General features: G+C 30.7%; 35 protein-coding genes. 18 read left to right on the plus strand and 17 right to left on the minus strand.

Annotated features, from left to right (window positions below; all coding sequences use genetic code 11):
* Positions 1-327 precede the first annotated feature (327 nt).
* The 4 genes from FP421_RS14895 to purL all read left to right on the plus strand — a co-directional run bounded on the left by FP421_RS14895 (position 328) and on the right by purL (position 8,608).
* Positions 328-1,539 carry an RsmB/NOP family class I SAM-dependent RNA methyltransferase gene (locus FP421_RS14895; RefSeq protein WP_159951994.1) on the plus strand — a complete coding sequence of 404 codons (1,212 nt, stop codon included), beginning with the start codon at positions 328-330 and terminating at the stop codon, positions 1,537-1,539.
* A gap of 73 nt (positions 1,540-1,612) precedes the next feature.
* Positions 1,613-3,757, plus strand: a complete 2,145-nt coding sequence (locus FP421_RS14900) for an endonuclease (RefSeq protein ID WP_159951996.1) — start codon at positions 1,613-1,615, stop codon at positions 3,755-3,757.
* The gene (locus FP421_RS14905) at positions 3,757-4,806 is read left to right on the plus strand and encodes an endonuclease (protein ID WP_159951998.1); all 1,050 of its coding nucleotides are present in this window, start codon (positions 3,757-3,759) and stop codon (positions 4,804-4,806) included. The genes FP421_RS14900 and FP421_RS14905 overlap by 1 nt, the downstream gene beginning before the upstream one ends.
* A 112-nt stretch (positions 4,807-4,918) precedes the next feature.
* Positions 4,919-8,608, plus strand: coding sequence for a phosphoribosylformylglycinamidine synthase (gene purL / locus FP421_RS14910; protein ID WP_159952000.1), 3,690 nt, complete (start codon positions 4,919-4,921; stop codon positions 8,606-8,608).
* An 89-nt stretch (positions 8,609-8,697) separates the two neighbouring features.
* Here the strand turns inward: purL and ppdK are convergent, their stop codons facing one another.
* Positions 8,698-11,427 (minus strand): pyruvate, phosphate dikinase, encoded by a 2,730-nt coding sequence (ppdK, locus tag FP421_RS14915; RefSeq protein ID WP_159952002.1) that lies wholly within the window; start codon positions 11,425-11,427, stop codon positions 8,698-8,700.
* A gap of 238 nt (positions 11,428-11,665) precedes the next feature.
* On the opposite strand from ppdK, the gene FP421_RS14920 reads away from it, so the two are divergent.
* The 3 genes from FP421_RS14920 to FP421_RS14930 all read left to right on the plus strand — a co-directional run bounded on the left by FP421_RS14920 (position 11,666) and on the right by FP421_RS14930 (position 15,436).
* Positions 11,666-12,451 (plus strand): pentapeptide repeat-containing protein, encoded by a 786-nt coding sequence (locus FP421_RS14920; protein ID WP_159952004.1) that lies wholly within the window; start codon positions 11,666-11,668, stop codon positions 12,449-12,451.
* Between the two features lie 384 nt (positions 12,452-12,835).
* Entirely contained in the window at positions 12,836-14,611 is a 1,776-nt protein-coding gene (locus tag FP421_RS14925) for an AMP-dependent synthetase/ligase (RefSeq protein ID WP_159952006.1), read from the plus strand.
* 75 nt (positions 14,612-14,686) lie between these two features.
* On the plus strand, positions 14,687-15,436 hold the full coding sequence (locus tag FP421_RS14930; protein WP_159952008.1) for an NYN domain-containing protein: 750 nt from the start codon (positions 14,687-14,689) through the stop codon (positions 15,434-15,436).
* 60 nt (positions 15,437-15,496) lie between these two features.
* Here FP421_RS14930 and leuB read toward each other — a convergent pair whose 3' ends face one another.
* The 5 genes from leuB to holA form a co-directional block, all read right to left on the minus strand.
* Positions 15,497-16,552, minus strand: a complete 1,056-nt coding sequence (gene leuB, locus FP421_RS14935; RefSeq protein WP_159952010.1) for a 3-isopropylmalate dehydrogenase — start codon at positions 16,550-16,552, stop codon at positions 15,497-15,499.
* Between the two features lie 102 nt (positions 16,553-16,654).
* Positions 16,655-18,175 (minus strand): alpha-isopropylmalate synthase regulatory domain-containing protein, encoded by a 1,521-nt coding sequence (locus FP421_RS14940; RefSeq protein ID WP_159952012.1) that lies wholly within the window; start codon positions 18,173-18,175, stop codon positions 16,655-16,657.
* A gap of 105 nt (positions 18,176-18,280) precedes the next feature.
* The gene (gene leuD / locus FP421_RS14945; RefSeq protein ID WP_159952014.1) at positions 18,281-18,880 is read right to left on the minus strand and encodes a 3-isopropylmalate dehydratase small subunit; all 600 of its coding nucleotides are present in this window, start codon (positions 18,878-18,880) and stop codon (positions 18,281-18,283) included.
* A gap of 97 nt (positions 18,881-18,977) precedes the next feature.
* Entirely contained in the window at positions 18,978-20,375 is a 1,398-nt protein-coding gene (gene leuC, locus FP421_RS14950; protein WP_159952016.1) for a 3-isopropylmalate dehydratase large subunit, read from the minus strand.
* 260 nt (positions 20,376-20,635) lie between these two features.
* Entirely contained in the window at positions 20,636-21,637 is a 1,002-nt protein-coding gene (gene holA, locus FP421_RS14955; protein WP_159952018.1) for a DNA polymerase III subunit delta, read from the minus strand.
* A gap of 17 nt (positions 21,638-21,654) precedes the next feature.
* Here holA and FP421_RS14960 point away from each other — a divergent pair, with 17 nt between their 5' ends.
* Complete coding sequence (locus tag FP421_RS14960; RefSeq protein WP_159952020.1) at positions 21,655-22,107, plus strand: type I restriction enzyme HsdR N-terminal domain-containing protein; 453 nt, start codon at positions 21,655-21,657, stop codon at positions 22,105-22,107.
* Between the two features lie 91 nt (positions 22,108-22,198).
* Positions 22,199-23,197, plus strand: a complete 999-nt coding sequence (locus tag FP421_RS14965; RefSeq protein WP_159952021.1) for a glycosyltransferase family 2 protein — start codon at positions 22,199-22,201, stop codon at positions 23,195-23,197.
* Here FP421_RS14965 and FP421_RS14970 read toward each other — a convergent pair whose 3' ends face one another.
* The 9 genes from FP421_RS14970 to nusB form a co-directional block, all read right to left on the minus strand.
* Complete coding sequence (locus FP421_RS14970) at positions 23,198-23,650, minus strand: SRPBCC family protein (protein ID WP_317163342.1); 453 nt, start codon at positions 23,648-23,650, stop codon at positions 23,198-23,200.
* Between the two features lie 26 nt (positions 23,651-23,676).
* Positions 23,677-24,297 (minus strand): L-threonylcarbamoyladenylate synthase, encoded by a 621-nt coding sequence (locus FP421_RS14975; RefSeq protein WP_159952023.1) that lies wholly within the window; start codon positions 24,295-24,297, stop codon positions 23,677-23,679.
* A 72-nt stretch (positions 24,298-24,369) separates the two neighbouring features.
* A complete protein-coding gene (locus FP421_RS14980) occupies positions 24,370-25,071 on the minus strand; it encodes a response regulator transcription factor (protein ID WP_159952024.1) in 702 nt (233 codons plus the stop codon).
* Positions 25,072-25,081: 10 nt separating this feature from the next.
* Complete coding sequence (locus FP421_RS14985; protein ID WP_159952025.1) at positions 25,082-26,650, minus strand: sensor histidine kinase; 1,569 nt, start codon at positions 26,648-26,650, stop codon at positions 25,082-25,084.
* Positions 26,651-26,759: 109 nt separating this feature from the next.
* Positions 26,760-27,350, minus strand: a complete 591-nt coding sequence (coaE, locus tag FP421_RS14990; protein WP_159952026.1) for a dephospho-CoA kinase — start codon at positions 27,348-27,350, stop codon at positions 26,760-26,762.
* 1 nt (position 27,351) lies between these two features.
* Positions 27,352-28,290 (minus strand): CdaR family protein, encoded by a 939-nt coding sequence (locus tag FP421_RS14995; protein WP_159952027.1) that lies wholly within the window; start codon positions 28,288-28,290, stop codon positions 27,352-27,354.
* Between the two features lie 100 nt (positions 28,291-28,390).
* Positions 28,391-28,711 (minus strand): preprotein translocase subunit YajC, encoded by a 321-nt coding sequence (gene yajC / locus FP421_RS15000; protein ID WP_201288868.1) that lies wholly within the window; start codon positions 28,709-28,711, stop codon positions 28,391-28,393.
* Positions 28,711-29,175, minus strand: a complete 465-nt coding sequence (locus FP421_RS15005) for a DUF1573 domain-containing protein (RefSeq protein WP_159952028.1) — start codon at positions 29,173-29,175, stop codon at positions 28,711-28,713. Before FP421_RS15005 ends, yajC begins: the two co-directional genes overlap by 1 nt.
* Before the next feature lie 51 nt (positions 29,176-29,226).
* On the minus strand, positions 29,227-30,165 hold the full coding sequence (gene nusB / locus FP421_RS15010; protein ID WP_159952029.1) for a transcription antitermination factor NusB: 939 nt from the start codon (positions 30,163-30,165) through the stop codon (positions 29,227-29,229).
* A gap of 146 nt (positions 30,166-30,311) precedes the next feature.
* Between nusB and FP421_RS15015 the strand changes: the two genes are divergently transcribed.
* Both FP421_RS15015 and FP421_RS15020 read left to right on the plus strand, forming a co-directional pair.
* Positions 30,312-32,066, plus strand: a complete 1,755-nt coding sequence (locus FP421_RS15015) for an ABC transporter ATP-binding protein (protein WP_159952031.1) — start codon at positions 30,312-30,314, stop codon at positions 32,064-32,066.
* 81 nt (positions 32,067-32,147) lie between these two features.
* Positions 32,148-32,507: a PUR family DNA/RNA-binding protein gene (locus FP421_RS15020; RefSeq protein WP_159952033.1), complete on the plus strand. Its 360-nt coding sequence runs from the start codon at positions 32,148-32,150 to the stop codon at positions 32,505-32,507.
* A gap of 115 nt (positions 32,508-32,622) precedes the next feature.
* On the opposite strand, the gene FP421_RS15025 is transcribed toward FP421_RS15020, so the two are convergent.
* Positions 32,623-33,672, minus strand: coding sequence for a chorismate-binding protein (locus tag FP421_RS15025; RefSeq protein ID WP_236548139.1), 1,050 nt, complete (start codon positions 33,670-33,672; stop codon positions 32,623-32,625).
* Positions 33,673-33,680: 8 nt separating this feature from the next.
* Positions 33,681-34,097 (minus strand): PaaI family thioesterase, encoded by a 417-nt coding sequence (locus FP421_RS15030; RefSeq protein WP_159952035.1) that lies wholly within the window; start codon positions 34,095-34,097, stop codon positions 33,681-33,683.
* Between the two features lie 70 nt (positions 34,098-34,167).
* Between FP421_RS15030 and FP421_RS15035 the strand changes: the two genes are divergently transcribed.
* From FP421_RS15035 to FP421_RS15060, 7 genes are all read left to right on the plus strand, one after another.
* Entirely contained in the window at positions 34,168-34,671 is a 504-nt protein-coding gene (locus tag FP421_RS15035) for an IS1096 element passenger TnpR family protein (RefSeq protein WP_159952037.1), read from the plus strand.
* A 3-nt stretch (positions 34,672-34,674) separates the two neighbouring features.
* The gene (locus FP421_RS15280) at positions 34,675-34,806 is read left to right on the plus strand and encodes a hypothetical protein (RefSeq protein WP_262885965.1); all 132 of its coding nucleotides are present in this window, start codon (positions 34,675-34,677) and stop codon (positions 34,804-34,806) included.
* A gap of 135 nt (positions 34,807-34,941) precedes the next feature.
* Positions 34,942-35,841, plus strand: coding sequence for an ABC transporter ATP-binding protein (locus FP421_RS15040; protein WP_159952039.1), 900 nt, complete (start codon positions 34,942-34,944; stop codon positions 35,839-35,841).
* An 18-nt stretch (positions 35,842-35,859) separates the two neighbouring features.
* The gene (locus FP421_RS15045) at positions 35,860-36,705 is read left to right on the plus strand and encodes an ABC transporter permease (RefSeq protein WP_159952041.1); all 846 of its coding nucleotides are present in this window, start codon (positions 35,860-35,862) and stop codon (positions 36,703-36,705) included.
* A gap of 44 nt (positions 36,706-36,749) precedes the next feature.
* Positions 36,750-39,629, plus strand: a complete 2,880-nt coding sequence (locus FP421_RS15050) for a T9SS type B sorting domain-containing protein (RefSeq protein ID WP_159952043.1) — start codon at positions 36,750-36,752, stop codon at positions 39,627-39,629.
* 62 nt (positions 39,630-39,691) lie between these two features.
* A complete protein-coding gene (gene uvrB / locus FP421_RS15055; protein ID WP_159952045.1) occupies positions 39,692-41,680 on the plus strand; it encodes an excinuclease ABC subunit UvrB in 1,989 nt (662 codons plus the stop codon).
* A 290-nt stretch (positions 41,681-41,970) separates the two neighbouring features.
* Complete coding sequence (locus tag FP421_RS15060) at positions 41,971-42,414, plus strand: GNAT family N-acetyltransferase (protein WP_159952047.1); 444 nt, start codon at positions 41,971-41,973, stop codon at positions 42,412-42,414.
* Positions 42,415-42,416 lie beyond the last annotated feature (2 nt).

Here is a 42,416-nt window from a genome sequence, read left to right on the forward strand (position 1 = left end):
AGAACATCTTTTTACCATGAAGTACTTTGGCATAATAATCTACTTTAGTAGTTACTGATAAGTTGGATAAAAGAGCTTCTGGTATAACTCTCAATAATTGATTTACTGAAATTTTATGATCTTTAAAAACTGACATAAATAGCTGATTATCAGATAAAAAGATACGTAAATATTATCAAATAAACAAGCTAAATAGTTGATTTTTAGTTTCTTAAATAGTAATTTATTGTGTTTTATAAAACAAAAAAGTCGGAAGAAAAATCTTCCGACCATGACTAACCTAAGGGTCGCTTTTTTATTGTAAATTTGCATCCATTTCCTAAGAATATGAGACTACACAGAAACTTAACCTTTGCTGTTATAGACAGCATTAGAGATATATTTAACGAAGGTGTTTACGCAGACAAAGCTGTAGAAAAAGCACTTAAACGCGATAAACGTTGGGGAGCTAGAGATCGAAAATTTGTAGCTGAAACTATCTATGAAATTGTTCGTTGGAACAGACTCTATGCAGAAATAGCTGAAGTAAAACCGCCTTTTAAAAGAGATGATATATGGCGTATCTTTTCTGTTTGGTGTATCTTAAGAGGAATACCTTTACCAGATTGGAATCAAATTGGTGATGTACCCGTAAGAAGAATTAAAGGACGTTTTGACGAATTATCAAAAATTAGAAAATATAGAGAATCTATTCCTGATTGGATGGATGAACTTTGTGTATCTGAATTAGGTGAAACACTTTGGTCTAAAGAAATTGCTGCTCAAAACCAACAAGCAGAAGTAATTCTAAGAACAAATACATTGAATATTTCTAAAGAAATACTTCAAAAAAAATTACGTTCAGAAAATGTAATCACCAAAACAATACCTAATCACCCAGATGCTTTGGTGTTAGAAGAAAGAGCTAATGTTTTTAAAACAGAAGCATTTCATAATGGTTTTTTCGAAGTGCAAGATGCATCCTCTCAATTAGTAGCTGCGTATTTAGATGTAAAACCGGGAATGAAAGTTGTAGACACTTGTGCTGGTGCTGGTGGTAAGACTTTACACTTAGCCTCTTTAATGGAAAACAAAGGGCAAATCATTGCCATGGACATCTACGAGAGTAAATTAAAAAAGTTAAAAATTAGAGCTCGAAGAAACAAAGCTCATAACATAGATTTAAGAGTTATTGACTCTACAAAACCTATCAAAAAATTATACGGTAAAGCAGACAGAGTATTAATTGACGCGCCTTGTTCTGGATTGGGAGTAATTAGAAGAAACCCAGATTCTAAATGGAAATTGCAACCTGAATTTATAGAAAACATCAAAAAAGTACAACAAGAAGTTTTACTAAGTTATTCTAAAATGGTAAAACCTGGTGGTAAGTTGGTATATGCAACTTGTTCAATTCTTCCCTCAGAAAATCAACAACAAGTTGATAAATTCTTAACATCTGATGCAGGAAAAGAATTTACCTTTGTAAAAGATAAAAAAATATTCGCCCATATTTCTGGTTACGATGGGTTTTATATGGCTTTATTAGAAAGAAAATAAACCTTACCATTAATTGCTGGGTATTGGTTTTTAATTGCTGAAAAAGAAATCATTTTTTAATTTAATGTTTATTATGATAAAAAAAACAGCTCTTTTTCTAATAGTTCTTTTTGTTTCTTATAATCTCTTATCTCAAGAGAGTTATTATAACGATGTTAACCTCAACCTAACAGGAATTACTCTAAAAGAGGAATTAGCAACAAAAATTATAAACACCCACACCCGTTTTTTATTTTATGACCAAATTTGGAGTGCTTCTAAAGTTACTGATGTAAACCAAGAAGATACCAGCCAAGTAGTATTAATTTATGGTTGGGAAAATGGTTCAGATACTGATATAACCAACAACAGAACTCGAGGTATAGATAATAATGGTGGTAGTGTTGGTCAATGGAACAGAGAGCACGTATTTTCTAGGTCTTTAGGAACTCCTAACTTAGGTGAATCTGGTCCTGGTTCTGATGCGCATCACTTAAGACCTTCAGATGTTCAGCGTAATTCATCTAGAGGTAACAAAAAATTTGCAATTGGTTCTGGAGCAAACTCTGGAGCTTCAAACGGTGGGTGGTATCCTGGTGATGAATGGAAAGGTGATGTTGCTAGAATGATGATGTATTTGTATCTTAGATATGGTAATAGATGCTTACCAACAAACGTTGGTATTGGCAACTCCTCTGCTACCCCTGATGATATGATCGATTTATTTTTACAATGGAATGCTGAAGACCCTGTTTCTAATTTTGAAAAACAAAGAAATACCTATCATGAAAATACTTTAAATCCATATGCTCAAGGAAATAGAAATCCGTTTATTGACAATCCAAGATTAGCCACAAGAATTTGGGGAGGACCAGAAGCTGAAGATAGCTGGGGAATTTATAGTAATAACGATACAGAGTCTCCAAGTATTCCAACAAATTTATCTACAGCAAATATCACTACTTTTTCTGTAGATTTATCTTGGACTGCTGCTACAGACAATGTTGCTGTAACTAGTTATGATGTTTTTGTAGAAGGAAACTTAAAAACAAATACATCTAATACATCAGTAACAATATCGGGTTTAAATTCAAACACAGCTTATGCTTTAACGGTTATAGCTAAAGATTTAGCCAATAATAAGTCTAATGAAAGCTCTCCTGTAAATGTAACAACACTGCAAGACACAAAGGCTCCAAGTACCCCTACAAACATAACAGTGAGTAATGAAACAGGTACTTCTTTTATTGTAAGTTGGTCTGAAGCTATAGATAATACTGGAGTTACAGCATATGATATTTATATAGACAATACTTTTTATGTCTCTACAAATCAAATAAATTACACAGTTACTGACTTAAACATCTCTACAACATATAGCATTCAAATCTTAGCTAAAGATGCAGCAGGTAATAGTTCTCCCCTATCAACTGCCATAAATGCAACAACAACAGATGGTTCTACAACAACTGCAAACGAGTTGTTTTTCTCTGAATATGTAGAAGGTTCAAGTAACAACAAAGCCTTAGAAATTGTCAATTTAACGTCTAATGATATCGATTTAAGTTCATATAGCATAAAAAGACAATCTAATGGAGGTGTTAATGGAAATGATTGGGAAGAAACAGTTGTACTAACTTTAACTGGTTATACTATAAAATCGAATACTACTTTTGTAATTGTTAATGGAAGTGCTGATGAACAGTTACTGGCAAAAGCAGACCATATTCAACCCAATGCTAGCGAAACCAATTGGGGAGCTCCTATAAGCTTTAATGGTAATGATCCTGTTGGGTTATTTAAAAACAATATTTTAATTGATGTTATTGGGACCTACAATGGAGGTTCATCTAACTTTGCCAAAAACAAAACTTTACGCAGAAAGAGTGATGTTTCGCAGGCAAATACTAATTTTGACCTTAATAATGAGTGGGATGTTTTTCCTGAAGATACTTTTGATGATATGGGTAACCATAGTGCAATTACACTTTCATCAGATAGTTTTTCATCAAATAACCTTCAATTTTTTCCAAATCCTGTAGATGATGTGTTAAGAATTCGAAATTCTTCTAATAAATCAATATCTAATTTTAAAATCATAGATTTCTTAGGAAAAGAAGTGTTCTATCAAAAGAATTCATCAGAAGAAATTAACATTCAAAAACTATCAAAAGGAATATATCTTCTTAAATTTGAAGTTGATAATAAAACATACTCAACAAAATTTATCAAAAAATAATGAACAAATTTTTACTCTCACTTTTTTTACTAATATCTGTTGCTTTTTACAGTCAGCAAAACTATTACAATGGAATTGATTTTTCGAAAAACGGTATTGCACTAAAAAACGATTTAGCAACAAGAATCATCAATACTCATACTAATTTTTTATCCTATACTCCTGGAGTTTGGGAAGCTTGTAAAAATACAGATGTAAATCCTGCAAATGCATCGCAAGTAATTTTAATTTATGGGTATAGTACTTCAGGAACTACAGGAAGAACAAGAGGAATAAATGATAATGGTGGAAATTCTGGAGATTGGAATAGAGAGCACACCTACCCAAGATCTTTAGGAAATCCAAACTTAGGTTCATCTGGTGCAGGTGCTGATGCACATCATTTAAGACCTTCTGATGTAAAATATAATAGCGAAAGGGGTAATAAAAGATTTGCAGATGGTTCCGGAAATTCTGGTGATGTTTCTGGAGGCTGGTATCCTGGTGATGAATGGAAAGGTGATGTTGCAAGAATGATGATGTACATGTATTTACGATACGGAAATCAATGTTTACCTTCTGTAGTTGGTGTTGGTAGTAATGCATCTACACCTGATGATATGATTGATTTATTTTTAAAATGGAATGCAGAAGATCCTGTTTCTACTTTAGAAGATAATAGAAATACTTACCATGAAAACAAGAATAATAGGTATGCACAAGGTAATAGAAACCCCTTTATAGACAATCCTTTTTTAGCTACAAAAATTTGGGGAAACCCACCTTCTGGTATCAATCAACCTGCAGATAGGTGGGGAACTTTAAGTAATCCTAAAAATGGTATTTCTACATTAAAAGTTTATCCAAACCCTGTAAAAGGAGACACCTTGTTTTTTAATAAAACTAATTCTTTTTCAGTTGAAATCTTTACGGTAATTGGAAAAAGAGTACTTTCTAAAAAAATAAACAACAACAATAAAGTTGATATTTCTACTTTAAAAAATGGCATTTATATTCTTAAAGTATTTAAGAATAATGCATCATTTATTCAAAAGATTTTAGTTGAATAATTTATTTTATTTGTTTAAAATGATTGAATAATTTCAATAAGATAAATTCCTACAATTCGGACAAAAAAAAGTAAATTTGCATTTTTACAACAATTTGCAAACACAACTTATAATGATTCATTTCTTTGGAAACAAAAACAGCAAAGTATTTGCGGTTCAAACAACAAAAGAATTATCTACAGAAACTATTTCTAAATTAACTTGGTTATTTGGGAACCAACCTAAAATAAATGCGGCGTCTTTAGACGCTTTTTTTATTGGTCCAAGAGCAGCAATGATTACTCCTTGGAGTACCAATGCAGTAGAAATCACCCAAAATATGGGAATTTCTGACATCATTAGAATTGAAGAATTTACGAATTGTTCAGAAGATTTTTCTGATTTCGACCCAATGATTTCTGAAAAATTCAACGGTCTACACCAAGACACTTTTACAATTAACATTCAACCAGAACCTATTTTAGAGATTGATGATATTGCTGCTTATAATGCACAAGAAGGATTGTCTTTGAGTGATGAAGAAGTAACTTATCTAGAAAATGTAGCAAAAAAAATAGGGAGAAAATTAACAGATTCTGAAGTTTTCGGGTTTAGTCAAGTAAACTCAGAACACTGTCGTCATAAAATATTTAACGGTACTTTTATTATTGATGGTGAAGAAATGCCAACTTCATTATTTAAGTTAATTAAAAAAACATCGAAACAACATCCTAATGATATTGTTTCTGCATATAAAGACAATGTTGCGTTTATTAAAGGTCCAAAAGTGGAGCAATTTGCTCCTAAAACTGCTGATAAACCCGACTTTTATCAAACTCAAGATTTTGACTCTGTGATTTCTCTAAAAGCAGAAACTCATAATTTTCCAACAACTGTAGAGCCTTTTAACGGTGCTGCAACTGGTTCTGGAGGAGAAATTAGAGATCGTTTGGCTGGTGGAAAAGGTTCTTTGCCTTTGGCAGGAACTGCGGTTTACATGACTTCATATTCTCGTTTGGAAGAAAACCGTCCTTGGGAACAAAAGTTTGAAGCTAGAAAATGGTTATATCAAACTCCTATGGATATTTTAATCAAAGCATCTAATGGAGCTTCAGATTTTGGAAATAAATTTGGGCAACCATTAATTGTGGGTTCTGTATTGACTTTTGAGCACGAAGAAAATGCAGCTTCAAGTGATGCTAACCCAAGAAAACTAGGCTTTGACAAAGTAATTATGCAAGCGGGTGGAATTGGCTATGGGAAAGCAGAACAAGCATTAAAAGACACACCAAAAGAAGGCGATAAAATTGTAATTCTTGGTGGTGAAAACTATAGAATTGGTATGGGTGGTGCTGCTGTTTCTTCTGCAGATACAGGAGAATTTGCTTCTGGAATTGAATTAAACGCAGTACAACGTTCAAACCCTGAAATGCAAAAACGTGCTGCAAACGCAGTTCGTGGAATGGTAGAAAGTGATGAGAATTTCATTGTTTCTATTCACGATCATGGTGCAGGTGGGCATTTAAATTGTTTATCAGAATTGGTAGAAGATACTGGTGGTAAAATCAATTTAGATAAATTGCCAGTAGGAGATCCTACACTATCATCAAAAGAAATCATTGGTAACGAATCTCAAGAAAGAATGGGATTGGTTATTGCTGAAAAACATACAGAAACCTTACAAAAAATTGCAGAACGTGAGCGTTCTCCAATGTATACTGTTGGTGATGTTACTGGTGATGACAGGTTTACATTTGAGTCGAAAACTAATGGTGCTAAACCAATGGATTTGGCTATGGAAGACATGTTTGGTTCGTCTCCTAAAACCTTTATGACAGACAAAACAGTTGAAAGAAATTATAAAAATCCACGATACAAAACAAAGAATTTACAGATTTACTTAGAGCAAGTTTTACAACTTGAAGCAGTAGCTTGTAAAGATTGGTTAACTAATAAAGTAGATAGATGTGTTGGTGGTAAAGTTGCCAAACAACAATGTGTGGGACCTTTACAAATACCATTAAATAATGTTGGTGTAATGGCTCTAGATTACAAAGGAAAAGAAGGAATTGCTACTTCAATTGGGCACTCTCCTATTTCTGGGTTAATTTACCCAGAAGCTGGAAGTAGAAATTCTATTACAGAAGCTTTAACTAATATTATTTGGGCGCCATTAAAAGATAATTTAGCTTCAATTTCATTATCTGCAAATTGGATGTGGCCTTGTAAAAATGAAGGTGAAGATGCAAGATTGTATAAAGCTGTAAAAGCGATTTCAGAATTTTCTATAGATTTAGGCATCAATGTACCAACTGGAAAAGATTCGCTTTCTATGAAGCAAAAATATCCTGATGGAGATGTGATTTCTCCTGGAACAGTAATTATTTCTGCTGCAGGAAATTGTAATAATATTACCAAAGTTGTAGAACCTGTTTTACAAGTTAATGGTGATAATATTTACTACATCAACATCTCTCAAGATGATTTTAAATTAGGAGGAAGTTCTTTCAACCAAGTGTTAAATACTATTGGTAATGAAGCTCCAGATGTAAAAAATGCATCTTATGTAAAAACAGTGTTTAACACCATTCAAGAATTAATAAAGAGCGATAAAATTACTGCTGGACATGATGTGGCTTCAGGTGGATTGATTACTACTTTACTAGAAATGTGTTTTGCTGATGTGAATCTTGGAGCAGATTTTAATCTATCTTCTTTACATGAAGAAGATTCAATTAAAGTTTTATTTGCAGAAAATTCTGGAATTGTTTTTCAAGCAAATGCTGAAGTAGAAACAACTTTATCAGAAAATGGAATTGAATTTTTCAATATTGGTACTGCCAATTCTTCAGGTATAGTAAACATCAAAAATAATGAAGATGATTTCTCTTTTGAGATTTCTGAACTAAGAGATGTCTGGTACAAAACATCGTATTTATTAGATCAAAAACAAACCGCTAATAATTTAGCAAAAGATAGATTTGATAATTATAAAAATCAACCTTTACAATATACTTTTCCTCAGAATTTTACAGGCAAATTTCCTGTCATTTCGAGCGGAGTCGAGAAATCACGCCCAAAAGCAGCAATTATTCGCGAAAAAGGTTCTAATTCAGAACGTGAAATGGCAAATGCCATGTATTTAGCAGGTTTTGATGTAAAAGATGTACACATGACCGATTTAATTTCTGGTCGTGAAAATTTAGAAGACATCCAATTTATTGGTGCTGTTGGTGGTTTTTCAAATTCTGATGTTTTAGGCTCCGCAAAAGGTTGGGCAGGAGCATTTTTATACAATGAAAAAGCAAATAAAGCCTTGAAAAATTTCTTTGATAGAGAAGATACTTTATCAGTAGGAATTTGTAATGGATGTCAGTTATTTATGGAATTAGAACTCATCAATCCAGAACATACTGTTCATGGTAAAATGCATCATAATGATTCTCAAAAGCACGAAAGTTCGTTTACTTCTGTAAAAGTTCAAGAAAACAATTCTGTGATGTTATCAACTTTAGCAGGAACAGAGTTAGGGGTATGGATTTCTCACGGAGAAGGAAAGTTCAATTTACCAGAAGCTGAAGAAAACTACAATATTGTAGCTAAATATGGTTATGAAGGTTATCCTAATAATCCTAATGGTTCAGATTTTAACACGGCAATGTTGTCAGACAAAACTGGTCGTCATTTAGTTACTATGCCACACATAGAACGTTCAATTTTTCAATGGAACTGGGCCAATTATCCAAAAGGTAGAAAAGATGAAGTTTCTCCTTGGTTAGAAGCTTTTGTAAATGCTAAAAATTGGATAATCAATAATAATTAAGCATTTATATAGTTTTATTTAAATTAAAAAAACAAAACCCAGAGGCAAATTACCTCTGGGTTTTTCAATCAATAAATTATGGAAACGAACTATTTAATTGATTTAATTGTAGCTTGTGCAGAAACTAATCTCGCAATTGGTACTCTATATGGAGAGCAGCTAACATAATTCATTCCTGTTTTATAACAGAATTCAACAGAACTTGGTTCTCCTCCGTGTTCACCACAAATACCAACCTTTAAATTTGGCTTTGTAATTCTACCTCTATCTGCACCCATTTTTACTAGCTGACCAACTCCTTCTTGATCTAGCACTTCAAAAGGATCATTTTTAAGAATTCCTTTTTGGATATAAATTGGCAAGAATTTACCAGCATCATCACGTGAATAGCCAAAGGTCATTTGTGTTAAATCATTGGTACCAAAGGAGAAGAAATCAGCTCTTTCAGCTATTTTATCTGCTAATAATGCTGCTCTTGGAACTTCTATCATAGTTCCAACTAAATATTTAACCTTATCATTTCTTTCTTTAAAAATTGCATTAGCTGTAGTTCTTATAATTTGTTCTTGCGCTTCAAACTCTTTAACAGTTCCTACTAAAGGTATCATAATTTCTGGGATACAGGTAATTCCTCTTTCTTTTAAATTTAATGCAGCTTCTATAATTGCTCTTGATTGCATTTCTGTAATTTCAGGATATGTATTTCCTAATCTGCATCCTCTATGACCCAACATTGGATTAAATTCTTCTAACTCAGCTACTTTATTTTTAATTGCTTGTAAGGAAATATGCATTTCTTCTGCTAAGTCTTTTTGTGTTGCCAATTGATGAGGAACAAATTCATGTAATGGTGGATCTAACAAACGAATAGTTACTGGTAAACCTTCCATAACTTCAAAGATACCTTCGAAATCATTACGCTGCATTGGTAACAAATCCTCTAATGCTTGTTTTCTACCTTTTACAGTATTTGCTAAAATCATTTCTCGCATTGCTTTGATTCTATCAATATCAAAAAACATATGTTCTGTTCTTGTTAAACCAATTCCTTGTGCCCCAAAAGTACGTGCAATTTTTGCATCTTTTGGACTATCTGCATTGGTTCTTACTTTCATTACAGCATATTTATTAGAAAGTTCCATTAACTCAGCAAATTCGCCACTTAATTCAGGCTCCATGGTTGCCACTTTTCCTTCAATAATATTACCTGTAGAACCATTTAAAGAAATCCAATCTCCATCATGATATTCATGACCATCTACAGTTAAGGTTCTGGTTTTGTAATTAATTTTTAAAGCACCAGCTCCAGAAATACAACATTTCCCCATACCTCGTGCTACAACTGCTGCATGAGAAGTCATACCTCCTCTTGCCGTTAATATACCTTTGGCAATATTCATTCCTTCTAAATCTTCTGGTGAGGTTTCTATTCTTACTAAAATACTATTTTTGTATTTAGCTGCTTCATCAGCAAAAAAGACAATTTTACCAGTTGCGGCTCCTGGTGATGCAGGTAAACCCTGAGCAATTATATTGGCTCTTTTTAAGGCTTTAGCATCGAATATTGGATGCAATAATTCATCCAATTTATTGGGTTCTACCATAAGTAACGCTTCTTTTTCATCAATCATTCCCTCTTTTAACAAGTCCATTGCAATTTTAACCATTGCTGCACCTGTTCTCTTTCCGTTTCTAGTTTGTAAAATCCAAAGTTTACCATTTTGCATGGTAAACTCCATATCTTGCATGTCTCTATAATGTTTTTCTAAAATATCTTGATATGAGTTTAATTCATTAAAAATTGATGGCATCAATTCTTCTAAAGAAGGATACTGCTCAATTCTATCCTTTTCCTCAACTTTTGCCAATTCTGCCCAACGTTGGGAGCCTAATTTTGTGATTTGTTGCGGAGTTCTAACACCAGCAACAACGTCCTCACCCTGAGCATTTATTAAATACTCTCCATTAAAAACATTTTCTCCTGTACCTGCATCACGAGTAAAACAAACTCCAGTTCCAGAATTTTCTCCCATATTTCCATATACCATTGCTTGTACATTTACAGCAGTTCCCCATTCTGCAGGATAACCGTTCATAGTTCTGTAATAAACTGCTCTATCTCCATTCCAACTATTAAACACAGCAATGACTGCACCCCAAAGTTGATCCCAAGGGTTTGTTGGAAAATCTTTACCTGTTCTTTTTTTAACAGCAGCTTTAAAATCAAAAACTAAATCTTTTAGATCTTGTATGGTAAACTCTGTATCTAGGTGAATTCCTCTTTTATCTTTAAGATTTTCCATAATTTCTTCAAAAGGATCTATATCTTCTTTTGAAGCTGGTTTCATCCCTAAGACAACACCTCCATACATTTGTATAAAACGACGATAAGAATCCCAAGCAAACTGGTCGTTGTTGGTTTTTTTAGCTAAGCCTAAAACCACCTCATCATTCATACCTAAATTTAAAACAGTATCCATCATACCTGGCATGGAAACTCTAGCTCCAGAACGTACAGAAACTAACAAAGGGTTTTCTTTGTCTCCAAATTTAGATCCCATTAAATTTTCAATATTTTCTATAGCGCCTTCAACTTCTCTTTTTATTAAGTTTACAACAGCATCTTTACCTAATAAATTATATTCTGCACAAACTTCTGTGGTAATTGTAAATCCTGGAGGGACAGGAATGCCAATAGCACTCATTTCTGCTAAATTTGCTCCTTTACCTCCTAATAAGTTTTTCATGTTACTGTTACCATCTGCCTCTTTATCCCCAAATTTATATACACGGGGTTTTACTTCTTGTAATACTTCCATAATAATTTTGATTTATAATTCTTAACTTAGTGATGAACGTGATTAAATTTAGATTATCTTTAGTTAATTAAAGATGATAAAAGTCATATTGTTAGTATTTTACATAAAAAATAATATTTTTATAACTGCAAAAACTTTGATTGAAGAGCATAATAAATATTTACATATAACTTTTAGAAGTGTCACAATTTAAAAGTTGATGAGTCATTAACATGTAAACGAATTAAAACTTTAAAAAATGAAAAATAAAATTACATTACTAACATGCTGCTTAATTTTAGTTTCAACAATTGCTTTTACTCAAAAAACTGTTGAAGCTTCAAATATTATGAAAGATATCAAAGCCGGTAAATCTATTTCTATAAAAAATGCAACGATTTCTGGTATTTTAGACTTCACTTATATGGATGAAGCAATGGAGAAATTACCCAAACGAAAAAAGAACAGCTGGTGGAATGGAAATAGCGACAATACCGTTAAAAAGTTAATTGATGTCAAAATCTCATTTACCAATTGTGTATTTAGAAATGATGTTTTAGCCTATATTCCAGATGAAGATTCTGGCTACACTTTTATTGCTAACTTTGAAGATATTGCCATTTTTAAAGACTGTAAGTTTGAAAGAAAAGCAATGTTTAAATATTCTCGTTTTGAGAGAGATTCTGATTTTTCAGGAAGTTCTTTTGATGAAGATAGCACCTTTAAATACGCAAAATTTGATCGAGATATTAGTTTTTCCAACACAACTTTTGATGAAGTTGCTACTTTTAAGTATGCCAAATTTAGAAAAAACGTAAGTTTTTCTAATGCTGTTTTTAAAGATTCCGCTACTTTTAAATATACGCAATTCAATGATGGTGTATCTTTTAAAAACACCAATTTTGAAGAAGATTTAAACATAAAGTATATGAAAGTTTCAGGAGATTTTAATATCTCTAACATGAAAGTTGCTTATGACATAGACTCTAAGTATACAAAAATTAATGGAAGAAGCTTCAGTAAATATTTATTAGAGAAAAAATAGGTATAAATACCTATTTTTTTTTTTGCTAAATCTTATAACTTGCACCACTAATGGAATTGGTTAGATTAGGGGCTAATCAAATACAGATTGGGCTAATTTCTTTTTAAGAAGTTAGCCTTTTTTTTGGTTTTTAATTTTTAGTACACCTAAAGTTAATAGTTTCAGACAAGTTGTTATTAGAGCATATAAAGTGAACTAAAACAATAAACAACTTACTCATACTATAAAAGTGTACAAGAAAAATCATTTATATTTTATCAAAAAATTTATTAAAAAACTTAAAATACATTATAAATTTTATATAATTCTCAATAAGAAAGTCTTATAATATGCATTTGTTAAATCAAGGGAAATTAACTATTTTGCCCTTCTAAATAAAGATTTATGGCAGTAGAGGTTACTAGATTATTTGATTTTCCTTATTATCAGTTTGAAAAATACAATTTAAAAAATGCATTTACTTCAAAAACTTCTGGTAAATGGGAGTCTATTTCAACACAAGATTATATAGATCAAGCCAATCAAATTAGTCGTGGATTGATTGCGTTAGGGGTAAAACCAAATGATAAAATTGCAGTAATTTCATCAACCAACAGAACAGAATGGAATATTTGTGATATTGGAGTTCTGCAAACTGGTGCTCAAAATGTACCGATTTATCCAACAATTTCTAAAGAAGATTATGAATATGTATTAAATCATTCAGAATCTATTTATTGCTTTGTTTCTGATAATGAAGTTTTAAAAAAAATTAATAAAATAAAAAAGAAAACAAAACTAAAAGAGGTATTTACTTTTGATGATATAAAAGGTGAGAAAAGTTGGAAAGAGGTTTTAGAATTAGGAAAAGATGAAAGCAGTCAAAACATTGTTGAAGATCGTAAGAATAATGTAAAAGCAGATGATTTAGCGACTTTAATTTACACGTCTGGAACTACAGGAAAACCCAAAGGAGTTATGCTTTCGCATAGAAACATAGTTACCAATGTATTGAGTTCTTTTAAGAGAGTACCTTTAGACAACGGAAATGACAAAGGGTTAAGTTTTTTACCTGTTTGTCATATTTTTGAACGTATGATATTATACCTATATCAATATTGTGGTGTAGCTATTTATTTTGCAGAGTCTATAGAGAAGCTCTCTGAAAATGCTCAAGAAATAAAACCACATGTAATGACAGCTGTTCCTAGATTGTATGAAAAAATCTATGATAAAATCATTTTAAAAGGAGAAGCCTTAACTGGTATAAAAAAAGGATTGTTCTTTTGGGCTGTTAACCTAGGGTTACAATACAAGCCTAATGGTGCAAATGGTTGGTGGTATGAGAAAAAGTTAGGTATTGCAAAAAAACTCATTTTTTCTAAATGGCAAGCTGCGTTAGGTGGTGAATTAAAATTAATGGTTTCTGGAAGCGCTGCTTTACAACAACGATTAACTAAAGTATTTACTGCTGCTGGCATGCCAATTATGGAGGGTTATGGTTTAACAGAAACCTCTCCTGTAGTTTCTGTAAACGACCAAAGAAATAAAGGTTTTAAAGTGGGGACTGTTGGTAAAGTTATTGATGGTGTTGAAGTTAAAATTGCAGAAAATGGCGAGATATTGGTTAAAGGACCAAATGTAATGCAAGGATATTACAAAGACGAAGAAAGAACCAATAACGTTATTAAAAATGGATATTTCCATACTGGAGATAAAGGGCAAATTGATGAAGATGGTTTCTTAAAAATTACAGGAAGAACCAAAGAAATGTTTAAAACATCTGGAGGTAAATATGTAGTTCCTCCGTTGTTAGAAGGAGAGCTAAAACAATCTTTATTTATAGAACAAGCAATGGTTGTTGGTGAAGGAGAAAAAATGCCTGCAGCAATTCTTCAACCCAACTTTGAATTTATAAAAGATTGGATCAAACATAAAGGATTAGATATTGGTGATTCTAATCAAGAAATTGCAACTTCAGAAAGGGTAATCAAAAGAATTCAAAAAGAAGTAAATAAATGTAATAAAAACTTTGGCAAATGGGAACAAATCAAACGTTTTGAATTAACACCAAATGTATGGTCTATAGATGATGGACATTTAACACCTACCATGAAAATGAAACGTGCTGTAATTAAAGGAATTTATCAAGATTTGTATGATAAAATTTACAAAGTGTAAAAATTAACACAAACCTCTCAAATTTGAGAGGTTTTTTTATGTGGAAAGTAATAACTTCGTCAGAAATTTAATAAAATGGAAAGTAAATTTAATATTGCAGTATTGATAGATGGAGATAATGCGCAACCTAAATTAATAAAAGAAATTCTTGAAGAAGTCTCTAAATATGGGAAAGCAACAATTAGAAGAATTTATGGAGATTGGACCTCACAACAGATGAATGGATGGAAAACAATTATGAATCAACACTCTATAAGTCCTATCCAAAAATTTTCATATACAACAGGAAAAAACTCCACAGATGGCTCACTGATTATTGATGCTATGGATATTTTGCATGGTAAGAACATAGAAGGTTTTTGCATTGTCTCTAGTGATAGTGATTATACAGGTTTGGCAAAACGCATAAGAGAAGAAGGTTTGTTTGTAATGGGAATTGGTGAAAAGAAAACACCATTAGCTTTTGTAAAATCTTGTGAAATTTTCACGTTTACAGAGAACTTAAAAAGTGATACTGAAGACGAAGAGGATGAAAAGGCTGAAACAAAAAAAGCTAAACCTAAACAAAAAGAAGTTCAAGAAAAAGTATGGATATCTAAAGAAGATTGGAAAACAATTCATAAAGCTTTTGATATTTCTACCAATGATGATGATATTGCTTTTATTTCTACATTGGGATTAAACATCAGAAAAATAGACCCAAGTTTTGACCCAAGAACTTATGGTTTTAAGACCCTAACTAAACTCTTTCAAAACATTGATAAGTTTGAAGTTATTAAAAAAGATATTGGTGGTTCTAGACAACCACTTTTAAAAGTTAAATAAACATAAAAAAAGCTCTCGAAAATCGAGAGCTTTTTAAATATATATAAACTAAGCTAAAAACTAGATGTTTTCAGCTAACCAATCTCCAACTTCAGAAGTTCCGTAAGCTTTTCCTCCATCAGCTAAATCTTCTGTAACTACACCTTCAGTTAAAGCCTTATTTACAGCATCTCTAATTGCTTTCCCTTCTTCTTGTAAACCAAAGTTTTCGAACATCATTGCTGCAGATAATACAGTAGCCATAGGATTTGCAATGTTTAACCCTGTTGCTTGTGGATAAGAACCGTGAATTGGCTCAAATAAACCAATTTCTGCTCCTAAAGAAGCACTTGGCATTAAGCCCATAGAACCAGAAATTACAGATGCTTCGTCTGTTAAAATATCTCCGAATAAATTCTCTGTAATTAATACATCGTAACTATTTGGCCATTGAACCAAACGCATTGCAACAGCATCTACAAACTCATAAGAAACCTCTACCTCTGGATACTCTTTTTCCATGGCCTGCACAGTTTCTCTCCATAATCTTGAAGTTTCTAAAACATTCGCTTTGTCTACACAACATAGTTTTTTACCACGAGTCATAGCCAACTCAAAACCTTTTTTAGCCAAACGTTGTACTTCTGCTCTTGTATAAACACAATTATCAAAAGCAGTTTCTCCTTCTTCTCTTCTACCCTTTTCACCAAAGTAAATACCTCCAGTTAACTCACGTAAAAAAACCAAATCTGTACCTTCAATTCGTTCTCTTTTTAAAGGTGATTTATCTAATAATGATGGAAACGTAAACGTAGGTCTCACATTTGCAAACAAACCTAATTTTTTACGCATTTTTAACAATCCTTGTTCTGGACGAACTTTTGCAGAAGGATCATTATCAAAACGTGGATGCCCAATAGCACCAAATAAAACTGCATCAGAAGACGCACAAATTTCGTGTGTTTCATCTGGATAAGGCTCCCCAACTGCATCAATAGCAGCTGCACCTGTTAACGCTGGTTTCCAATTAATTTCGTGATTGTACTTTTTTGCAATAGCATCCGATACTTTTACTGCTTGGTCTATAACTTCTGGACCAATTCCATCTCCTGCTAATAATGCGATATTTAATTTCATTTTTGTTGTTTGTTTATAAAGTTTTAAAGATCATAAAGTTTTAAAGTTGGTAATTTTAGTTCAATTGAGAACTTTTTAACATTCAACTTTCCAACTTTTAAACTATATTATATTGAGCATTTTTTCTGTGGCTTTAATGGCAGATACTGTTTGATCTGAATCTAAACCACGTGTTATAAATTCGTGTTTTTCTTTTTTCCAAGTAATTATGGTTTCACACAACGCATCAGAATGACTTCCTGGAGGAATTCTAACTGCATAATCTACCAAATCTGGTAAATCTTTTTTGCTATGTGTTTTATACAATTTTCTAAGTGCGTTCATAAAAGCATCAAACTGTCCATCACCTTGTGCATGAGCTTCATATTGAACACCTTCTACTATTAATTTTAAAGTGGTAGAAGGTTTCATGCCTTTTGCATGACCTAGCACATAGTTTTTTACAACTACACGTTTTTCTATAGTGTCGCTATCTAAAACATCAGAAATAATGTATGGTAAATCGTCTTGAGAAACCACTTCTTTTTTATCTCCAAGTTCTATAATTCTTTGGGTAACTTTCTTTAATTCATCATCATTTAAACTGATACCTAAATCTTGTAAATTCTTTTGAATATTAGCTTTACCTGATGTTTTACCTAATGCATATTTACGTTTTCTACCAAAACGTTCTGGCATTAAATCGTTAAAATAGAGGTTCTTTTTATTATCCCCATCTGCATGAATTCCAGCAGTTTGCGTAAAAACATTTGCACCAACCACAGGTTTATTTACAGGAATCCTAAAGCCAGAAAACGTTTCTACCAACTTACTAACTTTGTTTAAAGCAGTTTCATTTACAGAAATTTCAACACCTTTTATAAAATCATTTATTACAGCTACAACACTTGCTAAAGGTGCGTTTCCTGCACGTTCTCCCATTCCATTTATAGTTAAATGTAAACCATTGATACCTGCATAAACAGCTTCCATCACATTAGCAACACCTAAATCATAATCATTATGACCATGAAAATCAAAATGTGTGTTTGGATATTTTTGTTTTACTTCTTCTATAAAAGTAAATGTTTCTTTGGGTGTTAAAACGCCTAAAGTATCTGGCAATAAAACACGTTCTATATTTTGTGTAGATAAAAAATCTAAGTACTCAAAAACGTATGCTTTAGAATTGCGCATTCCATTAGACCAATCTTCTAAATAAACATTTGTTTTAATGTTATTTTCAGCAGCTAATTCAATGGTTTGCTTAATCTCTGTAAAGTGTTGTTCTGGAGTTTTTTTAAGTTGATGTTTTAAGTGATTTAATGAACCTTTGGTTAACAAGTTTTGCACTTTTGCACCAGCCTCTAACATCCAATTGATAGATTTTCCTCCGTCAACAAAAGTTAAAACCTCAATTTTGTTTAATTGATTGTTTTCTGAAGCCCAAGAAGTAATTTTTTGAACAGCTTCTAACTCGCCTTTAGAAACCCTAGCTGATGCAATTTCTATACGATCTACAAGCAACTCTTCTAAAAGTAGTTTTGCAATGGTTAATTTTTCAGAAACTGAAAACGACACTCCTGATGTTTGCTCGCCATCACGTAGTGTCGTATCCATTATTTCTATTTTTCTTTGGGTCATTTAAATCAACTTGAAACACTTCGACAAGCTCAGTGTGACATTTTTATGCTAAATACAATTCGTATTCTGGATGTCAGTCTGAGCTTGTCGAAGACTTTTTTTTAATTAAAACGGTCTTGTTTCTGCAAAAGCAGTAATTTCTTCTTCCATGTTTTTTAAGTAATCAATATCATCAAAACCATTTAACATATTATCTTTTTTGTAAGAATTTATGTCAAAGGATTCTGTTTCTCCTGTTGCTACTAAAGTTACTTTTTGATTTGGTAAATCTACTTTAATTTCTGTTTTTGGGTCTGCCATAATTGCATCAAACAATTTATCTGCAAATGCTGTAGAAACTTGTACAGGTAAAACCCCTACATTTAAACAGTTATTTTTAAAAATATCTGCAAATGCAGATGAAATTACGCAACGTAAACCAAAATCGTACACAGACCAAGCTGCGTGTTCTCTAGAAGAACCAGAACCAAAGTTTCTACCTCCTACTAAGATTTTAGAACCTGCATAAATTTCTTTGTTTAATGGGAAATCTGCTTTTGGTGTTCCGTCTGCATTGTATCTCCAATCACGAAAAAAATTGATATCAAAATCTTTACGCTCTGTTGCTTTTAAGAAACGAGCAGGTATAATTTGATCTGTATCTACATTTTCTATTGGTAATGGATATGCTGTACTTGTTAGTACATTAAATTTATCGTAAGCCATTTTGTTTTGCTTTATGCTTTATGCTTTAAGCTTTATGCTTTAAGCAATTTTTTAATTCTTAATAAGCTATAGGCTTAAAGCCTATAGCTTATAGCTTTTATACTAATAACGTTCTTGGATCAGTTACAACTCCTTCTACTGCAGACGCTGCTGCTACTAATGGAGATGCCAATAATGTTCTAGATCCTGGTCCTTGTCTTCCTTCAAAGTTTCTGTTTGATGTTGAAACTGATAATTTTCCTGCCGGAATTTTATCATCATTCATTGCCAAACAAGCTGAACATCCTGGTTCTCTTAATACAAAACCTGCATCATCAATAATTTTATCTAATCCTTCTGCCTTAATTTGATCTACTACTTTGTGAGAACCTGGAACTAACCAAGCAGTAACATTGTCTGCTTTTTTACGTCCCTCGACAATAGAGCAAAAAGCTCTAAAATCTTCAATTCTACCATTGGTACAAGAACCTAAGAATACAAAGTCGATTTCTTTACCAATCATAGCATCACCTTCGCTAAAAGACATATAACCTAACGATTTTTTGTAAGTTTCTACTCCACCTTCTACAGCTTCAGCATTTGGAATCGATTTTGTAACTCCAATTCCCATTCCTGGATTTGTACCATAAGTAATCATTGGTTCTATATCTGCTGCATCATAATTAAATTCTACATCAAATTCAGCGTCTTTATCTGTATATAAAGTTTCCCAATAGTTCATGGCTTTATCCCAATCTGCTCCTTTTGGAGTTTGAGAACGACCTTTTAAATATTCAAACGTTTTGGCATCAGGTGCAATCATACCACCTCTTGCTCCCATTTCTATAGACAAATTACAAACTGTCATTCGTCCTTCCATAGTCATATCTTCAAAAACATCACCTGCGTATTCTACAAAATATCCAGTTGCTCCAGAGGTAGTTTGTTGCGAGATAATATATAAAGCAACATCTTTAGGAGTAACACCTACACCCAATTTACCATTTACATTAATACGCATTGATTTTGGTTTAGGTTGCATAATACATTGTGTAGACAAAACCATTTCTACCTCAGATGTACCAATACCAAAGGCAATCGCACCAAAAGCTCCATGAGTTGATGTATGTGAATCTCCACAAACAATTGTTGCTCCAGGTAATGTAATACCGTTTTCAGGTCCTACAACGTGAACGATTCCGTTGTTTTCATCACCTAAACCCCAATGCGAAATCCCATATTTAGACGCATTATTTTCTAATGCATCTAACTGGTTTGCAGATAATGGGTCTTCTACTGGTAAATGTTGATTTATGGTTGGTGTATTATGATCTGCAGTTGCGAATGTACGCTCTGGATATACTACACTATTCCCTCTACTTTCTAATCCTAAAAAAGCTACAGGACTTGTAACTTCATGGATAAAATGACGGTCTATAAAAAACACATCTGGTCCGTCTTTAACTTGACGAACAACGTGCGAATCCCATACTTTGTCAAATAATGTTTTTGCCATTTTAGTTTTTTTTTGATTTTAATTGTAATCAGCTATCAAAAGTAGTGATTAGTCTGAATTTTACAGGCTGTTGTAACGATTAACTTACTATATTCAACTGTTAAAGAATGTTTTATTTACCTATTTTACAGCAACTTAACCTGTTTAAAAATACGATGTCTATTTGTTTTGTTGAAGTTTGATTTATACTATCCAGTTTTAATCTTCACAAAAAAATAACATATGTAACAAAGAAACTTAAAGAATGATTATAAGTGATTTTAATGAAAGATTTTAAACAATAATTCTTTTAAAACATCTTTATTGGATTGATTTGCTCCTACTCCTTTACTTTTTACATCTGCATCTCTTAAAAAAGCTATATTTTGTGCTACTTTTCGCATTGGATAATTTCTTGCCGCTGAAAAATATTCATCTACAAAATAAGGGTTTACTTTTAATGATTTTGCTACAGAATTTTTAGATTTATCTTGCAAACCATGAAATAAGAGAAGTTGTGTAAAAAAACTATTTAATAAAGAGATAGTCATCACTAAAGGATTATTCTTAGGATTTTCTGCAAAATAATTGATAATTCTATTTGCTTTTGTAATGTTCTTTTCTCCTACTGCTTTACGTAACTCAAAATTGTTGTAATCTTTAGAAATACCAATATTTTCTTCAATATGATGATCATTAATAATACTTTCTTTAGGAAGAATAAGCATTAACTTATCCAATTCATTAGCTATTTTGCTTAAATCAGTTCCTAAAAACTCGACTAACATTAGTGCAGCTTTAGGCTCTATTTGATATTTTTTTCCGCTTAAAACTCTACGAATCCAATCAGCAACCTGATTTTCATATAACTTTTTACTTTCATAAAGCAACCCTGTTTTGGAAATTGCTTTATGTAGTTTTTTTCGTTTATCGAGTTTCTTATATTTATAATTGATTACCAAAACTGTAGTTGGCTGCGGATTTTCCGCATAAGAAAGCAACTTTTCAATGGTTCTGCTTAAATCTTGTGCTTCTTTAACAATTAAAACCTGCCTTTCTGCCATCATTGGATATCGTTTTGCAGCACCAACAATATCCTCAATAGCTACATCTCTTCCATACATTACCTGTTGATTAAACCCTTTTTCGGCTTCTTCTAAAACATTTTCTTCAATAAAATCAGAAATCTTATCAATATAGTAAGGCTCATCACCCATTAAAAAATAGATGGGTTTTATATTTCCTTTTTTGATATCAGAAACTATAGTTCTTATTTCGTTCATTTTCTTACTTTTGATTGATGCAAAAACTCAATCTACCAACATATCATTTCAAACTCAAAAGTAGCGAAAATAAGACGCTTATTTTTGATAAATTCAGAAAAAAATATTTGGTATTAACTCCAGAAGAATGGGTTCGTCAGCATTTTGTTCAGTTTTTAGTTGATGAAAAAAAATATCCTTCTTCACTAATTGCCATAGAAAAACAATTAACCATAAATAACAGAAAAAAAAGAACAGATATTCTTGTTTTTAATACTGATGGAAATCACGATATTATTGTAGAGTGTAAAGCTCCATCAATTAAAATTACGCAAGATACTTTCGATCAAATTGCACGATACAATTTGAAATTAAAAGCCAATTATTTAATTGTTACTAATGGTTTAGAGCACTATTATTGTAGAATGGATTTTGAAAAAGAAACCTATGTATTTTTAAAAGAAATACCAAGTTATAAGTCTTTTCGATAATATTACTTATGTTTTAAAAATTGCTCAAAGAGACAATGAAATTAAGAAAACTTTAGATATAAACTCATTTTTAAAGTGTAAATTCGCAACCTTGAAAATAGCTGTTGTTATATTAAATTGGAATGGTCAAAAATTGTTAGAACAGTTTTTACCATCTGTTGTGAATTTTAGTTCACAAGACGCTGATATTTATGTAGCCGATAATGCATCAACAGACTCTTCAATTCAATACCTAAAAGAGTGCTTCCCGTCTGTAAAAATTATAGAAAACACTATAAATGGAGGTTATGCAAAAGGGTACAACGATGCTTTGCAAACCATTGATGCTGATATTTATTGTTTACTAAATTCTGATGTTGAAGTTACAGAAAACTGGCTTATTCCTGTTATTGATGTATTTAAAAAGGAGAAAACTACAGCCATTGTTCAGCCTAAACTGTTAGATTATAAAGACAAGAAAAAATTTGAATATGCTGGTGCTGGTGGTGGTTTTGTAGATTTATATGGTTATCCTTATTGCAGAGGACGTGTTTTTAACAACTTAGAAAGAGATAATAATCAATTTAATGATACTATTTCTATTTTTTGGGCTTCAGGCGCTTGTTTGTTCATTCGTTCTGAAGTGTATCATAAAATTGGTGGTTTAGATGAAGATTATTTTGCGCATCAAGAAGAGATAGATTTATGCTGGAGAACCCATAACATTGGTTATCAAACAAAATATGTTGGTAAATCTGTTGTATATCATGTTGGTGGTGCAACTTTACAAGAAACAAACCCGCATAAAACGTATTTAAATTTTAGGAATAGTTTACTAAATGTTGTGAAAAATGTACCCAAAAAATGGTTCTTATTTGTCATATTCTCAAGGTTACTTTTAGACGGAATTGCAGGTCTTAAATTTATTTTAGAACTAAGACCTGTGCATACTTTAGCGATATTGAAAGCACACATAAGTTTCTATAAAAACTTTTTTAAATTCTTAAAAAAGCGTAGAAAGTTACCTAAAAACGAAAATTACAATTTGCATACAAGTATTGTTTGGCAATATTTTGTATTAGGAAGAAAAAAGTTTGAAGAATTGAAATAGTTATTTTTTTAAAACCTCTTTCCATTTATCAGATTCTGCATATTCTTTAATTACCTTATTTCTTTCAATTAGAAAATTGGTCATATATTTTTTGAGGAATAAAAAATCTGCAAATTTCCCTAAAAATCCAAATGGAGATTGATATACAAAAATATCTTTAACAATTACATCTTCTCCTTTTACAGTTAGGTAATGTTCGTGCCTAAAACTTTTAAAAGCACCTTTCTGCATTTCATCAACAAAAAAAGTTGGATAATTATAACCTGTTACTTTGGAAGTAAGTTTTTGAGTAACTCCTAAATGTTTAGCTCTCCAAGTTACAGTTTCTCCTAAAGATATTAACCCTGAAGTTTTACCTGCAATAGCTTGTTCTTTAGAGCTTTTAGTTGAGATTTTATGCAAATCTATATTCCTAATGAGGTTAAAGACTATCTCAATTTTACTTGATTTCACAACAGTTATAAGCTCAATTCTTGGCATTATAGAATATCTAAATCTCCTTTTCCTTCTCTTATCACTTCTGGATAATCATCTGTTAAATCTATGATTGTAGAGCCAATATTGTCTCCATAACCTCCATCAATTACCACATCAACAAGATTTCCCCATTTTTCGAAAATTAATTCAGGATCTGTAGTATATTCTAAGATTTCATCATCATCTCTAATGGAAGTAGAAACAATAGGATTTCCTAAATTCTCAACTAAAGTTGTAATGATGTTATTATCTGGAATACGAATTCCGACTGTTTTTTTCTTCTTAAAAACTTTAGGTAGGTTATTACTTCCTGGTAAAATAAATGTATAAGGCCCAGGAAGAGCTCTTTTTAGAATTTTAAAAGTAGCAGAATCTATTTGCTTGACATAGTCTGATAAGTGACTTAAATTATCACAAATAAAAGAGAATTTAGCCTTCTCTATCTTGACACCTTTTATTAAAGCAATTCTTTCTAATGCTTTATTATGAGTGATATCGCAACCTAACCCATACACTGTGTCTGTAGGGTAAATAACCAAACCACCTCTTTTTAAAACCTGAACAACTTTATCTATTGCTTTTTGGTTTGGGTTCTCATTATATAGTTTAATGAATTCTGCCATAATATAAATATACAAAAACCCAACCTAATATACATTAAGCTGAGTTTATTTCTTAGGGAAGCGATTTCTGTTTTAAGATTTATCTACCAACCGAAATCCTTCTCCGTGGATATTTAAAATCTCTACATTTTCGTCTTTTTTAAGATATTTACGAAGTTTTGCAATATATACATCCATACTTCTAGAGGTAAAATAATTGTCATCTCTCCATATTTTAGTTAACGCCAATTCACGAGGCATTAAATCATTTTTATGAATGGCTAACATGCGTAACAACTTACTCTCTTTTGGAGATAATTTTGTTGGTTCACCTTCTTCACCTATAGATAAATGACGTAATTTAGAATTAAAGAAGAACCCTCCAATAGTAAACTCAAACTGTTCTGATTCTGCAGATTTGTCTGTATCTTTTCTTTGCAAGATTGCTTTAATTTTATGCAACAATACTTCAGAATCAAAAGGTTTATTCAAATAATCATCTGCACCAACAGAATATCCTTTTAACACATCTTCTTTTAACGTTTTTGCTGTTAAGAAAATAATTGGCACTTCTTTGTTAGTACTTCTAATATCTTGTGCTAAAGAAAAACCATCTTTTCTTGGCATCATTACATCTAAAATACACAAGTCATAATCGCTGTTTTTAAACATGATTAAACCTTCTATACCATCTTTAGCATGTGTTACATTGTAATCATTTAAAGACAAATAATCTTTTAAGACTGTTCCAAAATTTGGATCATCTTCTACTAATAAAATTTTTTTACTTCCCATCTTATACTTTTTAAATTAACGGTAATTTTACTGTGAATGTACTTCCTTTACCTTTTTCACTTTCTACAAAAACTGAGCCATGATGCTTATCTACAATCTCTTTCACATAAGCTAGTCCCAGTCCATGACCTTTTACATCATGTATATTTCCTTTTTGTTCTCTATAGAATTTATCAAAAACTTGTTTTTGTACAACTTTGCTCATACCAATACCTTCATCTTTAATTTTTACGAGAAAAAACTTATTGGTACTTTCTGTGTAAACATCAATTTTAGGTGCTCCTTCTGAGTATTTTAATGCATTTTCTAGTATGTTTACAATTACATTTGTTAGGTGAAATGAATTACCCGATATTTCTGATGTAATTGCCTCAAAATGAGAATCTAGTTTACCTTTTCTATCATCAACTAACAAACTTACATGCATCATTGCATCTTCTATAATGTCGTGCATATCAATAGTTTCCTTACTAATTTCTATCTGGTTTTTTTCTAATCTAGAAATTCTAAGTACATTTTCTACTTGAGAATGCATTCGTTTATTTTCATCTCTTATCATTTTTACATAGCGCAAAACCTTATCATCATCACCTAAAATCTTTGGATTTTTTATTGAATCTAAAGCCAAATTAATGGTAGCTATTGGTGTTTTGAACTCATGCGTCATATTATTGATAAAATCTGTTTTTATTTCTGATATCTTTTTTTGTCTTATTAATTGATACAATGAACTAGAAAAAGCAATAATAATGATGAATATAAAAAACAATGACAATAATAAAATTCCAGAAATACCTGATAAAATATGTTCATTTTTTGATGGAAATGAAACATATAATTTATATTCTAAATTTCCGTTTGTATCATACATAAAAGGATAATCATAACTTTCTTTTGTATTGATTGTATAATACCCAGATTTTAGTTTTGTTGCTAAACCATCTTTACTATACACACCATATTTAAAATCTAAATTGATATTTCTTTTAACTAATTCTTCTTTTATAGTTAATGATAATTCTCTATTGCTAATTCTTTGATGAATTGGTTTTCTACTCAAAAAATCTCTAAAGACTTCCTTATACTCTGCATTTGCTAACTGAGGCAGTCTTTTTGAATATGAAAACCTCGTTTCATCAACAGATGTAAAAGAATTGTCTAAACCTTTTATTAATCTTGATTGAAAAAAATCTTTCTTACCAGAAACTCTTTTTAAAATAATAGAATCATTATCTAAAAAATCTACAGGAAGTTTAAAATTTTCTTCTAAAATAGTGGCTCCAAAAGTAAATTTTTGTTTAGTTGCTGTATCAATTTGTTGAAAAAAGTAATTTCTAATTTGTGCTCTATCAGCTCTACCTTTATCTTTGATTAAACTTGCAACTAACTTTTCGAATTCTGCTTCTTCTCTTAGTTTGACTCTTTCTGAAACACTACCTAAAGATTTCTGAACTTCATTCTTAAATTGCTCTTGTTTACTAGCTAATGCATTGTTGATCCAAAACACCTGAACTGCGATGATTCCTATCAACGAGATACTCATTAAAACAACGATAAGAATAAACATCTTTTTCCTCATAAATCAAAGTTAATACTTTCAAAAATTGATTTTAAGGTTTTTAACCTAAATTAACGATTTAGATTAAAATTTAAGTATTTTTTAACAAAAATGTTGAATTTTACGAAATCTAAAACATCTTTTCTGTTAAAATATTATGGATTTTATTAACCTGTATTTTAGTAGTTTCAAGGTCAAAATTATAAATAACGTAATGAGATTGTAGCAATTTTTTATCTTCTAAATACTGATTTTTCATCCTATCGATAACAGCTTCTTTTGTAGAGTTATCTCGCTGTATAGTTCTTTGAATTCTTGTTTCTAAATCAACAAAAACTGTGATGATAAAATCGCAATGCAAACTACTTTTACTTTCAAAAAGAATTGCATTTTCGTACAAAACATAATCCTTATTTAAGTTTAAGGCTACAAATTCTTTAAAATGTTTTTTTACTTCAGGATGCACAATTGAATTCAACTGTTTGAGTTTATTTTTATCCTTAAAAACAATATTAGAGATAAACGCTCTGTTAAGTCCTTCTGTATCATAAGCTTGAACACCAAAAAGTTTTGTAATTTTAGTTCTAATTGTTTTTGAAGTTACCATTAATTTTTTGGCTTCATCATCTGCATGGTAAATCGCTATATTTCCAAAAGTTTTAAAAAGTTTTGCTACTGTTGTTTTCCCACTACCAATTCCTCCTGTTAAACCTACAATCATGCTATTTTTGAATTAAATAATCAATCTTACTAGGTATTAATTTAACACTTTTTAAAAAAGGTGGTTTTTTTATAATTTTTGGAATCAAATAATTCAAATTGTTATTCTCAGCCGTTTTATAATCACATTTTATCTGAAAAGAATCTTCATCTATTTTATTAAAATTAGACAAAGCTACCACATAAACAACCTCCACTTTTTTCACTAAAGTATTTATGGTAATATTTTCTGGTAAATTTAGGATTTCAACATCCACTAATAAACTTCCTTCTGTAAATTTTTCTACTTTACCTGCAACAGTAACTTTAGCTATGTTAAAACGAACATTTTTTAAATTATTCGATTTAACAATAGCAACTTCTCGAGAAAAATCTTCTTTAACATCAGACAATTTTATAGGTTCTAACTGAATGCTCTTAAGGTTCTTAATTTGATTCTCTGGCCCAGAAACTAAAACACTATCAGGTTGCATTTGTATTGAGGACGATAAATCATACCCTACATGATAATCAATTTTAACATCAGCAACAATTGGCAACTTTTTAGTTTGTAAACTTCCCAAATTTAAAAACAAAGAATCTTTAGCAATTTGCTGTAAGTTTACACCAATAGACAACTGTTTTTGGATAGCTGTTTTATAACTTCTTGTTAAAAGATAATAGGTAGATTTTTTCTTTCTATTTAGAGAACTCGCGTCTAAAACAATCTGTTTTTGTTTAAATTTAGTAAGCGCAATTTTAAATCCTGAAGCTTTTATAGTTACTTCTAACTGTTTAAGTGGTTCTTTTTGTAGTAGTAAGTTTTGAGGTATGTTCTCATATGCTATCGGCAGAATAATTGAAGTTGTATATTCTTTAGACATTGTGATTAAAATCCATATTAAAATTGACACACACAAAAAACCAATAAAACTTTTAGAAACTCCTTTACTTTTTTTCAAACCTTGGTTTATATTTTATTGCAAGCTACATAAAACCTCTTAAAAAAAAAAGTGAGTTTTTGATTTACAAAAACTCACTTTTTAATTTGTAGAAATCTACTTATTTTTTTGCTGGTGTGTTGAGTTTTTTACTCAATTCCATAGAAATAGCAGAACGTTCAAATCTAATTTTTCCAGCTCCAGTTTCAATGGTAACTGTATTATCAGAACTATTCACTTCTACTATTTTACCATGAATACCACTAGAAGTAATCACTTTTGTTCCTTTTTTTATTTCAGCTTGAAATGCTTTTTCCTTCTTTTGACGATTCATTTGAGGTCTTATCATAAAGAAATAAAACACAACTATGATTGCTAAAAAAGGTAACATACTCATTAAGCTACCTGCAGCTTCTTGTAAAGCTATTACTGTAAATATCATTATTTTTTTGACTTTGGTGTTACAGAACCTTTTAATGTTAATACCTCTCTACCAGATTCTGTGTTGGTAGTTAAAGTAACTGTTTTTTGCTGTCTATTAGGTTTTCCTGAAGTATTAAATTTTACTTTAACGTCTCCTGTTTCTCCTGGCTTAATAGGCGCCTTTGGCCAAACAGGAACAGTACAACCACATGAACCTTGTGCGTTGGTAATTACTAAATCTGTTTTACCTGTATTAGTAACTTTAAATACAGTTTCAACAATATCGCCTTCATTTACTGTTCCAAAATCATAGATTTTTTGATTTAAAGAAATTGATGCTGTTCCTTTTTTAATATTTGCATCTCTTACGGCTGCATTATTTAAATTTTCTTTATTAATTTTTTTTGTAGCATCTATGTTTTTACATCCTGTAAAAAATAATACTGAAGCAAATGACAATGCTATAAATGTAATTTTTTTCATAATATTTAAATTTCTGTAAAAGTAAATAAATTAATATCTAGAAACAATATTTTATAATAAACCTCTACCTATTTTAACGATTCTTTTATTTTTGATAAACTCCTTAGATATTCTATCTAAAACACCATTTATAAAGTAACTACTTTTCTCAGTTGAATAGTCTTTTGAGATTTCTATGTACTCATTGATAGTAACTTTTGTTGGGATAGATGGAAAATGTAAAAATTCTGATATTGCCATTTTAATTAAAATCAAATCAATATCTGCAATTCTTTCTTTTTCCCAATTCGGAGTTTTCTCTTCAATATCTTTTTCGTATCCTGTATGTTTTAATATTGTTTTCTTATATAACTTAGAAACAAATTCTTCATCATCTGAATCTTTATATAAATTACCCAAAACAAAAATATTGTTTGGTTTACACTTACTTAAAGATTTCACCACCCAAGTATTTACAAAAGGAATATCATCTACCCAAGAAATCATTTTATCTTCATAATATTCTGCTAATTTTTCATTAGGAGCAATAATTTCCTTAAAAAAATCAATGGCGAAAGCTTTGTCTATTTTATATGAATCTTCAATTGTATTCAAGTATTTTTTATACAAATCACTTTTTTGTAATTCGTCAAAAATAATTTTTACATATTCATCATCTAACTCCCAATTTCTCAAATTATTGATTTCTATATAACCTTCTATACTGATGCTTTCTGCAATAGAATTAATTACTTTGTTTTCAATAAATTTTGTATTAGGTTTTAAATCTTCTTGAGTTGCAAGAATTTTCTTCTTAGAAAGAGCAATTTTTTTTGCTGCTAGTTTTTGTACTTCTACCATTAAAAGTAGGTTTAAAACGTACAAATCCAACATTTTTAAAATACTATGTTTTAAAAATTTTTCTTCTTTGACAATATCGTCGTTGTGAGATTGGAGTGTTGCGTAAAGAGATTGCATTACTTTAACTCGAATATGTCTTCTGTTTATCATTATAAAGAACTTATCATAAAATTGCGCTGCAAAAATAGTATTATTTTATTTTTATTCTCTAACCTTTTTTAATTCTTTTTTAAGAAAAAGTATTGTGGTTAATCTTGTATCTTCGTGCTTTATTTCCTTTTTACAAATTATTTCTTTTGAAAGAACTAAAATATATAAATAAGTATTTTTCCAAGTACAAATGGAGAATACTAATTGGGCTTTTAATTACGATATTATCAAAGCTTTTAGCCTTAAAAGTTCCTCAAATTGTTGGGGATTCTCTAAATGTTGTTGAAGATTATCAAGATGGCATTATTAAAGATATTGCTGTTGTTAAAGATGAACTTCTTTTTAATGTATTAATTATAGTTGGTGTAGCATTACTTTCTGGTTTTTTTACTTTTTTAATGAGGCAAACAATTATTGTTACTTCTAGATTGATAGAATTCGATTTGAAAAACGAGATTTATCAACAATACCAAAGATTATCACTTAATTTTTACAAAAAAAATAGAACTGGAGATTTAATGAATAGAATCTCTGAAGATGTTTCTAAAGTAAGAATGTATGTTGGACCTGCAATTATGTACAGTATGAACATGATTGTGCTTTTTGCAGTTGGTTTTACACAAATGATTAGTATTGATGTAAAACTAACACTATACACGCTAATTCCTTTTCCTTTATTGTCAATTTCAATCTTTGTATTGAGTAAGGTAATTCATAAAAGAAGTACTATTGTTCAACAATATTTATCTAAACTCACCACTTTTAATCAGGAGTTTTTCTCCGGAATTAATGTTGTAAAATCGTACGGAATAGAAAAATCAATCATTAAAGATTTTGATGAAATTGCCAATGAAAGTAAAGAAAAAAACATCAATTTACACAAAGCCAATGCGTTGTTTTTTCCTTTAATGATTCTCTTAATTGGGATTAGTAACTTACTCGTAATTTATATTGGAGGACAACAATATATTAATAATGAGATACAAATAGGAACCATCATTGAGTTTATGTTGTATGTAAATATTTTAACATGGCCAGTTGCTGTTGTGGGCTGGGTAACTTCTATGGTTCAGCAAGCAGAGGCTTCTCAATTAAGAATTAATGAATTTTTAAAACAGGTTCCAGAAATTCAGAATAACAATACTGATAGCGCTAACATTAATGGTAATATTGATTTTAAAAATGTAACTTTCACCTACGATGACACCAATATTACCGCCTTAAAAGACATTAGTTTTTCTGTAAAACCTGGTGAAACTATGGCTATTTTAGGAAAAACAGGCTCAGGAAAATCTACAATTATAGAACTTATTGCAAGATTGTATGATATTGACAATGGGGCTATTTTATTAGACAAAACCAACATCAAAGAAGTAAATTTAGACGATTTAAGAAGTCAGATTGGTTTTGTACCTCAAGATCCTTTTTTGTTTTCTGATACCATTAGTAATAATATTAAATTTGGAAAAGAAGAAGCTACCGAAGAAGAAATAACTACAGCCGCAAAAAATGCAGATGTACATAAAAATATTATTGATTTTCCTAAAGGATATGATACAATTCTAGGAGAACGTGGTGTTACGCTTTCTGGCGGACAAAAGCAACGTGTATCTATTGCGAGAGCAATTATCAAAAAACCAAAAATCTTAATTTTTGACGATTGTTTATCGGCTGTAGATACAGAAACAGAAGAAAAAATCTTATCTAATTTAGAGCGAATTTCTAAAAATATTACCACTTTTATCATCAGTCATAGAGTTTCATCAGCAAAAAACACAGATAAAATTATTGTTTTAGATGACGGAAAAATCACTCAACAAGGAACTCATAATCAACTAATAACAGAAGAAGGCTATTACAAAGAGTTGTATGATCAACAACTTTTAGAAAAAGAAATTTAATCTTTAACATTGCTACATAAAATATTTTGTTAGATTTGTTCAGTATAACAAACATATTATAATTACTATTTTAAGAAAATTATGGCAGAGAGAGTTGAACAGGAAGAAATTTTTTCACAAGTATTAAGAGCAGGAAGAAGAACTTATTTTTTTGATGTTAGAGCAACAAAAGCAGACGATTACTACTTAACTGTTACCGAGAGTAAAAAATTTACACATGATGATGGTTCTTTTCATTATCAAAAACACAAAATTTACTTATACAAAGAAGATTTTTCTGAATTTAAAGAAATGTTAGCGAAAGCAACAGATTATATTTTAGAAGAAAAAGGTAGCGAAGTAATTAGTGAACGTCATCAAAAAGACTTTAAAAAGGAAGAAACTACTGAAGAAACTACATCTTCAAAAAGTTTTACAGACGTTTCTTTTGACGATATATAGCACACATTTACTATTTCTGGTGAAACAGTTAAAAAGCTGTTTTATCGTAAATTATTCAATTCAAATTCAATTACGCAATTAAAAAACTACAAGTTTATTCTTGTGGTTTTTTTATTTACAAGACATTTTTCATGGTTTTGGCTTTAGAAACCGTTTCTTGAAACTCTTTTTCTGGAATACTCTCTTTTGTAATTCCGCCTCCAATATAAATTGATGCAATAGTGTCTGAAATCTGCATACATCTTAAATTTACAAAAAGAGACGATTGTTGATTTTTAAAATTCAATTCACCCAAAAACCCTGTATAAAAAGAACGATGGTAGTTCTCATTTTCAAGAATAAAGTCTTTTGCCAAGTTTCTAGGCAAACCACATACCGCAGGTGTTGGATGCAGTCCTCTTATTAAAGATGCTAAACTTGCATTATTATTAAGTTCACCTTTAACATTTGTTTTTAAATGCAAAAGGTTTCCTGCTTTTACAGTTTTAGTTTTATCAATTTTTAAGGCTGATGAAATGGATTGCAATTGATTTTTAATAAAATCTGTTACCAACTGTTGCTCTTCTAACTCTTTCTTCCCCCACGTAACAGTATTCGTGTTTTGATAGACTTGAGTTCCTGCCAAAGACATGGTTTCAAATTTTCTGTTTTTAATATTCAATAACGTTTCTGGTGAAGCTCCCAACCACAAACCTATCTCTGGATGAAACCAAACATATACAAAAGCATTTTTGTAATTTTTAAGTAGCTCTATGAAGGTTTTTAAAAAGTTAAAATCTACCAATGGTAAAGCTTCTTTTCTAGAGATTACAATTTTTTCTAGGTTAGATGTAGTAATTTTTTCAATTGTTTTTTTTACTAAACTGATATGAAAATCTTTATCTAAAACCTCTTCTGATAATGATTTCTGTAGATGAACACTTTTTTCTAAGTTTAAATGTTCTGTTAAAAAAACACCTTCTTTCAAAGGAAATAGTATCGTTTTCTCATTCGCATCAAAAGGCGAAAACACAAACCCGTTTTCAGAAAAATCTTCTGTATACCTTAGTGCATTAGATTCCATAAAAAGTGCAGAAAGTTCATCAGAATTTGGTTTTCTGTAGGCTACAAAAGGTAAGTTTTTGTAATGTGAATCTTTAATTTTGTGTAAAATTTCGTTGAACAATAGTAAAATTATTTTTTATCTAAAACGATGTTGGTAAGTTTGCAAATAGAAATTAAATGACCTTCTTCATCAATAATTTTTATTTCCCATAAATGTGTGGTTCTTCCTTTGTGAATTGGTTTTGCAACACCAAAAACTACTCCATCTTTTTTACTTTTTAAATGATTGATGCTTAACTCAATTCCTTTTATAATTTTGTTTTTAGTATCCACAAAAAGCGCAGACGCACAACTCCCAACAGTTTCTGCAAGAGCTGCAGTTGCACCTCCATGTAAAATTCCGTAGGGTTGATGCACGCTCGAATTTACAGGCATTTTTGCAGTTACACTATTTTCTGAAACATCAACAAACTCTATATCAAGAGTTTCCATTAACGTATTTTTATTTAAACTATTTAAAGTTGCTAAAGTTTTAGATTTGTCCATTACAAATTTTTCTAATGTAAAAATACGTATAAAAAATTGTATTTTTGTTGCAGAAAAGTTAAACCATTTTATGTACAAAATACGCGTAATTTTAGATACTAAAGAAGATGTAATCAGAACCATTTTAGTTGATGACAATATTAATCTAGAACAATTGCATTTTACAATTGCAAAGTCTTTTGGCTTTGAAGGGCAAGAAATGGCTTCTTTTTATAGAACTGATGATGAATGGAATCAAGGTGAAGAAATTCCACTATTTAATATGGCTGAAGCTGGTGAAGGAATTTCTATGCTAATCTGTAAATTAAACGATACGTTGCCCATAGAAAATAGTAAATTGATTTATGTTTATGATTTTCTAAATATGTGGACTTTTTATGTTGATGTTATTGAAATTTCTTTAGATAAAAGAGGTGATTTACCACAAACTATTCTTACAGTTGGGGAAATTCCTAATGAGGCTCCTGATAAAGAATTCGTTGCAGAAAATTTAAATAAACAATTGGGTGATGAAGGTGACATAGATGATGAATTTGGTCATTTTGATGATGATTTTGATTTTAATGAGTATTAAATTGTGAGTACAAAAAAGAAAGGTATTTTAACTTCTGATAGTGAATGGAGGAAACACTTACGTAAATTAGGGAAACACTTTTTTTGGAAAGCTGAGAGAAAGGCTGGTAAAAATGAAATAAAAAAAGAATTGTAATTTTCTTCAAAACTCAGAAAAAACTCCCAACTTTTAACTTTGTTCTTCTTACTTACTTTTTTATTCTTCTTACTTTTTCAGTAACAAAATTGTAAATTAGTCGTCATATTTACATAACCGACTAAAACAATTTCTTTGGAAACCATCTTATCACTCAAAAACCTCGATAAAAAATACGGAAGTGTTCACGCGGTAAACAACCTTTCTTTTGATATTCAAAAAGGGAATGTTTACGGAATTCTTGGTCCTAATGGAAGTGGAAAATCTACTACTCTAGGCATCATTTTAAACGTTGTTAATAGAACTTCTGGAAAGTTTTCTTGGTTCAATGATAGTTTATCTACTCATGAAGCCTTAAAAAAAGTAGGTGCTATTATTGAGCGTCCTAACTTTTATCCTTACATGACTGCAGCTCAAAATTTAGCCTTAATTTGTAAAATTAAAGGAATAACTACTGAAAAAATTGATGAGAAACTTAAAGTTGTAAATCTTTACGAAAGAAAAAACAGTAAGTTTAGAACCTATTCTTTGGGTATGAAACAGCGTTTGGCAATTGCTTCTGCATTATTAAACGATCCTGAAATTCTAATTTTAGATGAACCTACAAATGGTTTAGACCCTCAAGGGATTCATGAAATTCGTCAAATTATCAAAAAAATTGCCGCAAACGGAACAACTATTTTGTTAGCTTCTCACCTATTAGATGAAGTAGAAAAAGTATGTTCTCATGTAGTTGTGATAAGAAAAGGAGTAAAATTATATAGTGGTCGTGTTGATGAAATGACTGCTTCAAATGGTCTGTTTGAACTAAAAGTAGACACTAATGAAGAGCATTTAATTAATATCTTAGAAGAGCATCCTGCTATTGGTAAAATCACCAAAGAACACGAAACAATTATTGCAACACTAAGCAAAACAATTTCTTCCTCAGAAATAAATGAATACTTGTTTGGCAAAGGAATTATTTTATCTCACTTAGTGAAACGTAAACCAAGTTTAGAGCAACAATTCTTAGATTTAACCAACAACAACTAATCAACAAAACACATCAAAATGTTAAGACTTCTTACCATAGAATTTCATAAATTAAAACACAATAGAGCAAGTAAAGTATTATCTATAATTTACTTTGGCTTATTAACTTGTATAGCATTAATTGCTGCCATAAAATTTGATATTGGCCCAGTGAAGTTTCATTTAGCTGATGCTGGTATTTTCAATTTCCCTTACATTTGGCATTTCAACACATACATTGCTTCTATTTTAAAGTTCTTTTTACTGTTAGTTATTGTATCAATGATGGCTAATGAATACAGTTATAAAACATTAAAGCAAAACTTAATTGATGGACTAAGTAAAAAAGAGTTTGTACTATCTAAATTCTATACGGTCATTGCTTTTGCTTTTATCTCAACAGTTTTTGTATTTGTTGTATCATTGATATTGGGGCTAATTTATTCTGATTACAATGAATTTGCCATCATCGTTTCTGACTTAAAATATTTAGTTGCTTTTTTTATAAAACTAGTTGGCTTTTTCTCCATGGGATTATTTTTTGGAATTCTAGTCAAAAGATCTGCTTTTGCAGTTGGTGCAATGGTAGTTTGGTTGATTATAGAAAGCATGTTTAAAGGATATTTATTCTGGTCATTTAAAGATGCGAGTAACACTACAGAAAAGGTAGATAGCATCATGCAATTCCTACCTTTTGAAGCAATGGCAAACTTAATAAAAGAACCTTTTTCTAGATTAGGGGCAGTTAAATCAGTTGCAAATCAAATTGGAGAAACATTCACAAAAAGTTATGATGTTCAGTTCACTACCATCTTCATTGTTTCTGCATGGACGTTTATTTTTATTTATTTGTCCTATGCACTGTTAAAAAAGAGAGATTTGTAATACATTTTAAATATATTTGACTTTAAGTTTTGTATTATCGTCAAATGAAGAATTTTTCACGTCTTTTACTACTTTTTTTTGCATTAAATGTATTTTCTCAAAAGGAAGCAAATTTTTGGTATTTTGGTTTTAATGCAGGTTTAGATTTTTCAAATTGTAACCCAGTTGCCTTAGAAAATGGTAAACTAAGTACTTTTGAAGGGTGTTCAACCATTTCAAACTCAAATGGTAATTTATTATTTTATTCTGATGGAACAACTGTATGGAATAAAAATCATGATGTTATGCCTGGAGGTGTAGGTTTAAGAGGAGATTCATCAAGTGCACAATCTGCTTTATTTGTTCCAAACCCAGAAAATTCAAATATTTATTATTTATTTGTTGTTAGCAATTCTCGAGACCCTGGCTTTTACTACTACACGATAGACCTTTCTACAAATGGAGGTCTGGGAAGTGTTGTTGATGGACCTGTAGATTTAAATAATGGTGAAAGAGATAATTGGACAGAAAGAGTAACAGCAATTCAATCTAATAAAAGTAATGAGTTTTGGATAATTTCTGCAAGTAATAATAGAATTTATTCTTATAAGATAACAAAAAATGGTGTAGATTATACTCCTGTAATATCTAATATTAATGGTGACAATATAGAAAACAGAGGAAGTTTAAAAGTATCTCCAGACGGTTCAAAATTAGTTGTTACTAGTCAAACCTCTGACTGTTTACTATTTGATTTTAATACTGCTGGTGGAACTGCATCTAACAAACAAATATTAAATATTAATTCAGGTAGTTATGGAGCAGAATTTTCTCAAACAGGAAATCGTTTATACATTTCTACAGGTACTCAAAATCAAACCAATCCAAATCCTAATGATTCTTATATTTATCAATACGATTTAACTCTGAATACTATTGAAGATATTAATAGTTCAAGAACTACCATTAATACTTGGTATGGTTTTAGGGGTGCATTACAATTAGGACCTGATGCTAGAATTTACTATGCAAAAAGTGGAGAATCCTCATTAGGAGTAATTAATAAACCTGAAGAACTAGGAAGTAACGTAAATTATGTTCATAATGGAATATCACTAGGCTCTAGAACTTCATCAGAAGGCTTACCCCCTTTTATACAATCTTTTTTTAAAGTTGCTTTAACAGATATTGATACGGGTATAAAAATTGCAGGAGAACTATTGGTATGTATTGGTGAAACTAAAAAATTAGGAATCAACAATATTTTAGATTTCGATGACACCGCAGACACATCAAAACCAATAATTTATAATTGGTACAGAGATAATGTACTTTTAACAGGGGAAAATAGCAGTATAATTACAGTAGGAACATCATCTAGAGACACAGATGGAGTTTACACTTTAAAAACAACTTATTTTAATAATTGTGGTAGAGAAAGGTCTTTAGAAGCAATAGCAAATATTAAATTTGCACCTAAGCCAACAATAAATACAATTAATATCTATGAACAATGTGATTTTGATACAAACTCCACAGACTACATAACAAGTTTTAATTTAACTACAAAAGAATCTGAAATTTATACTGGATCTGAAAGTGTTAACATAGAGTTTTTTGAACTGAGCGATACAAGTTTTACAAATCCTGTAGGTAAAGATAATTATCGAAATATCACACCAACCTCACCCACCAACGGAAATCATAAATTGGTGGTAAGAGTTACAAATACAACTACTTTATGCGCTGAAATTGGTGAAATAGAACTAAGGGTAAACCCTTCTTCATCTTCTATAAATTACTCTGACATATATACCTGCGAAATAGACCTAAATTCAAATAACCCTGACAGTAGAAATAACGTTGGTAGTGGTAATTCTTATTATGATTTTGATTTAAAAACTACAGAAATAATTAACAACTCTGCAGGGAGTTTATCAAACTCAACTCATGATTTCTCTTACTACAAAACAATAGCTGATGCTGGACTTCAAAATAATAGAATTGAAAAACCATATGAATCAACATTATTTAACAATGGAGAAGATGTTTTTGTTAGAATTTCTTTAAAAGGTTCAGGAGCATGTGAAAGTATTGGTAATTTTAAAATTTATATTCAAGATTTACCTACTCCTCAAGGTAACACCTCTCCAATTACTCTTTGTGTAAACAACCCTATACTTAGTCCACAACCTAATACTGTTCCATTAAACGCTAGTACTAATGTTTCTGGAGATAGGTATGTTTGGTATAGAAATGAAACTCTTTTAAACATTCCAAATACTCCTGTTTTAAATGCGAATAAAGAAGGTACTTATCGAGTTGAAGTCTTTAGAACCTATACTAATGACCCCTCAAATACACAAGATGATTTCGATTGTATGGGTTACAATACATTTACCGTCAATGAATCTAACGTTGCACTAATTGAATCAGTAGAATTTGTAGACAATCAAGATACTCCAGATGAAAATACAATAACTGTTAAAGTTACTGGTAAAGGAGATTATGAATATGCTCTTAACAATAACAGTATCAATAATTTTAATAAGGGATCAGAAAACTTAACTTTCACTTTTAAAAACGTAAAACCAGGGTTAAACACAATTTACATTAGAGATAGAAATGGATGCGGAATAATAGAATCTGATAAAGTATCATTTATTTATGTGCAAAGACATTTTACTCCTAATGGGGATAATTATTTTGATTTTTGGACTGTACAAGGAATTAACAACTCGTTTTACACATCAGTGAAATTAAATATTTTTGACAGGTTTGGAAAATTACTTAAAACTGCTGACCTGAAGACAGAAAATGGTTGGAATGGTTTTTCTAATGGAAAAATGATGCCTAGTAATGATTATTGGTATAATTTAGTATTAATTGATATTCATGGAAACATTAGAAAAGAAGTAGGACATTTCTCTCTATTAAGAAGATAATTTATCAAAAAACTTAAATTAAATACGGATATTTTTTTACAAAGTATCCGTATTTTTACATCATGGAATTTAAATTGAAATCAGAATTCTCCCCTACTGGAGACCAACCAGAAGCAATTAAAGAACTTTCTCATGGAATTTTATCTGGCGAAAAGTTTCAAACTTTATTGGGAGTAACTGGTTCTGGTAAAACATTCTCAGTTGCAAATGTGGTAAAAGAAGTTAAAAAACCGACTTTGGTTTTAGCCCATAACAAAACGCTAGCAGCACAATTGTATTCTGAATTTAAACAGTTTTTCCCTGAAAATGCTGTAGAATACTTTGTTTCGTATTATGATTATTATCAACCAGAAGCCTACATACCTGTTACAGGAACCTATATAGAAAAAGATTTATCTATTAATGATGATATTGAGCGCTTGCGTTTAAGCACCACCTCTTCTCTACTTTCTGGAAGAAGGGATGTTTTAGTGGTGGCTTCTGTTTCTTGTTTATATGGTATTGGTAATCCTACAGAATTTAAGAAAAATGTAATTCCTGTAGAAGTTGGTCAACAAGTTTCCAGAACAAAGTTCTTACATCAATTAGTAACTAGTTTATATTCTAGAACAGAACATGAGATAAAAAGCGGAACTTTTAAAGTAAAAGGTGATGTGGTCACCATTTACCCATCTTATGGAGATAATGGTTACAGAATTCATTTTTTTGGTGATGAAATTGAAGAAATAGAAGCTTTCGATTTAGAGAGTCAAACTATTTTAGAACGTTTTGAACACCTAAACATTTACCCTGCAAACTTATTTGTAACTTCTCCTGATGTGCTGCAAAATGCCATTCATCAGATTCAAGAAGATATGATGAAACAGGTTGATTATTTTAAAGAAATTGGAAAACATCTAGAAGCAAAACGCTTAAAAGAACGTACAGAATTCGATTTAGAAATGATTCGTGAATTAGGGTATTGTTCTGGAATTGAAAACTATTCTCGTTATTTAGACGGACGAAACCCAGGCACAAGACCTTTCTGTTTGTTGGATTATTTTCCTGATGATTATTTAATGGTGATTGATGAAAGTCATGTAACAGTTCCACAAACACACGCCATGTATGGTGGAGATAGAAGTAGAAAAGAAAACTTGGTTGAATATGGGTTTAGATTGCCTGCAGCAATGGACAATCGTCCTTTAAAATTTGAAGAATTTGAAGAACTTCAAAACCAAACCATTTTTGTTTCAGCAACTCCTGCAGATTACGAATTGCAAAAAACAGAAGGCTTGTTTGTGGAACAAGTAATTCGTCCTACAGGATTATTAGACCCACCAATAGAGATTCGTCCAAGTTTAAATCAGATTGATGATTTGATTGAAGAAATTCAAGTTCGAGTTGAAAAAGACGAACGTACTTTAGTTACCACTTTAACCAAAAGAATGGCAGAAGAACTAACTAAATATTTAACTAGAGTTGATATACGTTGTAGATATATCCATTCTGATGTAGATACTTTAGAACGTGTAGAAATCATGCAAGATTTACGTAAAGGTTTATTTGATGTTTTAATAGGTGTTAACTTATTAAGAGAAGGTTTAGACTTACCAGAAGTTTCTTTAGTTGCCATTTTAGATGCTGATAAAGAAGGTTTTTTACGTTCTCATAGATCATTAACTCAAACTGTGGGTAGAGCAGCAAGAAATGTAAATGGTTTGGCAATAATGTATGCTGATAAAATTACCAACAGTATGCAAAAAACAATTGATGAAACAGATAGAAGACGTGAAAAGCAAATTGCATACAATACTGCTAACAACATCACCCCTACTCAAATCAACAAAAAAATTGACGATACTTTATCCAAGTCAGCAGTTTCAAGTTATCATTATGACAATGCAAAACAAGTAGCTGCAGAACAAGACTTGCAATATTTACCCAAAGAAGAAATTGAAAAACGCATTCGAAATAAACGAAAAGAAATGGAAGCTGCTGCTAAAAATCTCGACTTTATTGTTGCTGCCAAACTACGTGATGAAATTGAGATTTTAAAAGAAAAAATGTAAAGTATAAAAATTATTAAATTGGTATAACTTGTATTGGAGCTAACAATATTGTAAGTTTGCCCCATGAAAATAAGGATACATCAAGTTCGTAACTTTAGAATATTCAATTTTAACTTTTTAGTTTTTAGAAATCAATCTAAAAAATTCATACCTCCTCACCCATTCTTTTAAAGAAAAGAAGAAAAATAATTTTTCATTCTTAATTCTACACTTTATCGTTTTTAAAAATGTTTTAGCAATAAGCTACTCACTTTACCATCTTTTTAGATGTGTAAAATCAATACACAATAATGAAAATTAAAATTTTTGATGCCTTTCATAGGATGTCCTTTTTAACCATAAATAGAATTACCAAATTTTTAGAACAACATCTAGAAGATTGTAATGACAACAAAAATGCCATCAGACAATCACTTTTATATGCAGCTAAAGAAATTCCAAGCTTAGGAGGGTACACATTCATTGCTAAAGAAGATGGAATTATTGTAGGTGCAATTGTTGTAAACAAAACCGGGATGAAAGAATATCACCCAGAGAACCTTTTAGTCTATTTAGCAGTGCATAAAGAATATAGAAATAAAGGAATTGCTACAAAACTACTTAAAGAAGCAACCAAATATTGCAATGGAAATTTCTCTCTTAGAGTTCATAAAAAAAGCAGTGCTGTATCAATTTTTAAAAAAAACGGATTTACTTCTGAAAAAATTCAAATGACATTAAAAAAACACAATTAAAT

It is taken from the genome of Polaribacter septentrionalilitoris (genome assembly GCF_009832745.1).
Classification (GTDB): Bacteria; Bacteroidota; Bacteroidia; order Flavobacteriales; family Flavobacteriaceae; genus Polaribacter; species Polaribacter septentrionalilitoris.

Coding starts and splice junctions, on each gene's coding strand:
- FP421_RS15060 (WP_159952047.1), top strand. CDS start 41,971: ATGAAAATTAAAATTTTTGATGCCTTTCATAGGATGTCCTTTTTAACC.
- FP421_RS14895 (WP_159951994.1), top strand. CDS start 328: ATGAGACTACACAGAAACTTAACCTTTGCTGTTATAGACAGCATTAGA.
- ppdK (WP_159952002.1), bottom strand. CDS start 11,427: ATGGAAGTATTACAAGAAGTAAAACCCCGTGTATATAAATTTGGGGAT.
- FP421_RS15020 (WP_159952033.1), top strand. CDS start 32,148: ATGGCAGAGAGAGTTGAACAGGAAGAAATTTTTTCACAAGTATTAAGA.
- FP421_RS14980 (WP_159952024.1), bottom strand. CDS start 25,071: ATGGGAAGTAAAAAAATTTTATTAGTAGAAGATGATCCAAATTTTGGA.
- yajC (WP_201288868.1), bottom strand. CDS start 28,711: ATGATATTTACAGTAATAGCTTTACAAGAAGCTGCAGGTAGCTTAATG.
- uvrB (WP_159952045.1), top strand. CDS start 39,692: ATGGAATTTAAATTGAAATCAGAATTCTCCCCTACTGGAGACCAACCA.
- holA (WP_159952018.1), bottom strand. CDS start 21,637: ATGAACGAAATAAGAACTATAGTTTCTGATATCAAAAAAGGAAATATA.
- FP421_RS14905 (WP_159951998.1), top strand. CDS start 3,757: ATGAACAAATTTTTACTCTCACTTTTTTTACTAATATCTGTTGCTTTT.
- FP421_RS15030 (WP_159952035.1), bottom strand. CDS start 34,097: ATGGACAAATCTAAAACTTTAGCAACTTTAAATAGTTTAAATAAAAAT.
- FP421_RS15050 (WP_159952043.1), top strand. CDS start 36,750: ATGAAGAATTTTTCACGTCTTTTACTACTTTTTTTTGCATTAAATGTA.
- FP421_RS14960 (WP_159952020.1), top strand. CDS start 21,655: ATGCAAAAACTCAATCTACCAACATATCATTTCAAACTCAAAAGTAGC.
- leuD (WP_159952014.1), bottom strand. CDS start 18,880: ATGGCTTACGATAAATTTAATGTACTAACAAGTACAGCATATCCATTA.
- leuB (WP_159952010.1), bottom strand. CDS start 16,552: ATGAAATTAAATATCGCATTATTAGCAGGAGATGGAATTGGTCCAGAA.
- coaE (WP_159952026.1), bottom strand. CDS start 27,350: ATGATTGTAGGTTTAACAGGAGGAATTGGTAGTGGGAAAACAACAGTA.
- FP421_RS14930 (WP_159952008.1), top strand. CDS start 14,687: ATGGAAAGTAAATTTAATATTGCAGTATTGATAGATGGAGATAATGCG.
- FP421_RS15005 (WP_159952028.1), bottom strand. CDS start 29,175: ATGAAAAAAATTACATTTATAGCATTGTCATTTGCTTCAGTATTATTT.
- FP421_RS15045 (WP_159952041.1), top strand. CDS start 35,860: ATGTTAAGACTTCTTACCATAGAATTTCATAAATTAAAACACAATAGA.
- FP421_RS15035 (WP_159952037.1), top strand. CDS start 34,168: ATGTACAAAATACGCGTAATTTTAGATACTAAAGAAGATGTAATCAGA.
- nusB (WP_159952029.1), bottom strand. CDS start 30,165: ATGATAAACAGAAGACATATTCGAGTTAAAGTAATGCAATCTCTTTAC.
- FP421_RS14975 (WP_159952023.1), bottom strand. CDS start 24,297: ATGGCAGAATTCATTAAACTATATAATGAGAACCCAAACCAAAAAGCA.
- FP421_RS14925 (WP_159952006.1), top strand. CDS start 12,836: ATGGCAGTAGAGGTTACTAGATTATTTGATTTTCCTTATTATCAGTTT.
- FP421_RS14985 (WP_159952025.1), bottom strand. CDS start 26,650: ATGAGGAAAAAGATGTTTATTCTTATCGTTGTTTTAATGAGTATCTCG.
- FP421_RS14940 (WP_159952012.1), bottom strand. CDS start 18,175: ATGACCCAAAGAAAAATAGAAATAATGGATACGACACTACGTGATGGC.
- FP421_RS14920 (WP_159952004.1), top strand. CDS start 11,666: ATGAAAAATAAAATTACATTACTAACATGCTGCTTAATTTTAGTTTCA.
- leuC (WP_159952016.1), bottom strand. CDS start 20,375: ATGGCAAAAACATTATTTGACAAAGTATGGGATTCGCACGTTGTTCGT.
- purL (WP_159952000.1), top strand. CDS start 4,919: ATGATTCATTTCTTTGGAAACAAAAACAGCAAAGTATTTGCGGTTCAA.
- FP421_RS14900 (WP_159951996.1), top strand. CDS start 1,613: ATGATAAAAAAAACAGCTCTTTTTCTAATAGTTCTTTTTGTTTCTTAT.